Genomic DNA, 47,266 nt, shown 5'->3' with positions numbered 1-47,266 from the left:
CCCCAATCCCCAATCCCCAGCCTATGACCTTCCGCGAACCCGTCGACCTGGCCGCCCTCAACGCCTCCAGCCGCGACACCTTGATCGAACATCTGGGCATCGTGTTCACCGATGCCGGCGACGACTGGCTGCGCGCCACCATGCCGGTGGATGCGCGCACCAGGCAGCCGTACGGCCTGCTGCATGGCGGTGCGTCGGTGGTGCTGGCCGAAACCCTGGGCAGCAGCGCCGGCAACCTGTGCGTGGACATGACCACCCGGATGTGCGTCGGGCTGGAGATCAATGCCAACCATCTGCGCGCCGCCACCGATGGCTTGGTCACCGGCACCGCGCGCGCGGTGCATGTGGGGCGCAGCACCCAGGTCTGGGACATCACCATCGACAATCCGGCCGGCAAGCGCGTGTGCGTGTCACGGCTGACCCTGGCCGTGGTGCCACGCAGCAATGGCTGAGCACGCCGTGCAAGTGCATGGGTGGAACAGCGCCACCCGCCGCGGGCACTGCGCGCAGGCCACGCTGCTGTCACAATAGTTGCGCTTCCTTCCCCTGGTACCGGTCCCGTTCCGTCAATGAGCGAGTCATCCCTGGACGCCACGCGCGACGCTGGCGGCGTGCTGCGTTGGTTCCGGTACCTGTATCGGGTGCCGCTGTTGCTGCTGCATCTGAGCATCTGCCTGCCGATCACCATGCTGTGCGTGGTGGCGCCGCCGCTGGCGCGCATCCGCACCGGCCCCGACGACACCCTGGACGAGCTGATGATCCGTTGGTGGCAGGGCAACCTGATGCGCGTGTTCGGCTTCCGCCTGCGTCGCTTCGGCACCCCGCTGCCGGGCGCGACCCTGTTCGTGGCCAATCACGTCAGCTGGGTCGACATCTCGATGCTGCACAGCCAGCGCGTGATGGGCTTCGTGGCCAAGCGCGAGATCGCCGGTTGGCCGCTGGTGGGCTGGCTGGCGACCAAGGGCCAGACCATCTTCCACCAGCGCGGCAATACCGAATCGCTGGGCGGCGTGCTGCAGGAAATGCTGCAGCGCCTGCGCGGCGGCAAGCCGGTGGGCGTGTTCCCCGAAGGCCGCACCCGTGGCGGTACCGAGGTCGGCCCGTTCCATGCGCGCATCTTCCAGGCCGCGGTCGAGGCCGGCGTACCGGTGCAGCCGGTGGCCCTGCGTTACGGCGAACGCGGCAATGCGCAGGCGGTGGTGGCGTTCGGCGAGCGCGAGAGTTTCTTCGCCAATATCGTGCGCCTGCTCGGCGAGCCGTCGCGGCTGGCCGAGGTGCATTTTCTCGAGCCGATCGGTGCGCTGGATATCGACGGACGTCGCCGCCTGGCCGATACCTCGCGGCAACGCATCATCGCGGCGATGGAGTCCTGAGCCGACGATGCAAGCGCGCATCCTCCCTGCGGCCGGCACCCCCTCGTCCGGCCCGATGAGCGCATGAACGCCTCCGACTATCTGCCGCCGCGCTGGCTGCGCAATCCGCACGTGCAGTCGGTGCTGGGCAGCAGTGCCTTGCGCCGGCTCCGCAGCCGCCAGCTCTTGGCCGCCAGCGGTGCGGTCACCAGCGAACACATCCTCGACGGCGGCGATGGCGTGCGCCTGCAGGGCTGGATGAGCATCCCGCCCGGCGATGCCCCGGTGCGCGGCACGGTGCTGCTGCTGCATGGCTGGGAAGGCAGCGCCGATTCCAACTACATGCGCCTGACCGCCGCGCGCCTGCTTGGCCTGGGCTATCAGGTGTTCCGGCTGAATTTCCGCGACCACGGTGGCACGCACCACCTCAACGTGGACCTGTTCCACTCCGACCGCATCGAGGAAGTGGTCAATGCCGCGGGCGATCTGTGGCGGCGGTTTCCCGCGCCGCAGCTGCTGGCGGCGGGCTATTCGCTGGGCGGCAATTTCGCGTTGCGGCTTGCGCTGCGTGCACCGGCGGCCGGCCTGCCGCTGGCGCGCGTGGCGGCGGTATGCCCGCTGCTGGACCCGGCAGCGACGATGCTGCAGCTGGAAAAAGGCCCGCAGTTCTACGACTGGTATTTCCGCCGCAAGTGGCGCGAGTCGCTGCTGCGCAAGCGCAAGCTGTTCCCCGACCAGCATGGCTACGACGATGCCACCCTGGCGCTGGACATGCGCGGGCTGATGGCCTGGCTGGCCGAACAGCACACCGGGCACGGCTCGCTGGAAGCGTATTTCGACAGTTATTCGATCGCCGGCGAGCGCCTGGCCGGCCTGCAGGTGCCGGTGGACATCCTGATGGCCGAGGACGATCCGGTCATTCCGTTCGAGGATTTCGCCGCCTGGCAGCTGCCGGCGCACGCACAGCTGGAAATCGCACGCTGGGGCGGCCACTGCGGCTTTCTGGAAAACGCCCGCGGCGACGGATTCGCCGAGCGCTGGGTGGCCGAGCGGCTGGCCGCGCAGGTGTAAGTCGGCGCCACCCCGCGCATCGTTACAATAGGCGTTTGTCCTGGACACGCCCACCGCCATGCAAGACGCCATTCTTCAAGCCCTGCGCCGCAATGCGGCCGACGATGCGGTGGCGCTGGCCCGCGAGTGGGTCCTCGGCGCGCCCGAGAGCGCCGCCGCGCATCGCTGGCTCGGCCTGGCCCTGCAGCAGCAGGGGCAACCGGCGCTGGCGCTGGCCAGCATCGAAACCGCGCTGACGCTGACGCCGGAAGATGCCGACCTGCATCTGCTGCGCGCCGGGCTGCTGCTGGCCACGCGCGCGCTGTCTGCGGCGGACGACGCGTTGTCGCGTACCACCGCGCTCGACCCCAACCAGTTCAATGCCTACGTGATGCAGGCGCATCTGGCGGTGGCGCGCGGCGATCTGGACGAGGCGCAGCGGCTGAGCCGCACCGCCGCGCGGCTGGCGCCCGAGCACCCGCAGTTGCTGGCCGTCGATGGCGTGGTGGAGCTGCGCCGCGGCCAGGGCGATCGCGCACTGTCGCTGCTGACCCGCGCCGCCGAGCAACTGCCGGATGACCCGCGGGTGATGTTCGCGCTGGGCTTTGCGTATCTGCAGAAGGAACACTTCGCATTTGCCGAGCGCGCCTTCGAGCGCGTGGTCGAGCTCAACCCGCCGGGCACCGCGCTGCGCGCCTTCATCGCCCAGCTGGCCCAGCGCCAGGGCCGCCTGGACGATGCGCTGGCCGCGATGCAGGGCGTGTTCGCCCAGCCCGGCGGCGACATCCCGGCCATGCGCCGGCTCGCCGGCGAGATGGAACTGCAGGCTGGCCGCCCCGACCAGGCCGCCGCGCACCTGCGCCTGGCGCTGGCCCATTGGCCGGCCGACCGGCGCACCTTGCACGCCTTGCTGACCGCCTGGGAGCGGCTGGGCGCGGTGGACGATGCACGCGACACCCTGGACGCGGCGCTGGCCACCTCGGCCACGGCGCACGACCTGTGGCTGGCACGGCTCGCGGTGGAGCCGGTCGGCGGGCCGCAGGCGCAGGCGGTGATCGAGCGCTGGCTGCTGGCCATGCCCGAGCATCTGCCTGCGCTGGAAGCGCTGATGCGCGTGCACGACATGCAGGGCCATGCCGAACAGGCCGAAATGGTGGCCCGCCAGATCGTGGCGGTGGAGCCGGGCCGCATCAGCGGCGAGCAGCGCATCGTCGAAGCCCTGCTGGAGCGGGACCCGCCGGCGGCGATCGCCTGCGTGCAGTCGCTGATCGACTCGCTGCCCGCGCCCCAGCAGACCGTGCTGCGGCCGTGGCTGGGCAATGTGCAGGACCGCGCCGGCCAGCCCGACGCCGCCGTGGCCACCTGGATGCAGTTCCAGCGCGAGCAGGCCCAGCACCGCCTGCCGTTGCCGCCGCAGGCCGCCAGGCAGCCGATGCAGTGGCCGGACATCGGGACCATCCCCGAGACCGTGACGGCACGGCCGCTGTTCGTCTTTGGCACGCCCGGCTCGCATGTCGAACGCCTGATCGCGGTGATGGGCGCGGCCACCCCGCTGGTGCGCGACGACCGGTATGGCACCACGCCGCCGTCCGATGCGCTGCAGAGCTACCGCACGGTCGAGCAGCTGGCCTCCGGCGAGCTGGCGCCGATGGCATTGGTGGAAGGCTGGAAGGCGCAGCTGCCGCGGCGCGGCATCGACGACGGCAACGTCATCGACTGGCTGCTGTGGTGGGACAACACCCTGCTGACCGCGCTGCGCCCGCATCTGCCCGAAGGCCGGCTGGCGATCGCGCTGCGCGACCCGCGCGACATGCTGCTGGACTGGCTGTCGGCCGGCGCGCCGGCACCGCTGGCCGTGCAATCGCCGCAGCAGGCCGCCGACTGGTTGCTGGCGGCGCTGGAACAGCTCGCCGTGCTGCACGAGCGCGACCTGTATCCGCACCGGATCATCCGCCTGGACGGCATCGAGAGCGACCCGCAAGGCATCTCCACCGCGCTGGAGCAGGCGTTCGGCCTGCGCTTCCCGCTGGTCGAACCGCGCGGCCCGGCGCGCCTGGCTGCGGGGCGCTGGCGCAACTACCGCAACGTGCTTGGCGCGCAATTCGATCTGCTGACGCTGATCGCGGTGCGCTTCGGCTACCCGCAGGACTGAGCGCCGCCCGCGGCAGCTCGCAACACCCGTAGGAGCGGCCCCGGCCGCGACGGGGCGTTACAGGGAATGCCTCCGCACCGATGAGGCGTTCCCGGCAAAGCCCCGTCGCGGCCAGGTCCGCTCCTACGGGGCTGGGTACCGACTGGATATCGCGCTTCCTGTCGGGGCGCGGGGAGGGTGCGCCAAGCAGCACGCGTACGCCGCAGCCGGCGCCGGCGGCAGTGTTCGGCGGCGTGATGCACCGGCAGCGATAAACCCGGCCGCGCGCACCAGAGGGTTCCATGGCGATGGCTTCCTCTGCGACGCGGACCCAGGCACCCTGGTCGGCCTCATTCCCGCGGAGACTCCTGCATGCGCCTGACCAGCAACAGCATCGAAAACGGCAAGCCGATCGCGGTGGAATTTGCCGCCGGAACGCCCGAGGGCTTTGCGCCCAACCGCAACCCGCACTTGGCCTGGAGCGAAGTGCCGGCCGGCACGCGCTCGTTTGCGCTGCTGTGCCTGGACCCGGATGTGCCGACCGTGCCGGAAACCGTGGGCCGCGACGACGTGCAGATCCCGGTCGATCAGCCACGCACCGATTTTGTGCATTGGGCGATGGCCGATATCCCCGCCGACGTGCATGCGATCGCCGCGGGCAGCTGCAGCGACGGCTTCGTGCCCAAGGGCAAGCAGCAGCCGGCCGGCCCGGCCGGGGCGCGCCAGGGCTTGAATTCGTATACCCAGTGGTTTGCCGGCAATGCCGACATGGCCGGCAATTACCTGGGCTACGACGGCCCGTACCCGCCGTTCAACGACCTGCGGGTGCACCGCTATTTCTTCCGTGTGTTCGCGCTGGACGTAGCGCAGCTCAGCCTGCCTGAGACCTTCACCGCCGCCGATGTGCTCTCGGCGATCCAGGGCCACGTGCTGGCCGAGGCAGCCCTGCACGGCACCTACACGCTGAATCCGGCGCTGCGCTAAGTGCAGATCACCACCACTGCACGGCCACCAGGCCGCGCGGTGGTGGTGACAGGGAAGCTGCAAGCGCCGCAACCGTGATGTCAGGGCGATCAGCACGTGCGTCACCCGGGCGCCTCAAGCAGAGCAGGCTGCCGCTTCCGAAGCGCCATTGCATAACGGTCACGCAACACGTCGCCGCTTCCCCCTTCCCGCTTCCCGCTTCCAATTCCCAATTCCCAATTCCCAATTCCCAAACTACCCACTCGCCTCGATCATCTGCTCCAGCACGTACACCGGCGCAGCGTCCGTGCCCGCGGGGGCCGGGTAGCGGGTGACGCGCAGCAGGGTACGGATGCCCGCCTCGTGCTCGAAGCCTTCGATGCTGCCATCGAAGGTCTGCCAGGCGCGGGTCGCGGGCTGTCCATCGGCGCCTTGTTCGCGCAGTTGCAGGCAGTGGCGCGCCGGATCGGACCGACAGGGCACGGTGTCGGCGGCCACTTCGATCAGCAGCGTCTGGCCGGGGCCGCCATGGCGGGTGTCGGCGGTGGCGACACCGCCGAACACCAGCCGGGTGCCGTCGCTGCGGATCAGGGTCAGTTGCGGCGTGGTCTGCGCGGTGTTCAGCGCCATCGCGAAGCGACCGGACAGCAGCTCGCTGGCGGCGCGTTCCTGGGCCATCCGCCGCGGTTGCGCACACAGGCGTTTGCTCGACACCACCCGGCCGATCTGCAGGTGCGCCTGCGCCAGGCTGTAATCGGCGCCCAATGCGTTGCAGGTCTGGCTGACCTGGATGCGTTGATCGCGAAAATCCAGCTGCAAGGGCGCGGTGCCGGCGACGAACAGGCTGCGCAAGGCGGTGCCGTGCGCGTCGCTGGCCTGCTGCAGCTGCCAGTGTTGTGCCTGCAGGGCAGCCTGCAGCGGGGCGTTGGCGTCAGCCGCTGCGGCCAACGCGGCCGACTCGGCGGCAGCAGTGTCGGCACCGGACCCGGGCAGCTCCGGCGCTGCGCCCGACCCGCAGGCCGTCACGCCCGCTGCCAGCAGTGCAGGGGCAAACAACACGGCACGCATGCGGCGGCTCCCGGTGATCGATGCGTCAGTGATACCGCCACCGCGCGGCCAGGGCAATGACGCAAGTCACTGCCCGGCCATCTGCCCTGCAGCTCGCGTCCGGTTCAACCGGCACGACACGCAGCCGCTAGCGGTCTCAGGCCAGCGCCGGCAGCCACAACAGCAGGGCGGCGCCCAGCGCGATGCGGTAGACCGCAAACACCGTGAAGCGGTGCTTCTTGATATAGCCCAGCAGCCACTTCACCACCACAAAGCCGGTGATGGTCGCCGCCACGAAGGCCACCGCCACATCGGCCCAGTTCTCGCTGCCGAAGCCGCCTTCCCTGTACATCTCCAGCAGGGCGTAAGCGCTGGCCGCGAACATGGTCGGGATGCCCACCATGAACACGAAATCCGCCGCCGCCGAGCGCTTGCTCAGGCCCAGCAACATCGCCAGGAAGATCGCCGAGGCCGAGCGCGAGGTGCCGGGGAACACGCCGGCCACCACCTGCGCCAGCCCCACCGCGATGGCCACCTTCCAGGTGACCACATCGCGCTCGGGCAGCTTGCTGGCGAAGTGCTCGGCCACCAGCATCCACAGCCCGCCGATCAGCAGCGCCCAGGCCACCGGATGCACGGTTTCCGGCAGCTGCCAGCCGGCCTTGCGCACGATCAGGCCCACCACCGCAGTCACCATGAAGGCCACGCCGACCTTGAGCACGTAGTCGCGATTGGCGCGCTCGCCCAGGCCGGTGGCCAGGGTCCACAGCTTCTGCCGCAGTGCCAGGCAGATCGCCAGGATCGCGCCGGCCTGGATGACGATGTTGAAGAAGTCAGAACGGCGTCCGAGCCATTGTTCGGCGATCAGCAGGTGGCCGGTGCTGGAGATCGGCAGGAATTCGGTGAGGCCTTCGAGAATGCCCAACAGCAGGGCGGAAATCAGATCGGACATCGGACTGGAGAGGGGATGGGGGAGGCGTCAGGATAGTGCATTGCGGCATGCACCATATCGGTGCAACATGCGACTGGTTAGCACCTTAAGGGTGCTATCGCTGCGTCAGCGGCCTCAAGCGAAGCAAGCAAAATCAACGACTTGTGAAGGTCCGGCGCTTGGCATGGTCCCTGCTGTAGCTCCGCCCACGAGCCACTTAACTCTGCAGAGGTTTCTTCCGATGTCCGTGGAAAATGTTGAAAAGCTGATCAAGGACAACAAGGTCGAGTTTGTCGACCTGCGCTTCGTCGATATGCGTGGTGTACAGCAGCACATCACCTTTCCGGCCAACATCATCGAGCCGGCGCTGTTCGAAGAAGGCAAGATGTTCGACGGCAGCTCGATCGCGGGTTGGAAGGGCATCAACGAGTCGGACATGGTCCTGCTCCCGGACGCCGGCACTGCGTATCTGGATCCGTTCTTCGCCGATCCGACCATCGTGCTGACCTGCGACATCCTCGATCCGGCCACCATGCAGAGCTATGAGCGCGACCCGCGCGGCATCGCCAAGCGCGCCGAGGCCTACCTGAAGTCCTCGGGCACCGCCGACCAGGCGTTCTTCGGCCCGGAGCCGGAATTCTTCATCTTCGATTCGGTGCGCTTTGCCAACGACATGGGCCACACCTTCTTCCAGGTCGGCTCGGAAGAGGCGGCCTGGAACACCGGCGCCAAGTACGACGGCGGCAACAGCGGCTACCGTCCGGGCGTGAAGGGTGGCTACTTCCCGGTTCCGCCGACCGACACGCTGCACGACCTGCGCGCGGAAATGATCAAGACGCTGGAACAGGTCGGCATCGAGACCGAGGTGCACCACCACGAAGTGGCCACCGCCGGCCAGTGCGAGATCGGCACCAAGTTCAGCTCGCTGGTGCAGAAGGCCGACGAATTGCTGACGATGAAGTACATCATCAAGAACGTCGCCTACCGCAACGGCAAGACCGCGACCTTCATGCCCAAGCCCATCGTGGGCGACAACGGCTCGGGCATGCACGTGCACCAGTCGCTGACCAAGGGCGGCGTCAACCTGTTCTCCGGCGACGGCTACGGCGGCCTGTCGCAGATGGCGCTGTGGTACATCGGCGGCATCTTCAAGCACGCGCGTGCGATCAACGCCTTCTCCAACTCCGGCACCAACAGCTACAAGCGTCTGGTCCCGGGTTATGAGGCACCGGTGATGCTGGCCTATTCGGCCCGCAACCGCTCGGCCTCGTGCCGCATTCCGTGGGTCACCAACCCGAAGGCGCGCCGTATCGAAATGCGCTTCCCTGATCCGTTGCAGTCCGGCTACCTGACCTTCACCGCGCTGATGATGGCCGGCCTGGACGGCATCAAGAACCAGATCGACCCGGGCGCCCCGAGCGACAAGGACCTGTACGACCTGCCGCCGGAAGAAGAGAAGCTGATCCCGCAGGTCTGCTCCAGCCTGGACCAGGCACTGGAAGCGCTGGACAAGGACCGCGAGTTCCTCAAGGCCGGCGGCGTGATGAGCGACGACTTCATCGACGGCTACATCGCGCTGAAGATGCAGGAAGTCACCAAGTTCCGTGCTGCGACCCACCCGTTGGAGTACCAGCTGTACTACGGCAACTGAGTTCCACCGCGGTGATGGCGGAGGCCCCCCCTCCCACCTCCGCCATCGCCGCACACGTTCGATCGGTCCACGGCATCGGCCGTGGATCGTAGGGGATTGAGAGAGCACACAGTTCGCGACGCGCGGGCCTGACCTCTCCCACGAGGCGGATGCATCGGCATCGGCCGAGGTCTGCGTAATCGCGAACGCGCGGATGCCGGGGTTGGCATCCAGGTGAATGACACCGCCGGGCGGCGCAATGCCGGCCGGTCTTTTCCACCATTCGGGGTATGCGCATGAAATTGATCACCGCCATCATCCGGCCGTTCAAGCTCGACGAGGTCCGCGAGGCCCTGTCCGCAGCAGGCGTGTCGGGCATCACCGTGACCGAGGTCAAGGGGTTCGGACGCCAGAAGGGCCACACCGAGCTATACCGCGGCGCCGAGTACGTCGTCGACTTCCTGCCCAAGATCAAGATCGAGACGGTGGTGACCGACGACCGGCTGGACGCAGTGGTCGAGGCGATCCAGAACGCCGCCGGCACCGGCAAGATCGGCGACGGCAAGATCTTCGTGACCGCGATCGAGCAAGTCGTGCGCATCCGCACCGGCGAGATCGGCGCCGATGCGCTCTGAATCCCCCACCCCCGGAGTTCTTATGAAGACAGCTCTCTTTGCCGGGTGGAAGGCCCGGTTCTACAGTGTCTGCATGCTGATGCTGTTCAGCGCGCTGGTGGTGGGCGGCATGGGCAGTGCGCACGCGCAGTCCACGCCGCAGGTCACCCCGCTGCCGACCGAGCCGGTCACCACCGAACCGCTGCCGTCGGCGCAGCCGCCCGCCGCACCGGTGGCCGCCGCCGAGGCCGCGCCGGTGGTGGAGAAGGGCGATGTCGCCTGGATGCTGACCTCCACGCTGCTGGTGCTGCTGATGGTGGTGCCGGGCCTGGCGTTGTTCTACGGCGGCATGGTGCGCGCCAAGAACGTGTTGTCGGTGCTGATCCAGGTCGCGGTGGTGTTCTCGCTGCTGACCATCCTGTGGGTGGTGTACGGCTACAGCCTGGCGTTCTCCGGCGAAGGCCCGTGGATCGGCAACCTGGACAAGGCGCTGCTCAAGGGCGTGACCATCGAAACGCTGGCGGCCACCTTCACCAAGGGTGTCAGCCTGCCGGAATACGTGTTCGTGGCGTTCCAGGCGACCTTCGCCGGCATCACCGGTGCGCTGATCGTCGGCGCCTTTGCCGAGCGCGCCAAGTTCGCCGCGGTGCTGCTGTTCTCGGTGATCTGGTTCACCTTCGGCTACCTGCCGCTGGCGCACATGGTCTGGGCCACCGGCGGCTACCTGTTCGGCCTGGGCGCGCTGGATTTTGCCGGCGGCACCGTGGTGCATATCAACGCCGGTATCGCCGGCCTGGTCGGCGCCTACTTCGTCGGCAAGCGTGCCGGCCTGGGGCGTGAGGCGATCAAGCCGCACAACGTGACCCTGACCTTCGTCGGTGCCTCGCTGCTGTGGGTGGGCTGGTTCGGCTTCAACGCCGGCTCCAACCTGGAAGCCAACGCCGGTGCGGCGCTGGCCTTCCTCAACACCTTGCTGGCCACCGCCGCTGCCATCCTGGGCTGGTCGCTGACCGAGAAGATCATCAAGGGCAAGTCGTCCGCCCTGGGCGTGGCCTCGGGCATGGTCGCCGGTCTGGTCGGCATCACCCCGGCCTGCGGCACGGTGGGTCCGTTCGGCGCGATCGTCATCGGCCTGGCTGCCGGCGTGCTGTGCGTGTGGGGCGTCACCGGCCTCAAGCGCCTGCTGGGCGCCGACGACAGCCTGGACGTGTTCGGCGTGCACGGCCTGGGCGGCATCATCGGCGCGATCCTGACCGGCGTGTTCTCGGCCGCTTCGCTGGGCGGCCAGAAGGGCGGCGATTACGACATGCTGCATCAGGTCGGCATCCAGGCGCTGGGCGTGGGTATCACCCTGGTCTGGATCGGCGTGGTCTCGGTGGTGGGCTTCCTGGTCGCCAAGCTGGTGTTCGGCCTGCGCGTCACCGAAGAAGCCGAGCGCGAGGGCCTGGATATCACCTCGCACGGCGAAGCGGCATACGAGTCCTGAGCATGCACACCCGCGGCCACGCTGCCGCGGGTGGCGCAACGACCCGGCCGGGAGAGCCGTGCCGGGTCCGTTTTTCCCCGTTGCCGCGCTGGCGGCGGACCAACTGCCGAGGTGCCTGCATGACCAGCCCCACGCCTGTGACGGTCGGCGCGGATGCCCGCTGGATCGGTGCAACCTGCCGCCGTCCGGCCCGAATTCCTTCAACGCATGCTGCGTGTTGCGCGACACACGCGCAGGCCGGGCGTGCTTGCACTAAATTGGTGCAATGCTGATGCCATCGCTCCTGCCGTCGCTGGACAGCCTGGGCACACCGGTGGCCTGGGCCGACCGCGAGGGCCGCGTGCTGGGCGTCAATCCGGCTTTCGCGCGCTGGCTCGGGGTCAGTGCCCGGCGCCTGGTCGATCAACCGCTGGCCGCGCTGGAGGTGCAGGGCGATGCGCTGGCCCGCTTCCTGCTCAACGACGAGCGCGACGTGTTGCGCCTGCACCGGCTGGCATTGGGCCTGCCCAATGACGCACCGCGTTTTGCCGAAGGCTGGCTGTCGCGGCTGGACGATGGCGGCTGGCTGCTGGAAACCCACCCGGTCGACGAGTTTCCCGCGCTGGATCCCACCCATGCGCTGCCCAATGCCTTGAGCGCCGCGCTCAAGGGCCTGGCGCACGAACTGCGCAATCCGCTGGCCGGGCTCAAGGGCGCGGCGCAGTTGCTGGCGCGGCGCTCGGCCGGCCGCGACGAGGACGAGCGCGAGCTGATCGAGTTGATCGGCACCGAGATCGAACGCCTCAACACCCTGCTCGAACGCCTGCTCTCGCCCACGCCGGCGCGCCCGCACGACCGCCTCAATATCCATGTCGTGCTCGAACGCGTGCTGCGCCTGGCCGAAGCCGAGGGCGGCTGGTCGGTGCAGGTGCAGCGCGACTACGACCCCAGCATTCCCGACATCCTCGGCGACGGCGACCGCCTGACCCAGGCGGTGTGGAATCTGGTACGCAACGCGTTCCAGGCCGGCGCCACCCGCGTGACCCTGCGCACCCGCGTCGAGCACGGCCAGCGCATCCGCGACCGCGTGCATGCGATGTCGCTGCGGCTGGAAATCATCGACGACGGCGGCGGCGTGCCGGAAGAACTGGCCGAGCACCTGTTCCTGCCGCTGGTCAGCGGGCGCGCCGAAGGCAGCGGCCTGGGCCTGGCGCTGGCCCAGCAGGTCTCGCGCGAACACCACGGCACGCTGACCTACCGCTCGCGGCCGGGGCATACCGTTTTCACCCTGCTGTTGCCCGAGCTGGCCGGCGACCACGACAAGGAACATCTGCATGGCTGAGGCCGCCGCCGCATCCCACCACATCTGGGTGGTCGACGACGACCGTTCGGTCCGCTTCGTGCTGTCCACCGCCTTGCGCGATGCCGGCTACGCCGTCGATGGCTTCGAGAGTGCCGCCGCCGCATTGCAGGCGCTGGCCATGCGGCCGACCCCGGATCTGTTGTTCACCGACGTGCGCATGCCCGGCGAGGATGGCCTGAGCCTGCTCGACAAGCTCAAGTCCAGGCACCCGCAGCTGCCGGTCATCGTGATGTCGGCCTACACCGACGTCGCCAGCACCGCCGGCGCCTTCCGCGGCGGCGCGCACGAGTTCCTGTCCAAGCCCTTCGATCTGGACGATGCGGTGGCACTGGCCGCACGCGCGCTGCCGGATGCCGACGCCGGTGTCGAGGAGATCATCGGGACCCCATTGGCGGAAGGCTCGGCGGCGCTGATCGGTGACACCCCGGCGATGCAGGCGCTGTTCCGCGCGATCGGCCGGCTGGCGCAGGCACCGCTGTCGGTGCTGATCAACGGCGAAACCGGCACCGGCAAGGAACTGGTCGCGCGCGCGCTGCACAACGAGTCGCCGCGCGCGCGCAAACCCTTCGTCGCGCTCAACACCGCCGCCATTCCGGCGGAGCTGCTGGAAAGCGAGTTGTTCGGCCACGAAACCGGCGCCTTCACCGGCGCCACCAAACGCCACATCGGCCGCTTCGAACAGGCCGACGGCGGCACGCTGTTCCTGGACGAAATCGGCGACATGCCGCTGCCGCTGCAGACCCGCTTGCTGCGCGTACTGGCCGAGAACGAATTCTTCCGTGTCGGCGGGCGCGAGTTGATTCGCGTCGATGTGCGCGTGATTGCCGCCACCCACCAGGACCTGGAGGCGCTGGTCGAACAAGGCCGCTTCCGGGCCGACCTGTTGCATCGCCTGGACGTGGTGCGCCTGCAATTGCCACCGCTGCGCGAGCGCCGCGGCGACATCGCGCAACTGGCCGAGAACTTCCTGGCCATGGCCGGGCGCAAGCTCGACATGCTGCCCAAGCGACTGTCCTCGGCCGCACTGGAACAACTGCGCCACTACGACTGGCCCGGCAACGTGCGCGAACTGGAAAACGTGTGCTGGCGCCTGGCCGCGTTGTCCACTGCCGACATCATCGACGTGGTCGACGTGGAATCGGCGCTGGCACGCGGCGGCCGCCGCCAGCGTGCCGGCCGCGGCGACGGGCAATGGGACGAGATGCTCTCCAGCTGGGCGGCGCAACGCCTGAGCGAAGGCGCCCAGGGCCTGCATGCCGAAGCGCGCGAACGCCTGGACAAGACCCTGCTCGAAGCGGCCCTGCAACTGACCCAGGGCCGCCGCGCCGAAGCGGCCGCACGCCTGGGTCTGGGCCGCAACACCGTCACCCGCAAGCTCGGCCCGGGGCGCAAGCGCCGCTGATTGGCCGGCAGGCGGAGTTGAGTCCCTCTCCCGCCTGCGGGAGCAGGGTTGGGGTGAGGGCGCCTGCGAAAAGCCGTACTGCGCGCGCAGGTGGTCGAGCCAAGCAGCGAACCAGGCGGGATTGACGCGCATCACGGCGGCAAGCGGGGATGAACTCGCCGTTTTTCGCTCGCACGTGCCACCGCCTCGATTATCTGGCGGCGCACGACGCCCCCATCCGCCCTTCGGGCACCTTCCCCCGCACGCGGGAGAAGGCAAGGCACGCGAGCAAGGTCAAACACGCGGGAAAGGCAAGGCACGCGAGCAAGGTAAAACACGCGGGAAAAGGCAAGGCAGGTGACAAAAGGCAAGGCAGGCAGGCAGGCGGGTAAGGCAGGCAAGGCAGGCAAGGCAGGCATGAATCCTCGCAATCGAGCCCCTCTCCCGCCTGCGGGAGAGGGGTTGGGGTGAGGGTGCTTTTTGCACATGTCCGGCTCGCGACACCAACCCCGTAAACTCCTGGGCTGCCCCAGGCGCTTTTCATGACACGTGAACATGCGCCCGCATAGGTTTCCAGCCTGATCAGGAGAACAGCTCGATGCGTTACCGGTCGCCCACGATCGTTGCCCTCACCGCGCTGGCGCTTGCCGCCTGCAGCAGCACGCCACCGCCGCCACCGCCTCCACCCCCGGCGGCGCGCGTGGTGCCGGTCCGTCCGGTCCAGCAGGCCGAAGCGGCGCTGGCATCGGCGTCGGGCAGCCTGGTCAGCGGTCGGGTGGTGCTGGTGCCGGCGTTGCAGGGCATCCGCATCACCGGCACGGTCGGTGGCCTGCGCCCCGGCGGCGTGGCCGGTTTCCACGTGCACGAACGCGGCGATTGCAGCGCCGCCGACGCCAGCAGTGCCGGTGCGCACTTCAATCCCGCCGGTGCGCCGCACGGACGTGCCGGCAGTACTCCCCACCACGCCGGCGACATGGACAACCTGCGTGCCGATGCCGAAGGTGTCGCGCATCTGGACATGATCGTTGCCGGCATCACCCTGGGCGATGCCGCGCCCACCGACGTGGTCGGCAAGTCGCTGGTCGTGCACGCCGATGCCGACGACTATCGCAGCCAACCCAGCGGCAATGCCGGCGCACGTCTGGCCTGCGGCGTCATCCGCGTCACCCAGTGGCGCACACCCCCTTCGCAGCCCTGAGTCGGGGCACCCCTGGCTGCAGCTGCGGCCTTTCTACAGGAGTTACTCATGCGCATTCTTCCAACCACCTTGTTCCTGGCCACCGCGCTGGTGCTGACCGCGTGCAAGCGCGATGAGCCCGCCCCGGCCGATCCTGCACCCGCGCCGCAGGCCGGCGCACCGGCCGAAGCGGCGCATGGCGGCGAGCACGCCGCGTCCATGGTCACCGAAGCGGCGGCCACCACCACCGCAACCGCCGAACTCAAGCCGACCAAGGGCAGCGAGGTCAAAGGGACGGTGAGCTTCAAGATCGTCGACGGCGCGCTGCGTGTCACCGGCCAGCTCAGTGGCCTCAAGCCCGACAGCGAGCATGGCTTCCATATCCACGAGAAGGGCGATTGCAGCGCACCGGACGGCAGCAGTGCCGGTGGCCACTTCAATCCGGCCCAATCCGATCACGGCGCCGTCAGTGCCGACCCGCACCACGGCGGCGACATGCCCAACATCAAGGCCGATGCGCAGGGCAATGCCAGCATCGATGGCCCGGTGTCGAGCAACGTCAACCTCGGCAAGGCCGACCAGTTCGACATCGCCGGCCACGCGGTGATCGTGCATGCCGATGCCGACGACTACAAGACCCAGCCCACCGGCAACGCCGGCGGTCGCCTGGCCTGCGGCGTGATCACCACCGACAACGCGCCAGCGGCAACCAAGTAAGCAGGACACGCCAGCAGCCCGGCAAAACGCCGCGGTGATCGATCGCCGCGGCGTTGCTGTTTTTGTGCCGCACTGGGAGCGATCCGCTCATGTGTGTGTGTGTGCGGGCGCATGGCGCCTTCGGCATGCCGCGCATCGCGCGTTGCATGGGGCCTGTCAGTACGCATCGAGATGTCGCTACGGACCGATCCGGGCGCGCTGTGCAGGCAGCTGACGTTGATCGCCGGCACCAGATCGGCGGCATCACCGGCTCAGTAATTCGGCCACAGCCCCGGCGTTGCCAGTTCCAGCAGATGCCCATCCGGGTCGCGGAAATAGAGGCTCTGCCCGCCGCCCGGCCACTGCGTGCGGCCTTCGATGGGCACGTTGCAGGCCTGCAGGTGTGCTTCCCATGCGGCGAGTGCATCGGTAGCGATGGCCAGTGCGTAATGCGTGCGCCCGCTGCCATCATGCGGCGGAATCGTGCCGCCCGGCAGCGTCACTGTCGCGGCGGTACTGCCTTGCAGGAACAGCAACAGCACCTGCCCGGGCGCGATTGCGTATGCGGCCATGCGTGCGTCGCAATACATCGCGTCCACTCCCAGCACGCGGGCGTAGAACGCACAGGCGCGCTGCAGATCCGCCACATACACGCCGGTTTCCAGGACGCCCTGCAACGCAGGCGCCGTGGAAGCGGGCGTCCGGCTCACGCGGCCAGCGCCTGGCGCGGATCCTGGCCCGGTTCCACATGCACGTACAGCACCGGCAGCCCGTGGGCTTCCAGCACTGCGGCCATCTGCCGCTGACGCGACAGATACTGCTCATACACCCCGCGCAGGCGCTCGCAATGCTCGCGGTCGTGCTGGTAGTAATCGCACCAGCCGGCCGGGTCGAACAGCGCGATGCGCACTTCGCCGTCGACATAGCGCAGCACCGGCTCGGGCGGCTGCTCCAGCCATTCTTCGGTGTGCGGGGCCAGCAGGGCGGCTTCGATCAGCGGCCATAGCGGCGCCAGGCCCTGGTTGTCGTACTGCATCGACATCATCGCCGCCAGGTCGTGCGCGGTGAGATAACGCGCATGCTCGATGCGTGCGCCGAAGCTTTCCTGCGCCAGCAGCGCGGTATCGGCCTGCGCCATGCCCTGGGCCAGCAGCACCTCTTCCATCGCATCGGCCACCGTCGCCACGGTCTGCGGATCGCCGGACAGCAGGAACGGCAGCACGCGCAGGCCGCCGCCGATCAGCTGCGGGTCGGCCTGGAAGGGCAAGGGGATCTCGCCCTGGGCATCGGCACCAAACGCCAGCACGCGCGGGCCCTGGTCGCGCCCGGGCGCACGTGCATGCAGCTCGTCCAGCCGGCGATGCAGCGGCCAGCCGGGCCGCAGCACTTCGGCCGGGTCGAAATGCGCCATTGCCACGCTGAGCTCGAGCTCGCGGATTTCGGGGATCCATTGCGCCAGGTCGCGGCCGATGCGTTCGGCCAGCATGCCGGCCTGGTCCGGCGCCAGGGCGCCGCGCTCGGGGGCGGTGCCGCCCGTCAATTCCAGCGCCATCACACCCATGGCGGTCACGCCGTGTTCGGTCTTGCTCATGATTCGCGGTTGGCCCATCACGGGGTCGAAGCTACACTGCGGCCATTATGCCTGCCGGCCCTGTGCAGGCCATGTCCCCGAGTCCTCCATGCCAGGTCAACCGATGCCCGCAGCCCGTCCCGTCGCCATCCTGGGCGGCGTTCGTATCCCGTTCTGTCGTCAGAACACCGCTTATGCGGACGTGGGCAACCTGGGCATGTCGGTGCGCACGCTGGGCGCGCTGGTCGAGCGCTTCGGGCTGCATGGGCAGCAATTGGGCGAAGTGGCGATGGGGGCGGTGATCAAGCACTCCTCGGACTGGAACCTGGCCCGCGAGGCGGCGCTGTCGTCCGGGCTGTCGCCGCTGACGCCGGGCATCACCCTGCAGCGCGCCTGCGGCACCAGCCTGGATTCGGTGATCACCATCGCCAACAAGATCGCGCTGGGCCAGATCGATTCGGGCATCGGCGGCGGCTCGGACACCACCTCGGAAGTGCCGATCGTCTACGGCAAGAAGCTGCGCGCGCGGCTGATGGCCGCCAACCGCGCCAAGGCCACCGGCGACAAGCTCAAGGCGCTGCTGCGTGGCTTCAAGTTCGGCGAGCTCAAGCCCGAATTCCCCGGCGTGGCCGAGCCGCGCACCGGCAAGAGCATGGGCGACCATTGCGAGGACATGGCCAAGGAATGGAACATCTCGCGCGATTCGCAGGACGAATGGGCGGTGTCCTCGCATCACAAGCTGGCCGCCGCCTATGAGCGCGGCTTCTTCGACACGCTGATCGCGCCGTTCCGCGGCGTCTCGCGCGACAACATCCTGCGCGCCGACACCTCGCTGGAAAAGCTGGCCACGCTGCGCCCGGCCTTCGACAAGACCTCCGGCCGCGGCACGCTGACCGCGGCCAACTCCACCCCGCTCACCGACGGTGCGGCCGCAGTGCTGTTGTCCAGCGAAGCCTGGGCGCTGGCGCACGGCCACACCCCGATGGCCTATCTGCGCGATGCGCAGGTGTCGGCGGTGGATTTCGTGCATGGCGAAGGCCTGTTGATGGCGCCCACCATTGCGGTACCGCAGATGCTGGCGCGCCAGGGCCTGACCCTGCAGGACTTCGACATCTACGAAATCCACGAGGCCTTCGCCGCGCAGGTGCTGTGCACGCTGCGCGCCTGGGAAAGCGAGGATTACTGCCGTAATCGCCTGGGGCTGGAAGCGCCACTTGGGCGTATCGACCCGGACAAGATCAACCCGCTGGGCTCGTCGCTGGCCACCGGCCACCCGTTTGCCGCCACCGGCGCGCGTGTGGTGGCCACTGCCGCCAAGCAACTGGAAGAGCGCGGCGGCGGGCGGGCGTTGATCTCGATCTGCACCGCCGGCGGTATGGGCGTGGTGGCCATCGTCGAGCGCTGACGCTGCTTGGCATCGTGGGATTGGGGATTCGGGAGTGGGGATTCGCAAAGCATGAAGCGGACTCCTGATTTTACGAATCCCCACTCCCCAATCCCCAACCTCCAACCTGCAAGGACGCATGGATGTCGAACGTTGATGCACGCGAACCACCCACGCTCTACCTGCCTCCGGCGCACGGTGCCGTGTGGCGCGAGGGCGATGTGCTGGTGTGCACGCCGGGCGCCGACCTGCCGCCACGTTGCGTCAGGTGCAATGCGTCGGCCGACACTTCGCCGCGCCGCTACATCTTCCACTGGCATCATCCGGCGATCTATCTGGCGCTGCTGATGGGCGTACTGCCGTATCTGATCCTGGCCCTGGTGCTGCGCAAGCGCAGCGCGCATGTGGTGACCTTGTGCCTGCAGCATGAGCGGCGCCGGGTACGCTATGCCGTCATCGCCAGAGCGTCGGTGTTGCCATTGCTGGCAGGTGGTCTGGCGCTGGATGGCGCGATCGGCTGGCTGGCCGGCGCGGGCGTGATGGCGGTCATGCTGTTGATCGGCAGACTGGGGTCGCGTGTCTTGTCGCCGCACTCGGTCGACGACGCGCAGTCGCGTTTCCTGGGCGCCTGCGATGCGTTCTTGCGCGAGTTGCCGGCGCCACCCCGGCGCGCACGCGATTGGTAATTTGTGGCGGTGCGCCTGCACACGCCTTCAGAGCGGTTGTGCGTCGCGCTCCTGCAGATCTCCCGGCAGGCCGGTAAACCTGCGTGGCGGTTCTCGCGTGCAGACGCGGACAAAGCAAAAGCCCCGGACAGGCCGGGGCTTTGCTTTGTCCGCGCAGCGTTGCCGCAGCGATCAGACCCCAGCGATCAAGGCAGGCGATCGTCCGGTGCGAGCGGGTCGGCCGGCGGCGTTGGGTATGCCGATACGATCGGCCCGCGCAGCGACTGCTGCGGCAGGCCCTCGTGCACCGGCTCGCCGCGTGCGGCGCGCAGGGCATTGGCGTAGCAATGCTGCGCGGACAGCAGGTCGCCCGCGGCGGCAAAGCCGTGGCCGAGTTCTTCCCAGGCCTCGCTGCCCGCGCCATTGGCCACTGCGCGATGCAGGAACTCTTCAGCCTGCGACCACTGCTGCTGGTGGCGTGCCAGACGCGCCAGAGTCAGCAACAGGCCAGGGCTGTCCGGGTACTGGGTCAGCCAACGCTGTGCACTGGCGCGGCGTGAATCGTATTTTTCCAATGGCAGCACGCCGTACAGACGCACCAGCGATTCGTCCCACTGCGCGTCCAGCGCCTGTTCCAGGCTATGCACCGCCGCATCGTCCCAGTGCAGCACCGCCGCGCGCTGTGCGTAGGCGCCCACCACTGCGGGATAGGTGCGCAGCGGCTTGGGCAGCGCTTCCCAGCGTTCGGCCAGCGCATTGGCATCGCCGGCCTGCAACAGCGTCTGCTCGGCCAGCGTGGCTTCCAGTGCGCTGTAGGCCTCCGGTGCCAGCACCGCCTGCTGACGCAATGCGCCGAGCTGACCGTAGGCCTCGTCGGCACGGCCGATCTGTGCCAGGGCGTGCGTGCGCAGCAGCAGGCCGCGCGCCGGCAGTGGCTGCGCGCTGGCATGATCGAGCGCGTTGATCGCCTCGACCGGGCGTTGCCGCGCCAGATGCCGCTCGCCCTGCAGCAGCGCGTGCGCGGTGGGGTCGCGCTCGGCCAATTGCTGGGCCAGTGCATTGGCCGCCACCTCATCGCCGCGGGCATCGGCAACGCGCACTGCACTGGCCAGGGCGATGCCGCTGACGTCGGCATCCTCGCTGGCGTTGACGAGCAGGCGCTCGGCACGCTGCCACTGGCCATGATCGGCTGCGCGCAGGCCTTCGATCAGGCGGGCGCGGCCTTTCTTGCGGCGATACTTGCCCCAGACCCGGAACGGCAGGCTGACCAGCGTCCACACCAGCCACAGCACCAGCAGCGCAATGACCAGGATCAGCAACGCCTGCGGCATGGCGGCGCGATAGTCGTTGCCGCCGACGCTCACCACCACATTGCCCAGATCGTAACTGGTCTGATGCGAGAGCCATTGCGCACCGAGCACGCCCAGCGCCACGGCAACCAACAGGATCAAGACGGTACGCAACACTTTCATTGGGTGGATCTCCCTTCACGCATGGCCTGCAGTTGCAGCAGGGTGGTGCCCAGTTCCGGCAGGTGCGGACGCAGTGGCGCTTGTTGCAGTGCGCGCAGGCGCGTACGCACCTGGCGACGTTGTGGCGAATCCGGCCACAGCCGGGTGGTCCAGGTATCCACGCGCCGCAGCGATTGCGCAAAACCGGCGGCATCGCCGCGCTCGGCCGCGGCGCGGGCCAGGCTGACTTCGATCTGCAGGGCGTCGCGCGCGGCGTGGCGGTCGGCGCCGGTGGTCAGCAGCGCATCGTCACGGCTGGGACGGATGTCCACCAGCGGCGAGAGTGCTTTCTGCCACCACGGTCGCGCGGCCTCGCTGTCGGTGGCGGTCTGCTCGGGCAGGCGCTGCAGCTCACCGGCCAACTGATCCAGGGTGTGACCAGCCTGCGCCTGCGGGCCGGCACCCAGGCGATCCAGGGCGTCGCGTTCCTGCACCAGCGCCTGGCGCAGATTGAGATAGCCGGAATCGTCGACGCCATTGAGTGCGGCATTGGCCAGCGCATAGGCGCGGCGCGCGCCATCGGCATCGCCGGCGATGCTCAGCCGCTGCTGGCCGAGCCGCAGCAGCAGCTCCACCTCATCCAGCCGCAGCGCCTGTGCACCATGGCGGTTGGGATCGGCGAGCTTTTGCACGGTTTCCTCGAGCAGGGCGCTGCGCTGGCTCAGGCCAAGCATCTCGTCGCGCAGCACGCGGTTGGTGGCTGCCGCATCCGCCAGGCGTTCGTTGGCCAGGCGTTGGTCACGGCGCAGCATCTCCAGCATCTGCTGTGCGCCATCCCAGCGCTGTTGCTGCGCCTGGGCGGCCTGCAGCTGCGTGCCTTGGTAGTCCCGCCACGCGCGCCAACCGAACAACAGCGCCACGCCCACGGTGGCCAGCGCGAGGACGAGCAGCAGCCATGCCAGGGGAAAGCGTCGCGTGGAAGCGGGCAGTTCGGTCATTCGTCCATCCTCGCGCGGTCACGACGGGTGCAGGTGCCGCCATCATCTGCCACAGCATGGCGTGCAGCGGCAGACACCCGCAAGCCGTGCTGGCGTTCGAAGTTCAGCAAGGTCGCGATGGTGTCACGATCGCGGCGGCAGCCGCGGCCAATTGCTCGGGCAAGGGCCCTGCGGCGCGCACCACCTGATGGAAGCCGGCGGCGTGTGCGCATTCCCGCATGCGTTCGCTGGACGCCACCACCGGGCGTTGCCGCAGCGCGTCGATCAGCGATGCGGGCAATTGCTGCAGCACCAACGTCAGCGCCTCGGCACTGCTCAGCGCCAAGACACATCCCGGCAGCGCATCGGCCAGCGCCTGCACTGACGAGGCGCGCAGGCGCAGCGCCACGCGTTGATAGACATCGGCGCGCAGGATGCGGGCGCCACGCTGCTCCAGGGCCGGCGCCAGCATGCCGCGCCCCCCGGGGGCGGTGATCAGCCCGACGGCCTGCAGCGGTTGCCGGAACAACGGCAACGCGAGCAGGCCCTCGCTGTCCATGCGCGTCGGACGTATCACCGTGTCGATGCCGCAGGCCTGCAGCGCGCGCGCGGTGCCATCGCCCACGCTGACCCAGTGCGCCTGCGCCGGCCGTTGCAGCGGCGCCAGGCGATGCGCCGCATGCACCGCGGCCGGGCTGGTGAACACCGCGATCGGCGCGTGCAAGGCTTGCCGCAATGCGGCCAGTGCCTGTGGGGTGTGGTTGGTCTGCAGCCGCCACGGCGACAGTGCCAGCAACCGTCCGCCGTGCCGCGCGGCGGCACGCCGCAGTGGGGCGTGCGCACCGCTGGGCCGCAGCGAGATCAAGGTCCAGGCGTCGGCAGCGGGGGCGGGAGATGTCATCCAGTGATTATGCGAGAGCGGTGAGGTATCGGGGCAGCTGTCGCGCGTTGCGGTGGCGCCGACGACGCGTTGATCCTGGCGCGTTGTCCGGCCTTGCGTGCCTGCCCGCCGCGATGCCTGCGTTTCTGCGGCCAGAACCTCGTCCCCGTGTCTGTGCCACTGATCGCTTCCGCCCACGCTCCGCCACGACGATCGAGCTGGAGTGGCGCCGTGATCAAGTCCTACCTCATCAACATGCAGCGCAGCGGTGACCGCCTGCAGGCGATGGCGACGCGGTTCCAGGCGCTGGGCCTGCCGTTCGAGCGGATTGCCGCGGTCGATGGCGCCACCCTGACGCCTGCGCAGATTGCCGACTTCGCACGCGCGCGGCCGCTGGAAGGCTCCGGGGATGCCTTCAGCACCGGCCCGCGCAAGTGGACCGCCTCCAACATCGGCTGCTTCCTGAGCCATCAGGCCGCGTGGCGCATCGCAGCCGACTCCGACGACGCCTACACCGCGATCTTCGAAGACGACATGCATCTGTCCGACGCGCTGCCGGCGCTGCTGCGCAGCAGCGCGTGGCTGCCGGGCGGCAACAGCATCGTGCGGCTGGAACCGTCCTACAACCGCATCAAGCTCGACGCCAAGGTCGCCGAAGTCGGCGGGCGGCAGCTGCGCCTGGTGCGTCCCTCGCCCCATCAACACTGCTGGCCGGTCTGCGCCGGGGCGTTGCTCCTCAGCCGCGAGGCGGCGCGCCTGCTGCTGGCGGCCGATGTGCGCTGGCACACCATGGCCGACATCTTCCTGTTCGGCTGGAACGAATCGCCGGTCGCACAGCAACTGTCCACCTATCAGCTGTCGCCGGCCGCGTGCATCCAGGACAAGTTCTTCCACGCCGCTCCGGAGCAGATCGTGTTCACCAGCACCATCGATGCGCCGTTGACGCAGGCGCAGAAGCAGCGCAGTGCGCAGTGGAAGGCCAGGGCCACCGCGTTGCTGCGGGTGGCGCAGGGCTACCGCAAGGTCGTGTTCGCGCCCTGAGCGGCGCGATAGCGAAGGCGTGCAACGAGACGGCGCTGAACGTGTTTCACCATGCGGTACCGCATGTCATTCCAGTGCACAAGACGCTCGCGGAACATTGCGGCATGATGCCGGCCTTCGCCGTCTTCCAGCCTTTGCCGATGACTCCTTCGTGCACGCTCGCATCCGCCCTGCAGTCGCTGCAGCAACAGTTCATCGCCATGCCGCCGGTCCTGTCGATGGGCATTGCCGTGGACGGCCTGCATGACGGAGCGTTGCGCTTGCGTGCGCCGCTGCAGGCCAACGTCAACGACAAGGCCAATGCGTTCGGCGGCAGCCTGGCGTCGTTGATGACGCTGGCCAGCTGGGGCTGGCTGACGCTGCAGTTGCAACTGGCCGGGCACAGTGCCGATGTCTACGTGGCCGACAGCCAGCTGCGCTATGTCGCCCCGGTCTACGAAGACCTGGTGGCCAATGCCGAGCCGTCCGAACTCGGCAGCTGGGAGGCGTTCCTGGCGACCTTCCGGCAGCGCGGCAAGGCGCGCATCGGCATGCGTGCGCAGATCGCGCTGGGTTCCGGCGCGGCGGCGGCCACCTTGAGCGGGCGCTTCGTGGCGTTTCCAAAACGGTAGGATGCGCGCTGGACTTGGGGGAATGCGCATGCGTGCAGTGATCGGGGCAATGCTGTTGCTCGGGCTGACGATGGTCAGCGGGGTGGTGTCTGCCGGCAGCCGTGCCCAGGCACGCGCGCTGGAAACCACCCAGGCCGCCTACACGGCCGCCGTGCGCTGGAGCGATTTCGATGCCGCGCAGGGCTTTGTCGAACCGACCTATGCCCAGGCGCATCCGCTCAGCGACCTGGAACGCTCGCGCTACGAGCAGGTGCAGATCTCCGGCTACCGCGAGCTGCGGGTGGGCGAAGACGTCAACGGCGACCTGCGCCGCGAGGTCGAGCTGCGGGTGATCAACCGCAATACCCAGGCCGAACGGCTGGTGCGCAGCATCGAGCTGTGGCGCTGGGATAACGAGCACAAACGCTGGTGGCTGGCCAGCGGCCTGCCCGATCTGTGGCAGGGCCAATAGCCCGTGCCGAGGGCGCTGGCCGGCGCGCGCGCCAGCTGTGCGACAATTCCCGCCCGCTTGACTGACCCTGACCCCGTGAATTTCGAAGAGCTGCAGGCCTTTGTCGGCCGCAACCCCATGTTGTCGCTGGCCCTGGTGGGCCTGACCATCGCCCTGATCGTCACCGAGGTCGCGCGCCTGTTCCGTGGGTACCGCGCACTCAAGCCGGCCGAGCTGACCCGCCTGATCAACAGCGAGAACGCGCTGGTGATCGACCTGTCGCCCACCGCCGACTTCGAAAAAGGCCATATCGCCGGCAGCCGCAACGTGGCGCTGGCCAAGTTCGACCCGGCCGGCAAGCTGCTCGCCAACGCCAAGGCATCGCCGGTGGTGGTGGTGTGCCGCAACGGCAATGCCTCCGCAGGCGCGGCCAAGACGCTGAAGAAAGCCGGTTTCGAGCAGGTCTACTGGCTCGAGGGCGGCGTGGCCGCCTGGCAGATCGCCGAGCTGCCGCTGGTCAAGGGCCGCGCCTGACCGCATCTTGTGAGGCGCCGGGCAAGTCCCCATTGCTGGCGTGAGAGACTTGCACTTTCACGTCTGCATCATTCAACGCTGCATCCACCGAACCGTTTCTGGAGTTAGGAATGTCCGACGAAATCATCAACGGCGCGGTTGCGCCGGCCGACGCCGCTGCTGGCCCCGCTTTCACCATCGAGAAGATTTACGTCAAGGACGTTTCCTTCGAATCGCCGAACGCGCCGGCCGTCTTCAATGACGCCAACCAGCCCGAGCTGCAGCTGAACCTCAACCAGAAGGTGCAGCGCCTCAACGACAACGCCTTCGAAGTCGTGCTGGCCGTGACCCTGACCTGCACCGCCGGTGGCAAGACCGCCTATGTGGCCGAAGTGCAGCAGGCCGGCGTGTTCGGCCTGGTCGGCCTGGAGCCGCAGGCGATCGACGTGCTGCTCGGCACCCAGTGCCCGAACATCCTGTTCCCGTACGTGCGCACGCTGGTCAGCGATCTGATCCAGGCCGGTGGCTTCCCGCCGTTCTACCTGCAGCCGATCAACTTCGAAGCGCTGTATGCAGAAACCCTGCGCCAGCGTTCGCAGGGCGAAGGCACCTCGCTGGCCGATTCCGAGCCGGCTGGCAACGCCTAAGCCTTGCGTGCGCCGATGAGCGATTCGACACAGAAGATCGCCGTTCTCGGCGCCGGCTCCTGGGGCACGGCCCTGGCCGCGCTGCTCGCCAGACACGGTCATCCGACCGTGCTCTGGGGACGCGATGCGGCGATGGTGGATGCCATCGACCGCCGTCATGAAAACGTACGCTATCTGCCGGGCATTGCCTTGCCCGACAGCCTGCGCGCGACCACCGACCTGCAGCTGGCCATTGCCGATGCCGGCTGGATCCTGGTCGTGGTGCCTTCGCATGCGTTCACCGAGACGATCCGGTTGATCGCACCGTTGCGTCCGGCCGGTGCCGGCGTGGCGTGGGCGACCAAGGGCTTCGAGCCCGGCTCCGGGCGGTTCCTGCACGAAGTGGCGCGCGACATCCTCGGCCCCAGCGTTCCGCTGGCCGTGGTGACCGGGCCGTCCTTCGCCAAGGAAGTCACGCTCGGCCTGCCGACCGCCATCACCGTGCACGGCGACGATGCGGCGTTTGCGCAGGTCGTGGCCGATGCCATGCATGGCCCCACCTTCCGCGCCTACACCGGCGATGACATGGTGGGTGCCGAGCTTGGTGGCGCGATGAAGAACGTGCTGGCCGTGGCCACCGGTGTGGCCGATGGCATGCAGCTGGGCCTCAACGCACGCGCCGGCCTGATCACGCGCGGCTTGAACGAGATGCTGCGGCTGGCGGCGGCGATCGGTGCGCGTCCGGAAACCTTGATGGGTCTGGCTGGCCTGGGCGACCTGGTGCTGACCTGCACCGGCGATCTGTCGCGCAACCGACGGCTGGGATTGGCACTGGGACGCGGACGGAGCCTGAGCGATGCCATCCGCGAGATCGGCCAGGTGGTGGAATCGGTGCAGACCGCCGACGAAGTCATGCGCCAGGCCGAGCATCACGGCATCGAGCTGCCGATCTCCAACGCCGTGCGTGCGGTGCTGCATGGCGAGATCACCCCGGAAGCAGGCTTGAAGGAATTGCTGGCACGCGAGCGCAAGCCCGAATACCCGCAGACCTTGTTCACCTGATTGCGGCATGGCGCGTTGGCGCGCATTGCACGGACATCAACAAAAAGCCCGGCAATGCCGGGCTTTTGTTGATGCGGATCGCAACGACCGGCGGGAAAAAGCAACTGCCTGAGCGCGAGGTTCCATGCGCCTGCAGGACCCGCATTACCCACCACCGCCGTGCAGCGATGCGCATCATATCGCCAACCGATCGCCCAAAAGAAAGAAGCCCGGTCGGGGGACCGGGCTTCCAATGCAACGCGGGAGAGAGAGTCGCGTTGCAGTCAAACGTGCGGCTTACCAGCTGAAGCGCGGGCCGACCGACCATTCCTTGTTGCCGTCGCCATCCATACGGATGTCGCCGTTGATGCCCCAGTTCTGGTTCAACTTGACCTGGGCGCCGAGGCGGCCGTAGAAGTTGTCGCCGATGTCGATGCCGCGCTTCTTGGAGAAGTCTTCGTAGCCAGCCAGGGCGTAGACTTCGAAGTGCTCGCCGAAGGCATTACGCAGGCCGGCTTCAACGCTGTAACCGTCGAAGCTGATGTTAGGGGTGTCCAGGTCCAGCTTGCGGTAGGCAGCGCGGGCAATGAAGTCGGTGCTGGTGGCGATCTCCTGGTTGTAACCCACGCCGACGCCCCACTGCTGGAAGTCGGAGTTGGAGCTTTCGAACACGTTGTCGTTGTCGTCAGCGTTCTGCTTGCTGTAATCGCCGAACACGTGGAAGTTCGGAGCGACGGCGTAGGACGCCTTCACGCCCCAACCATCCGCATCGCGGCCTTCGGTCGGGGTGCGCACATAGTCGCCTTCGACGAAGTTGTAGGAGAGGTTTTCAGCAGCGGAGGCCGCAAACGGCAGGGCTGCGAGAAGGCCGAGGGCCAGCAGTGAATTCTTCATGATCGATACCTGTACTTATGGTTTGGGCCGGCGCTGAGGCGGATGCCGTTCGCTGCCGAGATGTAAATTCTCCGTTATTCGATGGAACGCGGCCTGAATTTTGAACTGACTGGTGCGTAAATCATCGCGCCCGGTTCAGCTGCGCTTCCTTGTCATCAAAACGCAATGCGCGCAGCGCACGTACAAAGCGTGATGCATTGGCGGTTACCTCGCGTCGATGTGACGCGCATGTCTAGAAGCGGCTGTTTTTCAGTGATGTTTGCCGCGTTTGCTGCTTGCAAGCACATTGTGCTGACGCCGTGGCTGGGAGCATGCCAGGCTTGTCGAACAAGCGTGGAGCTGCATCGTGGCGAAGAAAAAGACGTTGGCGCGGTTTCTGGCCGAGACGCTGCAGAGCGCGGGGGTGGAGCGGATCTGGGGGTTGACCGGCGACAGCCTCAACGGCCTGACCGATGCCCTGCGCGAGATGCAGACGATCGAGTGGATGCATGTGCGCCATGAAGAGGTGGCCGCGTTCGCCGCCGGCGCCGAGGCGGCGGTGACCGGCAAGCTGGCGGTCTGTGCGGGCAGCTGCGGGCCGGGTAACCTGCACCTGATCAACGGGCTGTTCGATTGCCATCGCAGCCGCCAGCCGGTGCTGGCGATCGCCGCGCATATTCCCTCGTCCGAGATCGGGCTGAATTATTTTCAGGAGACGCATCCGCAGGAACTGTTCCGCGAGTGCAGTCATTTCGTGGAGTTGGTAACCAACCCGGCGCAACTCCCGGAAGTGCTGCACCGCGCGATGCGTGCGGCCATCCTGCAGCAAGGTGTGGCAGTGGTGGTGATCCCCGGCGATATCGCGCTGCTGGAAGTGGACAAGCACCTTCCCACGGCCTGGCCCCCACTGCGCCAGCCGCGCGTGCTGCCGGCCGCCGAAGATGTGCAGCAGCTGGCCGAACTGCTGCAGCACAGCGAAGCGGTCACGCTGCTGTGCGGCAGCGGTTGCGCGGGTGCGCACGATGCGGTGGTGGCATTGGCCGACACCCTGGGCGCGCCGATCGTGCATGCCTTGCGCGGCAAGGAACATGTGGAGTGGGAGAACCCGTTCGATGTCGGCATGACCGGCCTGATCGGTTTCAGCTCCGGCTACCACGCGATGCTCAACTGCGACACCTTGATCATGCTGGGTACGGATTTCCCGTATCGGCAGTTCTACCCGAAGGACGCGACCATCGTGCAGGTGGATCGCGACCCGGGCGCGCTGGGACGGCGCACGCCATTGCAGCTGGGCATTGCCGCGGACGTGGGCGAAACCATCGCCGCCTTGCTGCCGCAGCTGCAGCGGCGCGAAAAACGCGACTTCCTGGACAAGTCGCTGGCGCACTATCGCAAGGCGCGCGAAGGGCTGGACGATCTGGCGGTGCCGGCCGATCCGGGCGAGCCGCTGCATCCGCAATTCGTGGCGCGCATGATCAGCCAGATCGCCGACCAGGATGCGGTGTTCACCTGCGATGTCGGCACGCCCACTGTGTGGGCCGCACGCTACCTGCGCATGAACGGACAACGCCGCTTGCTGGGTTCGTTCAACCACGGTTCGATGGCCAATGCGATGCCGCAGGCGCTGGGTGCACAGTCGGCATATCCGGGCCGTCAGGTGATTGCGCTGTCCGGTGATGGCGGCTTTGCAATGCTGATGGGCGATTTCATCTCGCTGGCGCAGCTGCGCCTGCCGGTGAAGATCGTGGTGTTCAACAATGCCTCGCTCGGCTTCGTGGCGATGGAGATGAAGGCTGCCGGCTATCTGGATACCGGCACCGAGCTGCGTAATCCGGACTTCGCTGCAATGAGCAATGCGATGGGCATCCTGGGTATCCGCGTCGATGAGTCCGCGCAACTGGAGCGCGCATTGCGGCAGGCCTTCGCGCATTCCGGCCCGGCGCTGGTGGATGTGCGCATCGCCACGCAGGAACTGGCAGTGCCGCCGGCCATCAAGCTGGAACAGGCCAAGGGCATGGGCCTGTATCTGCTCAAGGCAGTGATGAGCGGGCGCGGCGATGAAGTGATCGATCTGGTCAAGACCAACATGCGCTGACACAGTGGCAGCGCTCTGAAACTGCACGTCTTTACCGGACCCTCGCATGCCTCGTTCGTTGTTGCGCCAGTTGCTGCTGATCTGGGTGGTGATCCTGGCTGCCTGCGTGGGCGTGGCCACGATGCTGTATGGCCTGTACCGACAGACCGAAGGCGTGCGCCTGGACGAGGCGCGTCAGCAGTTGACCGCGCAGTGCACGCGCATCGTGCAGCGCTACGCCGGCGCGAGCGAGGCGGCGCGCAGCGGCGACAACGGCGCCGGGCTGGCTGCAGTGGTGGTGCAACTGGTGCTGGCCGATGCGCCCGGTGTGGAGGGCGGGGTGTGGAATCTCGATAAGGGATTCGTTGCCTACGCCTATCCCACCTATGACGGCAGCGATCACAAGACCGACATCCCGGCTGCCGAGTGGACCACGATCGTCAGCACTGCACGGCAGAGTGCGGTGGGCAACAAGGCCGTGGAGTTTCGTCGCGACGGCAGCCGTGAAGTGGTGTTGATCAGCGCCTGCCCGCTGGCCGCAGGTACTGCGGCATGGGCCATGTCGCGGGTGCCGGCGAGCACCTCCGATGCCTGGCGGCCATTGGTGATCGGCATGTTGCTGATCTTCGCCATGGTGGCGGTGTCGGCGATCGCGCTGGGCGTGGTGGTGCGGCGCTGGAGCCAGCGCCTGCAGCGCATCCAGCAGGCGCTGGCCGCCGATACCGAACTTCCGCAGATTCCGGTCACCGGTGCCCCCGAACTGGACCGGCTGGGCGCTGCGGTGAGCGATTACGCACAGCGCAATGCGCAGGCCCTGGCGCAGACACGGCGGCTGGCCGAGGAGCTGGCACGGCACGAGCGGCTGGCCGCGCTCGGGCGCCTGACGGCCACGGTGGCACACGAGATTCGCAACCCCATCGCCACGATGCGCCTGGCGGTGGAGAACGACATCGCCATGCGCCAGGGCACGCCGGACGATGCCGCACACGGCGAGCTGATGCTGGGGCAGATCCGTCGCCTGGACGGGGTGGTCGAAAGCCTGCTCGGCATGGTGCAGCCGATCCGCCTGCAGCTGGAAACGGTGGTGGTGCAGGATTGGCTGGCGACCTTGCTCGATCCGGCCTTGCTCCCACCAGGCGCGCCTGCGCCCCGGTTGCGCGCCCCGGACACGCCGCTGCAGTGGACGTTCGACCCACAGCAGCTCGGGCGCGCCGTGCACAATCTGCTGCGCAACGCGCTGCAGCACGCCGATGCCGGCAGCACGGTGACACTGGAGGCCAGCGCCAGCGATGGGTTGCTGCAGCTACAGGTGAGCAATCGTGGCGCGGCCATCGCCGAGACCATCGCGGCGCAGCTGTTCGAGCCGTTCGTCAGCGGCCGCAGCGACGGCAATGGCCTGGGGCTTGCGCTGGTGCGCGAGATCGCCCGCGCACATGGCGGGCAGGTGCGTTACGCACACGCCGACGGCATGACCCATTTCATCCTGGAGCTGCCATGGCGCGCATCCTGATCATCGACGACGACGCGGCGTTTCTGGCCACCTTGCAGGCAACGCTGCGCTCGCTCGGCCATACGGTGATCGCGGTCGATAACGGCGCCGATGGATTGATGCGCCTGAGCGAGGGCGGCATCGCGCTGGCGTTCGTGGACTTCCGCATGCCCGGGATGGACGGGATCCAGGTGCTGCGTGCGCGTGCGGACGATCCGCGCGCGCGCCAGGTGCCGCTGGTGATGCTCACCGCGTACGCGTCCAGCGGCAACACCATCGAGGCGATGACGCTGGGTGCATTCGATCATCTGGTCAAGCCGGTGGGGCGTGCCGATATCGTCGAGGTGGTGGAGCGTGCATTGGCAAGTCGCGCCGATGGACACACCGATGCCGAAGCCAGCGAACCACCCGACGACGATGGCCTGGTCGGCCACAGCCCGGCCATGCGCAACGTGCATAAACGCATCGGGCTGGCGGCGGCTTCCGATCTGCCGGTGTTGATCACCGGCGAAACCGGCACCGGCAAGGAACTGGTCGCGCGCGCCCTGCATCGCGCCAGTGCGCGCGCGGCGGCGGCATTCGTTGCGGTCAATTGCGCGGCGATTCCGTTGGAGTTGATGGAAAGCGAATTGTTCGGACATCGCAAGGGCGCCTTTTCCGGGGCGACCAGCGACCGCATCGGCCTGATTCGCGAAGCCGATGGCGGCACCTTGTTTCTGGACGAGATCGGCGACATGCCGCTGCCGATGCAGGCCAAGTTGTTGCGCTTCCTGCAGGAAGGCGAGGTGACGCCGCTGGGCGGGCGCGGCGCGCAGAAGGTGGAAGTGCGCGTGCTGGCGGCCACGCACCGCGATCTGGCCGCGTGGGTGGCCGCAGGGCAGTTCCGCAGCGATCTGCGTTATCGCCTGAATGTGGTGCCGATCGAACTGCCGCCGCTGCGCGAGCGTGGGCAGGACATCGTGCTGCTCGCGCAGTACTTCCTGCGTACCGGCGACGGTGCGGCGCGTGCGTTGTCGGCGGATGCGCAAGCGCGGCTGCTGGCCTACCCATGGCCCGGCAACGTGCGCGAGCTGCGCAATGTCATGCAACGCAGCCAGCTGCTGGTGCGCGGCCACAGTATCGTTGCCGCGGATCTGGACGACGCGCTCGATCACAGTGCCGAGCAACCCCTGACGGCCGCGCCGCTGCAAGGCACCCTGCCCGAGGCAGTGGCGCGGCTGGAGAAGCAGATGATCCAGGACGCACTGGCGCACAGCAGCGGAAACCGCGCCGAAGCCGCGCGCCGGCTCGGCATCCATCGCCAGCTGCTGTACCGCAAGCTCGATGAGTACGGCTTGCAGTAGTCGCAGCGATCAGGCCCAACGCCATGTGTGCAGGATGACGCGTTGGTCACCAAGCAGGAAGCGCACAGCAGCACGCGCACTTGTTGTCGCGCGCACTGCTGCTGGTTGCTTGCCGCCGCTGCCACTCGCAGCATTGGCCAAGGGCATTCCACCAGCAAACAGTCAAACGGTGCAGCCGAAAGTGCAGCACCACACGTTTGAATCCAGCCCTGACATCCGCACGCGCGCGCCGCCGTTGACCGTGTCCAATACGTTCTTGCCCTGCAGAGTCGACGCACACCCCAGGCTACAAAGTGTCTGCAAAGCGGACAGCGGTGTATGAAACGCAGACGCCTGTCCGTAAGCGTGCACCTGCAAACCCCTTGTAAAACAACGGGCTCGACGTTGGCACGATTGCTGCTTTATCTCCAGGGCGAGCGGCATCCCTGCCGCGTTGGAGATATCGCATGATTCGTCAGACCGCACTTGCTTTCGCGCTGGCCTGCAGCGTGGCGACCGCTGCCGCGCAGGCTCCCACACCGCCTGCGGCACCGGTGGCACCGCGTGCGCCGGTCGGCACGCCACCGCCGGCACCACCGCTGCCGCCCGCACCGCCTGCCCCGCTGGCCGCCACGCCAGTGCGCATCACCGGCACGGTCGAGCGTTTCATGCTCAATCCCAACGGCGAGGTCGATGGCCTGTGGTTGCGCGATGGCACCCAGGTGGCGTTTGCGCCGCATCTGTCCGGGCAGTTGCAGGAAGCGGTGCGCCGTGGCGATTCGGTGAGCGTGCAGGGCTATCGCCTGGGCAGCCTGCCGGTGCTGCGCGCCAGCAGCATCCGTTCCAATCGTGGAGGGCGTGAGGTGGTCGACCGGCCGCCAACCGCCGCCATGCCGCCAGCGCCCCCGGCGCCTGCCGCGTTGACGCCGTTACAGGCGGAAGGCCGCATCGAGCGGCTGGTCTACGGCCCGGGTGGCGAGACCAATGGTGCATTGCTCAGCGATGGCACGCTGGTGCGGATGCCGCCGCACCTGGCACTGCAGTTCGGCGATCTGCTGCGGGCCGGCGCGCCATTGAGCGTGAGCGGATTCGGGGTGGCCACCGCCAACGGCCGCGCCATCGAAGCCACGCAACTGGGCCGCGATCGCGCCTCGCAGCGCGCGTTGTTCAGCCCACCGCGCCCGGACGGCCCGGTGCCGCCCGCACCACCGGCGCCGCCTGTTCCGCCGGCCGCACCGCCACCGCCAGCTCCGGCGCCGCGTTGATTCACGGCGCTGCCGTCCACGCGGTGGCGCGTACCTCCGTTGCGCTTTCCTTTATGCGCCTTCCGCCACGTGTCATGCGTGGCGGCGGGCGCGGCTTGCCGGCAGTGGCCGGTCCTTCCTTTCTCTGGAGTTCTTTCATGCATTGGGTCGATCCTGATTTCCTCCCCGAAACCCGCGGCACGCTGGCGCGCTTTCTGCTCAACCCCAAGGCCGATATCGACGGCCTGCTGCTGACCGACGGCACCGAAGTGCACACGCCGCCGCATCTGTCCGCCGCCTTGCTCAAGGCGCTCAAGCCCGGCAGCACCTTGACCGTGCGTGGCCTCAAGCCGCGTGATGTGGACATGCTGGTGGCCCTGGCGATCGATCCGGAAGGCGGCAAACGCATCGTCGATGACGGCCCGCACGGGCCGCACGCCAAGCCCAAGCCCAAACCGCCCGCCGGCAAGCCGCCCAAGCCGCAGCTCAGCCAGCACAGCGGCACCATCGCGCGCTTGCTGCATGGCCCGCATGGGCAGGTGCATGGCGTGTTGCTGGACGACGAGGTCACGGTGCGGTTTCCGCCGCACGCCGGTGCGGACTTCGCCAAACAACTGGTGGTCGGCAAGACGCTGGTGGCCGAAGGCGATACCAGGACAACCCCGCACGGCGTGCTGATCCACGCGCATGCGCTGGGCACCAAGGCCGCGTCGCTGAAGCCGATCGCGCATCCGCATGGCCCGGGTGCGCATAAGCCGAAGCCGAAGCACTAGCAGTACGCAATGCGACTGCCGCGTTGGCGCGATGCGATCGGCATCGAGTTGCCCATGCAGCCTAGCGCGCGCAGTCGCCGTTCATCGTTTCGTGGAGAGCGCCGATGCGCATGAGCACACCGCGTCCCCGTGGCAGCCGCGCACTGGAGGCGCTGCATTTCAGCGTGGCCGACGTGCAGGACGGGCTGGGGCCGTTTCTCAGCGTGTTCCTGCAATCCAGGGGCTGGTCGGTGGCGGCGATCGGCACGGTGATGAGTGTGGGCGGCATCGCCGGCATGCTTGCCACCACCCCGGCCGGTGCACTGGTCGACACCACCCGGCGCAAGCGCGCCGTGGTGGTGGTTGGCTGCCTGGCCATCCTGCTGGCCACGGCGCTGATCTGGCTGCACCCGACGTCCTCCGGCGTGGTCACCGCGCAGATCGTCTCGGCGTTGGCGGCAGCCGGTATTGGCCCTGCGCTCACCGGCATCACCCTGGGCCTGGTGCACGCGCGCGGGTTCGATCATCAACTGGCGCGCAATCAGGTCGCCAACCACGCCGGCAACATGCTGGCCGCAGTGCTGGCCGGCTGGCTGGGGTGGCGTTTCGGATTTGCGGCGGTGTTTGTGCTCACTGCCGCCTTCGGCGTGCTGGCGATCGCGGCGGTGCTGCTGATTCCGTCTGCGGCCATCGACCACCGCGCCGCGCGCGGCCTGGGCCAGGCCGATGGCGCGGACAGCCTCAGCGGCTGGCGGGTGTTGTTGACCTGCCGACCGCTGGCCTTGCTGGCCATCACCCTGGGGTTGTTCCACCTGGGCAATGCGGCGATGTTGCCGCTCTACGGCATGGCCATCGTGGCTGCGCATGCAGGCGATGCGAACGCGCTGACGGCCACCACCATCGTGGTCGCGCAGGCCACGATGGTGGTGGTGGCATTGTTGGCGATGCGCTGGATCCGCGTGCACGGGCATTGGTGGGTGCTGCTGGTGGCCTTCATGGCCTTGCCACTGCGTGCGCTGGTGGCGGCGTCGCTGATCCAGGGCTGGGGCGTGTTTCCGGTGCAGATCCTCGACGGACTCGGCGCCGGCCTGCAGGCCGTGGTGGTGCCTGCGCTGGTGGCGCGATTGCTGCAGGGCACCGGGCGCGTCAATGTCGGCCAGGGCGCGGTGATGACGGTGCAGGGCGTGGGCGCAGCACTGAGCCCTGCCTTGGGTGGCTGGCTGGCGCATGCCTTCGGCTATCGCATCGCGTTTCTGGCGCTGGGCGGCATCGCCGTGCTGGCGGTGGCGTTGTGGGCAGGCTGCCGCGGCATGCTGCAGGCAGCAACCGATGCCGGGTGATGCAGTGAGGCGTTGGCACGGGCTCCGCAGCGGCAAGCGAACCGCAACGCCCGGGGCGGTCATGCGCGTGGAGCATGCGCCGGACGCTGGACCGCCGTGTGCGGCATGCAGCGCGTCGGCAGGGGGCGGACGGATTCCCCGTCAGGCAGCCGTCCGCATCGCCGCGGCTATCTGCCGCCGCTGAAGTCCCACTGGCGCCAGGCTTCGAACACCATCACCGCAACGGTGTTGGACAGATTGAGGCTGCGGTTGTCCGGGCGCATCGGCAGGCGCAGCCGGTGCTGCGGCGGGATCGACTCCAGCACGTCGGCGGGCAGGCCGCGGGTTTCCGGGCCGAACAGGAAGGCATCCCCATCGGCAAACTGCGGTGCGTCGTAACGCACGGTGCTGCGCGTACTCAGTGCAAACACGCGCTTGGGCGCGATCGCGGCCAGGGCGGTGGGCAGGTCGGCATGCACCTGCAGGGTGGCGTATTCGTGATAGTCCAGGCCGGCGCGTTTGAGCTGCTTGTCGCTGAGGTCGAAGCCGAGCGGCTCGATCAGGTGCAGGCGCGCGCCGGTGTTGGCGCACAGGCGAATCACATTGCCCGTATTGGGCGGAATTTCCGGTTGGAACAGGATGACATCGAGGACGGGGGCTGACATGCGCGCAGTGTAGCTGCGCGCATGCTCAAAGGCTGATGGCGGCGTTGACCAGCGCTTCCAGTTCGACCGGCGCCGGCTGCAGCTGCGGCACCGGCAGGTTGACGATGACCTGGCCCATCAGCGCGCCGATGGCAGCGGCAGCCTGGCCGGAGGTGCTCTGCGCGGTGGCAGCGGTGCTGCGGGTCACCAGTGCGGCGCGCTGGTCGGCCGACGGACGCACCTGCACCGCAGCGAGGGTGACGACGCGCGGGCCGGCCTGTTCGGCGGCCAAGGCGGCCAGCTGATCGGCGGACGGACGCACCTGCACGGCGGCCAGGGTGCGGATGGCGCTGGTGCGTTCCAGCGTCTGCTGGGCAAGCTGGTCGGCCGATGGGCGCACCTGCACGGTGTCCAGCGTGGTCAGGCTGCCGGCCCGGGCGAAACCGGCCAGGGTGGTGCCGGCAAGCAGGGCGGCGGAGAGGGCGATGCGCAGGGTCTGGGTCTTCATGGCGAGGTCTCTTGGTGTGGGCGATCAGTGGTGTGGTAGTAAGGTAGTACACCGTTTCGGTAAGCGCAACGACTTTCGCGGCGCAATTTTATTTATTCAGCTTGCAGTCATTTTCAGTCGTCGAGACAACTGGGTTCGTTGCCTGCCCATGACATGGAGCAAGCAACGTGCCAATGACAGAGCATTGTTTTGCAAGGGATTTGCGCGCGGAGGCCGTGTCCGCGTCCGGACACCCGGACGTGTGTGCGGGCGCCGGACATCGCTGGAATCGAGAAAACACCACGATCGGGGCGACGTTCAGTGCGCTGAACGAGCGGCGTGCGGCCATGCGGCGCAACCCGATCGCCGGCCGGCAACTGCGGCACAATCCGGCTTCGTCCTCAGGGGTCTACGACTTATGCGCGTGCTGATGCTGTCTGTTCTGGTTGCCGCCACCACCGCGGCCTGCACCTGGGTGCCCATCGAACAAAGCGGCAAAAACGTGCAGGTGCTGCCCGCAGGCCCTGTGCCAGCTGGCTGTCAGCAGCAGGGCGAGGTGGTGGTGTCGGTCAAGAGCAAGGTCGGCTTCTACAACCGCAACCCGTTGCGGGTGCAGGAAGAGCTGGAAACGCTGGCACGCAACGAGGCGCCGGGCGCCAATGCCAACACGGTCCAGGCGCAGGGTCAGCCGGCCGATGGCAGCCAGCGTTTCAATGCCTTCCGCTGCCCGCCGCGCTGAACCGTTGGGCTGGGGCGCGGCCGCTGCAATTGTAAAGATGCGGTAAAACGAGCCAGCGGCTAGACTAGCGCCCCCTCGCCTGACGCCATGGCGCTACTTCGATGCTCTTCCAGAATGTCTCCATCGCGGGACTGGCGCATATTGATGCGCCGCACACGCTGACTTCCAAGGAAATCAACGAGCGCCTGCAACCGACCTACGACCGCCTCGGGATTCGGACCGACGTGTTGGGCGACGTTGCGGGTATCCATGCACGGCGCTTGTGGGACCAGGATGTCCAGGCCTCGGACGCCGCCACCCAGGCTGCACGCAAGGCACTGCTCGACGCCGGCATCGGCATCGAGAAGATCGGCCTGCTGGTCAACACCTCGGTGAGCCGCGACTACCTGGAGCCGTCCACGGCCTCCATCGTGTCCGGCAACCTCGGGGTCGGCGATCACTGCGTCACCTTCGACGTGGCCAACGCCTGCCTCGCCTTCATCAACGGCATGGACATCGCCGCCCGCATGCTCGAGCGCGGCGAGATCGACTACGCGCTGGTCGTCGACGGTGAAACCGCCAACCTGGTGTACGAGAAGACCCTCGAGCGCATGACCTCGCCCGACGTCACCGAAGAGGAGTTCCGCAACGAGCTCGCTGCGTTGACCCTGGGTTGCGGCGCCGCGGCCATGGTGATGGCGCGCACCGAGCTGGTGCCCGACGCGCCGCGCTACAAGGGTGGCGTGACCCGGTCGGCCACCGAGTGGAACAAGCTGTGCCGCGGCAACCTGGATCGCATGGTCACCGACACCCGCCTGTTGCTGATCGAAGGCATCAAGCTGGCACAGAAGACCTTCCTGGCCGCCAAGCAGGCGATGGGCTGGGCGGTGGACGAACTGGACCAGTTCGTCATCCACCAGGTCAGCCGCCCGCATACTGCGTCGTTCGTGAAGTCGTTCGGCATCGATCCGGCCAAGGTCATGACCATCTTCGGCGAACACGGCAACATCGGCCCGGCTTCGGTACCGATCGTGCTGAGCAAGCTCAAGGAACTCGGCCGTTTGAAGAAGGGCGACCGCATCGCGTTGATGGGGATTGGTTCTGGCCTGAACTGCTCGATGGCGGAAGTGGTCTGGTAAGTTGCAACATGTGACGTGTTAAGAAAAATGGATTTTTAGTACACGTCATTGCATCATGTTCGCTCTTGCAACATGACCGGTGTAGGCATGGATGACGCGCTGGTGTTTAATCCCGAGCAGCCCTACAACGCGCTCCCGCCGCTTCCTCCGGCGGGAGATATCGAAACGCGCGCCTTGCTCAAGGCCTGCATCGTGGCGCGCACTGCGTTGGCCGAGCTCAAGCAGGCCACCGCATTGCTGCCAAATCCGGCAGTGCTGATCAATACGATCCCGATCCTGGAAGCACAGGCGAGTTCGGAGATCGAAAACATCGTCACCACCACGGATGACTTGTTCCGTTATGCAGACGATCAGGAGCGCGCCCAGAATCCGGCGACCAAGGAAGCCCTGCGTTACCGCAGCGCGCTCTACGAAGGGTTCCAGTCGCTGCAGCAGCGACCGCTATGTACAGAAACCGCCGTGGTGGTGTGCAGCCGCATTAAAGCTGTGCAAATGCAGATCCGTCGCGTGCCCGGGACTGCGCTGGCCAACGATCAGATCCAGCAGATCATCTATACCCCTCCCGTCGGCGAGACATTGCTGCGCGACAAGCTGGCCAATTGGGAGCGTTTTATTCATGAATGCACCGATATCGATCCATTGATCCGGATGGCGGTCGCGCACTATCAATTCGAAGCGATCCACCCGTTCACCGATGGCAACGGGCGTACCGGACGTGTATTGAATCTGCTGATGCTGATCGAGCAAGGCCTGCTCGATGTCCCCGTCCTGTACTTGTCGCGCTACATCATTCGCCATCGCAGCGACTACTATCGACTGCTGCTGGATGTCACCCGGTACGGTCGCTGGGCCGAGTGGATTCAGTACATGCTTGCCGCCGTTGCAGAGACAGCTGCGTGGACGACGGCGAAGATCCAGGCGATCCCAGGATTGGAGACGCGGGCGCGTGATCATGTGCGCGAACACGCCCCCAAGGCCTACAGCCGCGAACTTGTCGAAGTGGTCTTCAATCAGCCCTATTGCCGCATCCAGAATGTCGTGGACGTGATGGGCGTGACTCGGCAGACCGCTGCACGCCATCTAAAGGAACTGGTGACCATCGGTGTGCTGCAAGAGCAGCGGCTGGGCAAGGAAAAACTGTTCCTGCACCCTGCATTCCTGAAACTTCTGTCCGGCGATGGTCATCAACTACCGCCTTATCCAATGCCTTCGACGGAAGCGCGATGAAGCCTGTAATTGATCCAGGTAGCCGTCTTGCGCGCAGTGGGTTGAGCATGTCGCAGCGTGGCGACCACTATGATGTCCAATCTCTACGCACGGCAGGCCAACGCTTGCGCCATGTGCGCTCCCTCGAATCGAATCGGATGCGTTTGGCATGAACTACCCCGGCTATCCCTTCACTCCCCAGCGCCTTGAGGTGCGTCCCGGCATTGCGATGTCGTATCTGGACGAAGGCCCGCGCGATGGCGAGGTGGTCGTGATGCTGCACGGCAATCCGTCGTGGAGCTACCTGTGGCGGAATCTGGTGAGCGGCCTGTCGGACCGTTACCGCTGCATCGTGCCGGACCATATCGGCATGGGGCTGTCCGACAAGCCGGACGATGCGCCCGACGCGCAGCCACGTTACGACTACACGCTGCAGTCGCGCGTGGACGACCTGGACACGCTGTTGCGGCATCTGGGCATCACCGGCCCGGTCACGCTGGCGGTACACGACTGGGGCGGCATGATCGGGTTCGGCTGGGCGTTGTCGCATCATGCGCAGGTCAAGCGGCTGGTGATCACCAATACCGCTGCGTTCCCGTTGCCGCCGGAAAAGCCGATGCCGTGGCAGATCGCGATGGGCCGGCATTGGGGCCCGGGCGAGTGGTTCATCCGCACGTTCAATGCGTTTTCCTCCGGTGCGTCCTGGTTCGGCGTGTCGCGGCGGATGCCGGCCGAGGTGCGCCGTGCGTATGTGGCGCCGTACAACAATTGGCGCAACCGCATCTCCACCATTCGCTTCATGCAGGATATTCCGCTGTCGCCAGCCGACCAGGCCTGGTCGCTGCTGGAGCGCTCGGCGCAGGCATTGCCCGCGTTCGCCGACCGGCCGGCGTTTATCGCCTGGGGATTGCGCGACATCTGCTTCGACAAGCACTTCCTGGCCGGCTTTCGCAAGGCATTGCCGAACGCCGAAGTCGCCGCGTTCGACGATGCCAATCACTACGTGCTGGAAGACAAGCACGAAGTGCTGGTGCCGGCGATCCGTGCGTTCCTGGAGCGCAATCCGCTCTGACCCGGTCACCAGGATGCCGCGGGCGCCCGGCAGGTAGGTGCGGGCACGCGCCGGGGCTGGAGTAGGTCAGTGGCCAGGCCGATGCCGGGCATCGGCCGCGTCGCGTGCTGTGCCGCGCGCCGTAGACAGACGTGCATGCACCCGCAGCGATAGTCGCTACAGCGGCGGCAGCGGATTGCGCTGGGCATCGTCCACGCCCAGCCAGTCGGCTTCGGTCAGTGCATGCAGGCCGTGCGCCAACCGGGATTTGTCGCATTGCGCGCTGCGCTGGCCAAACTCCAGCGAGGCCGGTACGGCGGCGCAGGAGGAGGGCCGGCGATCATGGATGCTGCAGCGGCTGTAGCGGCCGATGTCTGCGTCCAGCGCGATGCAGCGCGGCTGCGATTGCGACGTGCCGCGCATGACCCGCTCGTGCGTGCGCAGCGCATCGGTCAGCTCGATCGGCACCCTGCCGCCCAATGCCGGGTCGGCTTCGCTCCAGTGGAAACTGACGCGGAAGTAGGCGCAGCAGGCGCCGCAGGTAAGGCAGGGATGTGCCATGGAATGCCGGGCCTTGCGCGGCAAAACAACGTGGAGAGCGCGGCATTCTGACCGAACCACGGCGCGATACAAGTGGCGCATCGTGGCGGCAGGTTAGTGATTCATGCGCGTGCGCGCCGGAGGAGCGGTGCGCGCTGGGGGGCGAGCAGGTTGCCTGTCGGTGCTGACGACCGCCTGCCGCGTCGGCATTGCCAGAATGTTCGCGTGTAGAACGGTCACCAGCGACCGGGGGAATCGCTGACGCGCGCTTTTCGCAGGCACTCGACCACGTTGCAATGCGCCTGAAAATAAAAGACGCAGGCGCGGAGGTGGCAGTGATCACTGCTCACTTGCGCTGCCAAGGCCTGGTTGCCTTGCAGGCAAAACCATCGTTGTGCCGTCGCCGAGCGTCGCGTGCATCTGCGACGTTGAGCCGGATGCAAGCGGCCGGTACCGTCGGCGGATGGGTGATAATGCGGCAATGACCATTCTTTGCAATATCGCCGCCACCCTGCCGGAGCTCGCGCGCGAGCGCCCCGACCAGATCGCCATCCGTTGCCCGGGCCGCCGCGGCGCCAATGGTTTTGCCGCCTACGATGTGACCTTGAGCTATGCCGAGCTGGATGCGCGCAGCGATGCGATCGCCGCCGGGCTGGCGCTGCACGGCATCGGACGCGGCGCGCGCGCGGTGGTGATGGTGCGGCCGTCGCCGGAGTTCTTCCTGCTGATGTTCGCCTTGTTCAAGGCCGGCGCGGTGCCGGTGCTGGTGGATCCGGGCATCGACAAGCGTGCGCTCAAGCAGTGCCTGGACGAAGCGCAGCCGCAGGCGTTTATCGGCATTCCGCTTGCGCAGCTGGCGCGTCGGCTGTTGCGTTGGGCGCGTTCTGCAAAGCAGATCGTCAGCGTCGGCGGCCGTTACGGCTGGGGCGGGGTGACACTGGCGCGCGTGGAGCGCGATGGCGCCGGCGCCGGCAGCCAGCTGGCCAATACCGGGCCGGACGATGTGGCCGCCATCCTGTTCACCAGCGGCTCGACCGGCGTGCCCAAGGGGGTGGTGTACCGGCACCGGCATTTCGTCGGCCAGATCGAGTTGCTGCGCAATGCCTTCGGCATGCAGCCCGGCGGCGTGGATCTGCCGACGTTCCCGCCATTTGCCTTGTTCGATCCGGCACTGGGGCTGACCTCGGTGATTCCGGACATGGATCCGACCCGCCCGGCCACCGCCGATCCGCGCAAATTGCACGATGCGATCGACCGCTTCGGCGTGACGCAGTTGTTCGGTTCGCCGGCATTGATGCGCGTGCTGGCCGATTATGGGCAGCCGCTTCCCAACGTGCGCCTGGCCACCTCGGCCGGCGCGCCGGTGCCGCCGGATGTGGTGGCCAAGATCCGCACGCTGTTGCCGGCAGATGCGCAATTCTGGACGCCGTATGGCGCCACCGAATGCCTGCCGGTGGCGGCGATCGAAGGGCGCACGCTGGATGCTACCCGCGCGGCCACCGAGGCCGGCGCCGGCACCTGTGTCGGCCAGGTCGTCGCGCCCAACGAGGTACGCATCATCGCCATCGACGATGCAGCCATTCCCGAATGGAGCGGCGCGCGCGTGCTGGCGGTGGGCGAGGTCGGCGAGATCACCGTCGCCGGCCCCACCACCACCGACACCTACTTCAACCGCGACGCGGCCACGCGGATTGCCAAGATCCGCGAGCGCAACGCGGATGGCAGCGAACGCATCGTGCATCGCATGGGCGATGTGGGGTATTTCGATGCCGAAGGGCGCTTGTGGTTCTGCGGGCGCAAGACCCACCGCGTGGAAACGGCCAGCGGCCCGCTCTACACCGAGCAGGTGGAGCCGGTCTTCAACGTGCACCCGCAGGTGCGGCGCACTGCCCTGGTCGGTGTCGGCGCGCCCGGACAGCAGCAGCCGGTGCTGTGCGTGGAACTACAGCCAGGCGTTGCGGCATCGGCGTTTGCGCAAGTGGAAACCGCCTTGCGCGCGCTGGGCGCGGCGCATCCGCACACCGCAGGCATCACGCGTTTCCTGCGCCATTCGGGGTTCCCGGTGGACATCCGCCACAATGCCAAGATCGGCCGCGAAACGCTGGCGATCTGGGCGGCGCAGCAACGTGGCTGAGCTGTCGATGCACATCGCGCAGGGACTTGGCCGCATCGCCAATCCCGGCTGCGCCCGCTATGGTGTGCACCCTTGCGATGGAGGTGATGCGTGCGCATCCTGGTGACCGGTGGTGGTGGCTTTCTTGGCCAGGCGTTGTGCCGCGGCCTGCGCGCGCGCGGGCACGAGGTGGTGAGTTTCCAGCGCGGCGATTACCCGGTGTTGCAGACCCTGGGCGTGGGCCAGATCCGTGGCGACCTGGCCGATCCGCAGGCGGTGCGGCATGCCTTCGCCGGCATCGATGCGGTCTTCCACAACGCCGCCAAGGCCGGTGCATGGGGCAGCTATGACAGCTATCACCAGGCCAATGTGGTGGGCACGCAGAACGTGCTCGACGCGTGTCGAGCCAACGGTGTGCCGCGCCTGATCTATACCTCCACACCGAGCGTGACCCATCGCGCCACCAACCCGGTGGAAGGCCTGGGCGCCGACGAAGTGCCGTATGGCGAGGATCTGCGCGCTGCATACGCGGCGACCAAGGCGATCGCCGAGCGCGCGGTGCTGGCGGCCAACGATGCGCAACTGGCGACGGTGGCCTTGCGCCCGCGCCTGATCTGGGGCCCGGGCGACAATCATCTGTTGCCGCGCCTGGCCGCGCGTGCGCGTGCCGGCCGCCTGCGCATGGTCGGCGACGGCAGCAACCTGGTGGACAGCACCTACATCGACAATGCCGCGCAGGCGCATTTCGATGCGTTCGCGCATCTCGCTCCCGGGGCCGCGTGTGCGGGCAAGGCGTACTTCATCTCCAACGGCGAGCCCTTGCCGATGCGCGAGTTGCTCAATCGCCTGCTGGCCGCAGTGGATGCACCGGCAGTGACGCGTTCGCTGTCGTTCAAGACCGCGTACAGAATCGGTGCAATCTGCGAGACCATGTGGCCACTGTTGCGTCTGCCTGGCGAAGTGCCGTTGACGCGTTTTCTGGTGGAACAGCTGTGTACGCCGCACTGGTACAGCATGGAACCGGCACGCCGTGATTTCGGCTATGTTCCGCAGGTCAGCATCGAGGAAGGACTGCAACGGCTGCGATCCTCATCTTCCAACGACATCGCCATCACTCGATAAAGACCGTCATGCGTTCAGGATACGTCTGCGCCGATTCGGCACGACAACTTCTGGAATCCTTGCCATGCTGCATTACGCCATCATCTTTTTCGTCATCGCCATCATCGCCGCCGTGCTGGGCTTCAGTGGTATCGCCGGTGCGGCGACCAATATCGCCTGGATCCTGTTCGTGGTGTTCCTGATCCTGGCAGTGATCTCGATGTTCCGTCGCGGCAAGGTATAACGCCTAGCTGCGATACGTTACGGCAGCGGCGCTGCCGGCGGACGCTCACATGGCCCGCTTCCGCAAGGAGGCGGGCCATGTGCGTTGTGGATACTCAAAAATTCAATTACGGCTGCTTCAAAGCAGTTTTTCGAGATACTGCACGTGCTTGCCGTTGCCCAGCAGCGCATCGCCGATGGGCCGAAAATCCAGCTGCAGGTGCAGCGCCAGCGATGCCGGATTGGGTGGGACCAGATTGACCTCGCAAACCAGGCGCGGCTGCGCCGCTGCACGTGCGGCGTGGATGAGTCCGTCATACAGCTGCCTGGCAAGCCCGCGCCTGTGTGCATGCGCAGCGATCACGATGCGGTCGATGTAGACAAAGCGCGCGAAGCGTTGCGCCATCCAGGCGAAGTTCGGGTTGGCGTACGCGGCGCGCTGATCCAGCGCGATCAGCAGACCATCCGCAGGCGCGACCATGCGTGCGTGCCAGGCCAGTTGCAGCAAGTCGGCCATTCCATCGGCATCCAGCAGCGACAATTCGGTGGCATGCGCATTGTTGAGCGCGAGCAGGGCGCGGTGGTCGTCGCGTTGCACCGCACGCACATGGGCCTGGCTCATGCGCCTGGGCCGACCGCACTGCGCAGCACCTGATCGTCTGCATGCCGCTGCAGCGCCAGCTCGATTTGCGCCAGCGCCTGCTCCGGCTGGGTGGGACGCAATTGCTGTTGCTGCGCGCCCGGCAGCAAAGCGACGCCGCGACCGCTGCGATGCAGGGCGATGCGCGCCGGGTCGTCGGCATTGAGCAGGAAACTGTCGGGGTCGTTGACGTGCCACTGGCCCTGCTTGTCGATGCCGATCAGCACCGGCTCGAAGCGCTGCGGGTCCAGCGCATCGAGGATGTTGCGCGCTGACTGCAGCGAGACTTCGTGCTCGGCCGACTTGCCGCCGAAGATGACACCGACCCGGATCTTGCGCATTGCCTGCTCCTGCCACCTGGCGTGATGAGGTCGCCAGCATGCCTGCGGCAGGCGCGCCGAAGGAAGTCCTGCATCGCCGCCGTATGCGGTGTGGCGATCCAGGGCAGGTGCACGGTCAACGGCCGGGTCTGTCTGTTGTGGGGATGCGGCTGCGATTGCTGCGGCCTAGCTGCCGAGGCGCCCTGCGATGCGCGTCATCCTGGTCTCCGGCCTGCACCTGCCACACACCATCAAGCAGTAGCGACATGCGGGGACGGTAGAATGCGCCCATGCCCGGATCCCTGTTCAACTCACTCAAGCCGCTCGCCGGCCAGGCCCTGCAAGCCGCGCTCAACCGCGCGCTGGCACTGGACCCCGATACCCGCGACGCCCTGCTGCCGCTGGAAGGCCAACGCATCGCACTGACGCTGGAGGCGCCTGCGCTGGCCCTGCAGATCCGCGTGCACGAGCGCCGCTTGCTGGTCGGCCCGGTGGACCAGGCGCAGGAGCCGGATCTGGCCGTGCGCAGCAGCCTGGCCGGCTTGCTCGGCCAATTGCCGTTCCTGGCCAATGCGCGCCGCAGCGGCGCACCGGCCGGGCGGCTCAAGGTCTCCGGCGATGCCGAACTGGCGCGCCAGCTGCAGCAACTGGCCGGCCGTTTCGATCCGGATTGGCAGTTGCCGTTCGTGGCGGTGTTCGGGCAGATCCTCGGCGTGCAGATCGCCAATGCGGTGCGCGCAGCGCTGCAGCAGGCCCGCCGCAGCGCGGTGGATCTGGCGCAGAGCGCGGCTGAATTCGTGACAGAGGAATCGCGCGATGTGGTGCCGCGCGCCGAACTGGAGGCCTTCCACGACGATGTCGACGAACTGCGCGACGACGTCGAACGGCTGGCCGCACGCGTGGCGCGCCTGCGCGCGGCCGGAGGTGCGGCATGAAGGCGCTGCTGCGGGCCAGCCGCATCGGCCGGGTGATCCTGCGCTATCGCCTGGACGACCTGCTGCAGGACACCCCGGCGGAGCGCTG

At 67.5% G+C, this 47,266-nt stretch carries 46 protein-coding genes and 2 pseudogenes (1 of these 48 running past the window's edge); 35 read left to right on the top strand and 13 right to left on the bottom strand.

Annotated features, from left to right (window positions below):
* Positions 1 to 23 precede the first annotated feature (23 nt).
* The 5 genes from EO141_RS18415 to EO141_RS18395 all read left to right on the top strand — a co-directional run bounded on the left by EO141_RS18415 (position 24) and on the right by EO141_RS18395 (position 5,517).
* Positions 24 to 452, top strand: coding sequence for a hotdog fold thioesterase (locus EO141_RS18415; protein WP_115675620.1), 429 nt, complete (start codon positions 24 to 26; stop codon positions 450 to 452).
* Between the two features lie 21 nt (positions 453 to 473).
* A complete protein-coding gene (locus tag EO141_RS18410; RefSeq protein ID WP_184353794.1) occupies positions 474 to 1,373 on the top strand; it encodes a lysophospholipid acyltransferase family protein in 900 nt (299 codons plus the stop codon).
* Positions 1,374 to 1,436: 63 nt separating this feature from the next.
* Complete coding sequence (locus EO141_RS18405) at positions 1,437 to 2,423, top strand: alpha/beta fold hydrolase (RefSeq protein ID WP_119130125.1); 987 nt, start codon at positions 1,437 to 1,439, stop codon at positions 2,421 to 2,423.
* Positions 2,424 to 2,481: 58 nt separating this feature from the next.
* Positions 2,482 to 4,554, top strand: a complete 2,073-nt coding sequence (locus tag EO141_RS18400) for a tetratricopeptide repeat protein (RefSeq protein ID WP_127169899.1) — start codon at positions 2,482 to 2,484, stop codon at positions 4,552 to 4,554.
* 351 nt (positions 4,555 to 4,905) lie between these two features.
* A complete protein-coding gene (locus EO141_RS18395) occupies positions 4,906 to 5,517 on the top strand; it encodes a YbhB/YbcL family Raf kinase inhibitor-like protein (protein ID WP_115675622.1) in 612 nt (203 codons plus the stop codon).
* A gap of 234 nt (positions 5,518 to 5,751) precedes the next feature.
* On the opposite strand, the gene EO141_RS18390 is transcribed toward EO141_RS18395, so the two are convergent.
* Together EO141_RS18390 and EO141_RS18385 are read right to left on the bottom strand one after the other, a co-directional pair.
* The gene (locus EO141_RS18390) at positions 5,752 to 6,564 is read right to left on the bottom strand and encodes an META domain-containing protein (RefSeq protein WP_127169898.1); all 813 of its coding nucleotides are present in this window, start codon (positions 6,562 to 6,564) and stop codon (positions 5,752 to 5,754) included.
* A gap of 136 nt (positions 6,565 to 6,700) precedes the next feature.
* A complete protein-coding gene (locus tag EO141_RS18385) occupies positions 6,701 to 7,495 on the bottom strand; it encodes an undecaprenyl-diphosphate phosphatase (RefSeq protein WP_127169897.1) in 795 nt (264 codons plus the stop codon).
* 220 nt (positions 7,496 to 7,715) lie between these two features.
* Here EO141_RS18385 and glnA point away from each other — a divergent pair, with 220 nt between their 5' ends.
* The 7 genes from glnA (at position 7,716) to EO141_RS18345 (ending at position 15,821) form a co-directional block, all read left to right on the top strand.
* Positions 7,716 to 9,125: a type I glutamate--ammonia ligase gene (gene glnA, locus EO141_RS18380; RefSeq protein WP_006449210.1), complete on the top strand. Its 1,410-nt coding sequence runs from the start codon at positions 7,716 to 7,718 to the stop codon at positions 9,123 to 9,125.
* A 275-nt stretch (positions 9,126 to 9,400) separates the two neighbouring features.
* Positions 9,401 to 9,739, top strand: a complete 339-nt coding sequence (locus tag EO141_RS18375) for a P-II family nitrogen regulator (RefSeq protein ID WP_002808480.1) — start codon at positions 9,401 to 9,403, stop codon at positions 9,737 to 9,739.
* A 22-nt stretch (positions 9,740 to 9,761) separates the two neighbouring features.
* Positions 9,762 to 11,204 (top strand): ammonium transporter, encoded by a 1,443-nt coding sequence (locus EO141_RS18370; RefSeq protein WP_164739298.1) that lies wholly within the window; start codon positions 9,762 to 9,764, stop codon positions 11,202 to 11,204.
* Positions 11,205 to 11,469: 265 nt separating this feature from the next.
* Positions 11,470 to 12,525 carry an ATP-binding protein gene (locus tag EO141_RS18365; RefSeq protein ID WP_164739297.1) on the top strand — a complete coding sequence of 352 codons (1,056 nt, stop codon included), beginning with the start codon at positions 11,470 to 11,472 and terminating at the stop codon, positions 12,523 to 12,525.
* Positions 12,518 to 13,948 carry a nitrogen regulation protein NR(I) gene (gene ntrC / locus EO141_RS18360; protein ID WP_104649633.1) on the top strand — a complete coding sequence of 477 codons (1,431 nt, stop codon included), beginning with the start codon at positions 12,518 to 12,520 and terminating at the stop codon, positions 13,946 to 13,948. The genes EO141_RS18365 and ntrC overlap by 8 nt, the downstream gene beginning before the upstream one ends.
* Before the next feature lie 577 nt (positions 13,949 to 14,525).
* Positions 14,526 to 15,125, top strand: a complete 600-nt coding sequence (locus EO141_RS18350; protein WP_164739296.1) for a superoxide dismutase family protein — start codon at positions 14,526 to 14,528, stop codon at positions 15,123 to 15,125.
* 48 nt (positions 15,126 to 15,173) lie between these two features.
* Complete coding sequence (locus EO141_RS18345; protein WP_104585440.1) at positions 15,174 to 15,821, top strand: superoxide dismutase family protein; 648 nt, start codon at positions 15,174 to 15,176, stop codon at positions 15,819 to 15,821.
* 251 nt (positions 15,822 to 16,072) lie between these two features.
* Here EO141_RS18345 and EO141_RS18340 read toward each other — a convergent pair whose 3' ends face one another.
* Together EO141_RS18340 and EO141_RS18335 are read right to left on the bottom strand one after the other, a co-directional pair.
* Positions 16,073 to 16,510: a VOC family protein gene (locus EO141_RS18340; RefSeq protein WP_127169895.1), complete on the bottom strand. Its 438-nt coding sequence runs from the start codon at positions 16,508 to 16,510 to the stop codon at positions 16,073 to 16,075.
* Positions 16,507 to 17,391 carry a hypothetical protein gene (locus tag EO141_RS18335; protein WP_164739295.1) on the bottom strand — a complete coding sequence of 295 codons (885 nt, stop codon included), beginning with the start codon at positions 17,389 to 17,391 and terminating at the stop codon, positions 16,507 to 16,509. Before EO141_RS18335 ends, EO141_RS18340 begins: the two co-directional genes overlap by 4 nt.
* Positions 17,392 to 17,479: 88 nt before the next feature.
* On the opposite strand from EO141_RS18335, the gene EO141_RS18330 reads away from it, so the two are divergent.
* Both EO141_RS18330 and EO141_RS18325 read left to right on the top strand, forming a co-directional pair.
* The gene (locus tag EO141_RS18330) at positions 17,480 to 18,775 is read left to right on the top strand and encodes an acetyl-CoA C-acetyltransferase (protein WP_104649631.1); all 1,296 of its coding nucleotides are present in this window, start codon (positions 17,480 to 17,482) and stop codon (positions 18,773 to 18,775) included.
* 122 nt (positions 18,776 to 18,897) lie between these two features.
* Complete coding sequence (locus tag EO141_RS18325; protein ID WP_127169894.1) at positions 18,898 to 19,440, top strand: hypothetical protein; 543 nt, start codon at positions 18,898 to 18,900, stop codon at positions 19,438 to 19,440.
* A 185-nt stretch (positions 19,441 to 19,625) separates the two neighbouring features.
* On the opposite strand, the gene EO141_RS18320 is transcribed toward EO141_RS18325, so the two are convergent.
* The 3 genes and pseudogenes from EO141_RS18320 to EO141_RS18310 all read right to left on the bottom strand — a co-directional run.
* Positions 19,626 to 20,891 (bottom strand): heme biosynthesis HemY N-terminal domain-containing protein, encoded by a 1,266-nt coding sequence (locus tag EO141_RS18320; RefSeq protein ID WP_119129279.1) that lies wholly within the window; start codon positions 20,889 to 20,891, stop codon positions 19,626 to 19,628.
* Complete coding sequence (locus tag EO141_RS18315; RefSeq protein ID WP_127169893.1) at positions 20,888 to 21,868, bottom strand: uroporphyrinogen-III C-methyltransferase; 981 nt, start codon at positions 21,866 to 21,868, stop codon at positions 20,888 to 20,890. The genes EO141_RS18320 and EO141_RS18315 overlap by 4 nt, the downstream gene beginning before the upstream one ends.
* A 103-nt stretch (positions 21,869 to 21,971) precedes the next feature.
* Positions 21,972 to 22,772 (bottom strand): annotated as a pseudogene (locus tag EO141_RS18310) (uroporphyrinogen-III synthase); the annotation flags it as partial.
* 186 nt (positions 22,773 to 22,958) lie between these two features.
* On the opposite strand from EO141_RS18310, the gene EO141_RS18305 reads away from it, so the two are divergent.
* From EO141_RS18305 to EO141_RS18280, 6 genes are all read left to right on the top strand, one after another.
* Positions 22,959 to 23,768 carry a glycosyltransferase family 25 protein gene (locus EO141_RS18305; RefSeq protein WP_104585424.1) on the top strand — a complete coding sequence of 270 codons (810 nt, stop codon included), beginning with the start codon at positions 22,959 to 22,961 and terminating at the stop codon, positions 23,766 to 23,768.
* A 140-nt stretch (positions 23,769 to 23,908) separates the two neighbouring features.
* Positions 23,909 to 24,379 (top strand): YiiD C-terminal domain-containing protein, encoded by a 471-nt coding sequence (locus EO141_RS18300; protein ID WP_026064546.1) that lies wholly within the window; start codon positions 23,909 to 23,911, stop codon positions 24,377 to 24,379.
* 28 nt (positions 24,380 to 24,407) lie between these two features.
* Entirely contained in the window at positions 24,408 to 24,830 is a 423-nt protein-coding gene (locus EO141_RS18295) for a hypothetical protein (protein ID WP_127169891.1), read from the top strand.
* Positions 24,831 to 24,905: 75 nt separating this feature from the next.
* Positions 24,906 to 25,343, top strand: a complete 438-nt coding sequence (locus tag EO141_RS18290) for a rhodanese-like domain-containing protein (protein ID WP_104585420.1) — start codon at positions 24,906 to 24,908, stop codon at positions 25,341 to 25,343.
* Positions 25,344 to 25,453: 110 nt separating this feature from the next.
* Complete coding sequence (secB, locus tag EO141_RS18285) at positions 25,454 to 25,969, top strand: protein-export chaperone SecB (protein WP_006451124.1); 516 nt, start codon at positions 25,454 to 25,456, stop codon at positions 25,967 to 25,969.
* Positions 25,970 to 25,984: 15 nt separating this feature from the next.
* A complete protein-coding gene (locus EO141_RS18280) occupies positions 25,985 to 27,010 on the top strand; it encodes an NAD(P)H-dependent glycerol-3-phosphate dehydrogenase (RefSeq protein ID WP_127169890.1) in 1,026 nt (341 codons plus the stop codon).
* A gap of 276 nt (positions 27,011 to 27,286) precedes the next feature.
* On the opposite strand, the gene EO141_RS18275 is transcribed toward EO141_RS18280, so the two are convergent.
* The gene (locus EO141_RS18275; RefSeq protein ID WP_127169889.1) at positions 27,287 to 27,883 is read right to left on the bottom strand and encodes a diffusible signal factor-reguated Ax21 faimly virulence factor; all 597 of its coding nucleotides are present in this window, start codon (positions 27,881 to 27,883) and stop codon (positions 27,287 to 27,289) included.
* Between the two features lie 364 nt (positions 27,884 to 28,247).
* On the opposite strand from EO141_RS18275, the gene poxB reads away from it, so the two are divergent.
* From poxB to EO141_RS18245, 6 genes are all read left to right on the top strand, one after another.
* The gene (poxB, locus tag EO141_RS18270) at positions 28,248 to 29,957 is read left to right on the top strand and encodes a ubiquinone-dependent pyruvate dehydrogenase (protein WP_184631008.1); all 1,710 of its coding nucleotides are present in this window, start codon (positions 28,248 to 28,250) and stop codon (positions 29,955 to 29,957) included.
* Positions 29,958 to 30,003: 46 nt separating this feature from the next.
* On the top strand, positions 30,004 to 31,446 hold the full coding sequence (locus EO141_RS18265) for an ATP-binding protein (protein WP_127169887.1): 1,443 nt from the start codon (positions 30,004 to 30,006) through the stop codon (positions 31,444 to 31,446).
* Positions 31,431 to 32,768, top strand: a complete 1,338-nt coding sequence (locus tag EO141_RS18260) for a sigma-54 dependent transcriptional regulator (RefSeq protein WP_127169886.1) — start codon at positions 31,431 to 31,433, stop codon at positions 32,766 to 32,768. Before EO141_RS18265 ends, EO141_RS18260 begins: the two co-directional genes overlap by 16 nt.
* Before the next feature lie 446 nt (positions 32,769 to 33,214).
* Positions 33,215 to 34,012, top strand: a complete 798-nt coding sequence (locus EO141_RS18255; RefSeq protein WP_127169885.1) for a hypothetical protein — start codon at positions 33,215 to 33,217, stop codon at positions 34,010 to 34,012.
* Between the two features lie 137 nt (positions 34,013 to 34,149).
* Positions 34,150 to 34,764 carry a hypothetical protein gene (locus EO141_RS18250; protein WP_127169884.1) on the top strand — a complete coding sequence of 205 codons (615 nt, stop codon included), beginning with the start codon at positions 34,150 to 34,152 and terminating at the stop codon, positions 34,762 to 34,764.
* A gap of 104 nt (positions 34,765 to 34,868) precedes the next feature.
* Entirely contained in the window at positions 34,869 to 36,083 is a 1,215-nt protein-coding gene (locus tag EO141_RS18245; protein ID WP_104649620.1) for an MFS transporter, read from the top strand.
* Positions 36,084 to 36,250: 167 nt separating this feature from the next.
* Here EO141_RS18245 and EO141_RS18240 read toward each other — a convergent pair whose 3' ends face one another.
* Together EO141_RS18240 and EO141_RS18235 are read right to left on the bottom strand one after the other, a co-directional pair.
* Complete coding sequence (locus tag EO141_RS18240; RefSeq protein ID WP_104585404.1) at positions 36,251 to 36,727, bottom strand: tRNA (cytidine(34)-2'-O)-methyltransferase; 477 nt, start codon at positions 36,725 to 36,727, stop codon at positions 36,251 to 36,253.
* Between the two features lie 25 nt (positions 36,728 to 36,752).
* Entirely contained in the window at positions 36,753 to 37,214 is a 462-nt protein-coding gene (locus EO141_RS18235) for a hypothetical protein (protein WP_127169883.1), read from the bottom strand.
* 397 nt (positions 37,215 to 37,611) lie between these two features.
* Here EO141_RS18235 and EO141_RS18230 point away from each other — a divergent pair, with 397 nt between their 5' ends.
* The 4 genes from EO141_RS18230 (at position 37,612) to EO141_RS18215 (ending at position 41,328) form a co-directional block, all read left to right on the top strand.
* On the top strand, positions 37,612 to 37,932 hold the full coding sequence (locus tag EO141_RS18230; RefSeq protein WP_104649618.1) for a DUF4156 domain-containing protein: 321 nt from the start codon (positions 37,612 to 37,614) through the stop codon (positions 37,930 to 37,932).
* A 101-nt stretch (positions 37,933 to 38,033) separates the two neighbouring features.
* Positions 38,034 to 39,050, top strand: a complete 1,017-nt coding sequence (locus EO141_RS18225; RefSeq protein WP_016903994.1) for a 3-oxoacyl-ACP synthase III — start codon at positions 38,034 to 38,036, stop codon at positions 39,048 to 39,050.
* A gap of 87 nt (positions 39,051 to 39,137) precedes the next feature.
* Positions 39,138 to 40,277 carry a Fic family protein gene (locus EO141_RS18220; protein WP_164739294.1) on the top strand — a complete coding sequence of 380 codons (1,140 nt, stop codon included), beginning with the start codon at positions 39,138 to 39,140 and terminating at the stop codon, positions 40,275 to 40,277.
* A gap of 148 nt (positions 40,278 to 40,425) precedes the next feature.
* A complete protein-coding gene (locus tag EO141_RS18215) occupies positions 40,426 to 41,328 on the top strand; it encodes an alpha/beta fold hydrolase (RefSeq protein ID WP_127169881.1) in 903 nt (300 codons plus the stop codon).
* A 156-nt stretch (positions 41,329 to 41,484) separates the two neighbouring features.
* On the opposite strand, the gene EO141_RS18210 is transcribed toward EO141_RS18215, so the two are convergent.
* Positions 41,485 to 41,868, bottom strand: a complete 384-nt coding sequence (locus EO141_RS18210) for a YkgJ family cysteine cluster protein (protein WP_104585398.1) — start codon at positions 41,866 to 41,868, stop codon at positions 41,485 to 41,487.
* A gap of 460 nt (positions 41,869 to 42,328) precedes the next feature.
* Between EO141_RS18210 and oleC the strand changes: the two genes are divergently transcribed.
* The 3 genes from oleC to EO141_RS18195 all read left to right on the top strand — a co-directional run bounded on the left by oleC (position 42,329) and on the right by EO141_RS18195 (position 45,305).
* The gene (oleC, locus tag EO141_RS18205; RefSeq protein WP_127169880.1) at positions 42,329 to 43,981 is read left to right on the top strand and encodes an olefin beta-lactone synthetase; all 1,653 of its coding nucleotides are present in this window, start codon (positions 42,329 to 42,331) and stop codon (positions 43,979 to 43,981) included.
* Positions 43,982 to 44,071: 90 nt separating this feature from the next.
* Positions 44,072 to 45,082, top strand: coding sequence for a 2-alkyl-3-oxoalkanoate reductase (gene oleD, locus EO141_RS18200; RefSeq protein WP_104649615.1), 1,011 nt, complete (start codon positions 44,072 to 44,074; stop codon positions 45,080 to 45,082).
* Positions 45,083 to 45,146: 64 nt separating this feature from the next.
* The gene (locus EO141_RS18195; protein ID WP_003468167.1) at positions 45,147 to 45,305 is read left to right on the top strand and encodes a DUF1328 domain-containing protein; all 159 of its coding nucleotides are present in this window, start codon (positions 45,147 to 45,149) and stop codon (positions 45,303 to 45,305) included.
* 117 nt (positions 45,306 to 45,422) lie between these two features.
* Here the strand turns inward: EO141_RS18195 and EO141_RS18190 are convergent, their stop codons facing one another.
* Positions 45,423 to 45,905: a GNAT family N-acetyltransferase gene (locus EO141_RS18190; RefSeq protein WP_127169879.1), complete on the bottom strand. Its 483-nt coding sequence runs from the start codon at positions 45,903 to 45,905 to the stop codon at positions 45,423 to 45,425.
* Between the two features lie 56 nt (positions 45,906 to 45,961).
* Positions 45,962 to 46,264, bottom strand: a pseudogene (locus EO141_RS18185) (D-alanine--D-alanine ligase A); the annotation flags it as partial.
* Between the two features lie 269 nt (positions 46,265 to 46,533).
* On the opposite strand from EO141_RS18185, the gene EO141_RS18180 reads away from it, so the two are divergent.
* Positions 46,534 to 47,178 carry an SCP2 sterol-binding domain-containing protein gene (locus EO141_RS18180; protein ID WP_104649612.1) on the top strand — a complete coding sequence of 215 codons (645 nt, stop codon included), beginning with the start codon at positions 46,534 to 46,536 and terminating at the stop codon, positions 47,176 to 47,178.
* On the top strand, positions 47,175 to 47,266 hold the beginning of the coding sequence (ubiB, locus tag EO141_RS18175) for a ubiquinone biosynthesis regulatory protein kinase UbiB (protein WP_104583959.1). It continues 1,582 nt past the right edge of the window; 92 of the gene's 1,674 nt are visible here — the first part of the coding sequence; its start codon is at positions 47,175 to 47,177; its stop codon lies off the right edge, out of view. The genes EO141_RS18180 and ubiB overlap by 4 nt, the downstream gene beginning before the upstream one ends.

The sequence above is a fragment of the Xanthomonas sp. BRIP62415 genome, from assembly GCF_003993515.1.
Classification (GTDB): Bacteria; Pseudomonadota; Gammaproteobacteria; order Xanthomonadales; family Xanthomonadaceae; genus Xanthomonas; species Xanthomonas euroxanthea.
The sequence above is the reverse complement of the archived record's forward strand: the minus strand, read 5'-3'. Positions and strand labels throughout refer to the sequence as shown.

What these genes read in the sequence shown, in the direction of transcription:
- EO141_RS18300 (WP_026064546.1), top strand. Translation starts at nt 23,909, where the DNA reads ATGACTCCTTCGTGCACGCTCGCATCCGCCCTGCAGTCGCTGCAGCAA.
- EO141_RS18280 (WP_127169890.1), top strand. Translation starts at nt 25,985, where the DNA reads ATGAGCGATTCGACACAGAAGATCGCCGTTCTCGGCGCCGGCTCCTGG.
- EO141_RS18295 (WP_127169891.1), top strand. Translation starts at nt 24,408, where the DNA reads ATGCGTGCAGTGATCGGGGCAATGCTGTTGCTCGGGCTGACGATGGTC.
- secB (WP_006451124.1), top strand. Translation starts at nt 25,454, where the DNA reads ATGTCCGACGAAATCATCAACGGCGCGGTTGCGCCGGCCGACGCCGCT.
- EO141_RS18210 (WP_104585398.1), bottom strand. Translation starts at nt 41,868, where the DNA reads ATGGCACATCCCTGCCTTACCTGCGGCGCCTGCTGCGCCTACTTCCGC.
- EO141_RS18375 (WP_002808480.1), top strand. Translation starts at nt 9,401, where the DNA reads ATGAAATTGATCACCGCCATCATCCGGCCGTTCAAGCTCGACGAGGTC.
- EO141_RS18215 (WP_127169881.1), top strand. Translation starts at nt 40,426, where the DNA reads ATGAACTACCCCGGCTATCCCTTCACTCCCCAGCGCCTTGAGGTGCGT.
- EO141_RS18330 (WP_104649631.1), top strand. Translation starts at nt 17,480, where the DNA reads ATGCCAGGTCAACCGATGCCCGCAGCCCGTCCCGTCGCCATCCTGGGC.
- EO141_RS18275 (WP_127169889.1), bottom strand. Translation starts at nt 27,883, where the DNA reads ATGAAGAATTCACTGCTGGCCCTCGGCCTTCTCGCAGCCCTGCCGTTT.
- EO141_RS18405 (WP_119130125.1), top strand. Translation starts at nt 1,437, where the DNA reads ATGAACGCCTCCGACTATCTGCCGCCGCGCTGGCTGCGCAATCCGCAC.
- EO141_RS18335 (WP_164739295.1), bottom strand. Translation starts at nt 17,391, where the DNA reads ATGAGCAAGACCGAACACGGCGTGACCGCCATGGGTGTGATGGCGCTG.
- EO141_RS18195 (WP_003468167.1), top strand. Translation starts at nt 45,147, where the DNA reads ATGCTGCATTACGCCATCATCTTTTTCGTCATCGCCATCATCGCCGCC.
- EO141_RS18180 (WP_104649612.1), top strand. Translation starts at nt 46,534, where the DNA reads ATGCCCGGATCCCTGTTCAACTCACTCAAGCCGCTCGCCGGCCAGGCC.
- EO141_RS18415 (WP_115675620.1), top strand. Translation starts at nt 24, where the DNA reads ATGACCTTCCGCGAACCCGTCGACCTGGCCGCCCTCAACGCCTCCAGC.
- EO141_RS18325 (WP_127169894.1), top strand. Translation starts at nt 18,898, where the DNA reads ATGTCGAACGTTGATGCACGCGAACCACCCACGCTCTACCTGCCTCCG.
- EO141_RS18345 (WP_104585440.1), top strand. Translation starts at nt 15,174, where the DNA reads ATGCGCATTCTTCCAACCACCTTGTTCCTGGCCACCGCGCTGGTGCTG.
- oleC (WP_127169880.1), top strand. Translation starts at nt 42,329, where the DNA reads ATGACCATTCTTTGCAATATCGCCGCCACCCTGCCGGAGCTCGCGCGC.
- EO141_RS18250 (WP_127169884.1), top strand. Translation starts at nt 34,150, where the DNA reads ATGCATTGGGTCGATCCTGATTTCCTCCCCGAAACCCGCGGCACGCTG.
- EO141_RS18320 (WP_119129279.1), bottom strand. Translation starts at nt 20,891, where the DNA reads ATGAAAGTGTTGCGTACCGTCTTGATCCTGTTGGTTGCCGTGGCGCTG.
- EO141_RS18245 (WP_104649620.1), top strand. Translation starts at nt 34,869, where the DNA reads ATGCGCATGAGCACACCGCGTCCCCGTGGCAGCCGCGCACTGGAGGCG.
- EO141_RS18370 (WP_164739298.1), top strand. Translation starts at nt 9,762, where the DNA reads ATGAAGACAGCTCTCTTTGCCGGGTGGAAGGCCCGGTTCTACAGTGTC.
- EO141_RS18190 (WP_127169879.1), bottom strand. Translation starts at nt 45,905, where the DNA reads ATGAGCCAGGCCCATGTGCGTGCGGTGCAACGCGACGACCACCGCGCC.
- EO141_RS18265 (WP_127169887.1), top strand. Translation starts at nt 30,004, where the DNA reads ATGCCTCGTTCGTTGTTGCGCCAGTTGCTGCTGATCTGGGTGGTGATC.
- EO141_RS18385 (WP_127169897.1), bottom strand. Translation starts at nt 7,495, where the DNA reads ATGTCCGATCTGATTTCCGCCCTGCTGTTGGGCATTCTCGAAGGCCTC.
- EO141_RS18240 (WP_104585404.1), bottom strand. Translation starts at nt 36,727, where the DNA reads ATGTCAGCCCCCGTCCTCGATGTCATCCTGTTCCAACCGGAAATTCCG.
- EO141_RS18235 (WP_127169883.1), bottom strand. Translation starts at nt 37,214, where the DNA reads ATGAAGACCCAGACCCTGCGCATCGCCCTCTCCGCCGCCCTGCTTGCC.
- ntrC (WP_104649633.1), top strand. Translation starts at nt 12,518, where the DNA reads ATGGCTGAGGCCGCCGCCGCATCCCACCACATCTGGGTGGTCGACGAC.
- EO141_RS18400 (WP_127169899.1), top strand. Translation starts at nt 2,482, where the DNA reads ATGCAAGACGCCATTCTTCAAGCCCTGCGCCGCAATGCGGCCGACGAT.
- EO141_RS18390 (WP_127169898.1), bottom strand. Translation starts at nt 6,564, where the DNA reads ATGCGTGCCGTGTTGTTTGCCCCTGCACTGCTGGCAGCGGGCGTGACG.
- EO141_RS18255 (WP_127169885.1), top strand. Translation starts at nt 33,215, where the DNA reads ATGATTCGTCAGACCGCACTTGCTTTCGCGCTGGCCTGCAGCGTGGCG.
- EO141_RS18260 (WP_127169886.1), top strand. Translation starts at nt 31,431, where the DNA reads ATGGCGCGCATCCTGATCATCGACGACGACGCGGCGTTTCTGGCCACC.
- EO141_RS18315 (WP_127169893.1), bottom strand. Translation starts at nt 21,868, where the DNA reads ATGACCGAACTGCCCGCTTCCACGCGACGCTTTCCCCTGGCATGGCTG.
- EO141_RS18350 (WP_164739296.1), top strand. Translation starts at nt 14,526, where the DNA reads ATGCGTTACCGGTCGCCCACGATCGTTGCCCTCACCGCGCTGGCGCTT.
- EO141_RS18230 (WP_104649618.1), top strand. Translation starts at nt 37,612, where the DNA reads ATGCGCGTGCTGATGCTGTCTGTTCTGGTTGCCGCCACCACCGCGGCC.
- glnA (WP_006449210.1), top strand. Translation starts at nt 7,716, where the DNA reads ATGTCCGTGGAAAATGTTGAAAAGCTGATCAAGGACAACAAGGTCGAG.
- EO141_RS18225 (WP_016903994.1), top strand. Translation starts at nt 38,034, where the DNA reads ATGCTCTTCCAGAATGTCTCCATCGCGGGACTGGCGCATATTGATGCG.
- EO141_RS18395 (WP_115675622.1), top strand. Translation starts at nt 4,906, where the DNA reads ATGCGCCTGACCAGCAACAGCATCGAAAACGGCAAGCCGATCGCGGTG.
- EO141_RS18365 (WP_164739297.1), top strand. Translation starts at nt 11,470, where the DNA reads ATGCTGATGCCATCGCTCCTGCCGTCGCTGGACAGCCTGGGCACACCG.
- EO141_RS18220 (WP_164739294.1), top strand. Translation starts at nt 39,138, where the DNA reads ATGGATGACGCGCTGGTGTTTAATCCCGAGCAGCCCTACAACGCGCTC.